General features: G+C 52.4%; 55 protein-coding genes and 1 pseudogene (2 of these 56 only partly in view). 31 read left to right on the top strand and 25 right to left on the bottom strand.

What is annotated here, in order from left to right:
- Together PAT9B_RS26060 and PAT9B_RS26065 are read right to left on the bottom strand one after the other, a co-directional pair.
- Positions 1-1,585, bottom strand: the 5' portion of a protein-coding gene (locus PAT9B_RS26060) for a nuclease-related domain-containing DEAD/DEAH box helicase (RefSeq protein WP_013512274.1). It extends 380 nt beyond the left edge of the window; the window shows 1,585 of its 1,965 coding nt (coding positions 1-1,585); its start codon is at positions 1,583-1,585; its stop codon lies off the left edge, out of view.
- 416 nt (positions 1,586-2,001) lie between these two features.
- Positions 2,002-2,211 (bottom strand): annotated as a pseudogene (locus PAT9B_RS26065) (GGDEF domain-containing protein); the annotation flags it as partial.
- Positions 2,212-2,692: 481 nt separating this feature from the next.
- On the opposite strand from PAT9B_RS26065, the gene PAT9B_RS26070 reads away from it, so the two are divergent.
- From PAT9B_RS26070 to PAT9B_RS26100, 7 genes are read left to right on the top strand one after another with little or no spacing between them, the layout of a single operon-like run.
- On the top strand, positions 2,693-4,225 hold the full coding sequence (locus tag PAT9B_RS26070) for an ABC transporter substrate-binding protein (protein WP_013512275.1): 1,533 nt from the start codon (positions 2,693-2,695) through the stop codon (positions 4,223-4,225).
- Between the two features lie 11 nt (positions 4,226-4,236).
- Positions 4,237-5,154 (top strand): ABC transporter permease, encoded by a 918-nt coding sequence (locus tag PAT9B_RS26075; protein ID WP_013512276.1) that lies wholly within the window; start codon positions 4,237-4,239, stop codon positions 5,152-5,154.
- Positions 5,155-5,163: 9 nt separating this feature from the next.
- Positions 5,164-6,087 (top strand): ABC transporter permease, encoded by a 924-nt coding sequence (locus PAT9B_RS26080; protein WP_013512277.1) that lies wholly within the window; start codon positions 5,164-5,166, stop codon positions 6,085-6,087.
- Between the two features lie 12 nt (positions 6,088-6,099).
- Positions 6,100-7,095 carry an ABC transporter ATP-binding protein gene (locus PAT9B_RS26085; RefSeq protein ID WP_013512278.1) on the top strand — a complete coding sequence of 332 codons (996 nt, stop codon included), beginning with the start codon at positions 6,100-6,102 and terminating at the stop codon, positions 7,093-7,095.
- Positions 7,092-7,943 (top strand): ATP-binding cassette domain-containing protein, encoded by an 852-nt coding sequence (locus PAT9B_RS26090; RefSeq protein ID WP_013512279.1) that lies wholly within the window; start codon positions 7,092-7,094, stop codon positions 7,941-7,943. Before PAT9B_RS26085 ends, PAT9B_RS26090 begins: the two co-directional genes overlap by 4 nt.
- Positions 7,944-7,948: 5 nt before the next feature.
- A complete protein-coding gene (locus PAT9B_RS26095) occupies positions 7,949-9,343 on the top strand; it encodes a M20 family metallopeptidase (protein WP_041526260.1) in 1,395 nt (464 codons plus the stop codon).
- A 15-nt stretch (positions 9,344-9,358) separates the two neighbouring features.
- Entirely contained in the window at positions 9,359-10,291 is a 933-nt protein-coding gene (locus PAT9B_RS26100; protein WP_013512281.1) for a LysR family transcriptional regulator, read from the top strand.
- Between the two features lie 93 nt (positions 10,292-10,384).
- On the opposite strand, the gene PAT9B_RS26105 is transcribed toward PAT9B_RS26100, so the two are convergent.
- Positions 10,385-11,401, bottom strand: a complete 1,017-nt coding sequence (locus tag PAT9B_RS26105) for a 1-aminocyclopropane-1-carboxylate deaminase (RefSeq protein WP_013512282.1) — start codon at positions 11,399-11,401, stop codon at positions 10,385-10,387.
- A 379-nt stretch (positions 11,402-11,780) separates the two neighbouring features.
- Here PAT9B_RS26105 and PAT9B_RS26110 point away from each other — a divergent pair, with 379 nt between their 5' ends.
- On the top strand, positions 11,781-12,692 hold the full coding sequence (locus PAT9B_RS26110; protein WP_049792254.1) for a DMT family transporter: 912 nt from the start codon (positions 11,781-11,783) through the stop codon (positions 12,690-12,692).
- A gap of 8 nt (positions 12,693-12,700) precedes the next feature.
- Here the strand turns inward: PAT9B_RS26110 and PAT9B_RS26115 are convergent, their stop codons facing one another.
- Positions 12,701-13,198: an Lrp/AsnC family transcriptional regulator gene (locus tag PAT9B_RS26115; protein WP_013512284.1), complete on the bottom strand. Its 498-nt coding sequence runs from the start codon at positions 13,196-13,198 to the stop codon at positions 12,701-12,703.
- A 139-nt stretch (positions 13,199-13,337) separates the two neighbouring features.
- Here PAT9B_RS26115 and PAT9B_RS26120 point away from each other — a divergent pair, with 139 nt between their 5' ends.
- The gene (locus PAT9B_RS26120) at positions 13,338-13,550 is read left to right on the top strand and encodes a helix-turn-helix domain-containing protein (protein ID WP_013512285.1); all 213 of its coding nucleotides are present in this window, start codon (positions 13,338-13,340) and stop codon (positions 13,548-13,550) included.
- A 44-nt stretch (positions 13,551-13,594) separates the two neighbouring features.
- On the opposite strand, the gene PAT9B_RS26125 is transcribed toward PAT9B_RS26120, so the two are convergent.
- The 3 genes from PAT9B_RS26125 to PAT9B_RS26135 are packed head-to-tail and all read right to left on the bottom strand — an operon-like array spanning position 13,595 to position 16,018.
- Entirely contained in the window at positions 13,595-14,449 is an 855-nt protein-coding gene (locus PAT9B_RS26125; protein WP_013512286.1) for an NAD(P)-dependent oxidoreductase, read from the bottom strand.
- Between the two features lie 19 nt (positions 14,450-14,468).
- Positions 14,469-14,774: an EthD domain-containing protein gene (locus tag PAT9B_RS26130; RefSeq protein ID WP_013512287.1), complete on the bottom strand. Its 306-nt coding sequence runs from the start codon at positions 14,772-14,774 to the stop codon at positions 14,469-14,471.
- Positions 14,775-14,806: 32 nt separating this feature from the next.
- Positions 14,807-16,018 (bottom strand): MFS transporter, encoded by a 1,212-nt coding sequence (locus tag PAT9B_RS26135; protein WP_013512288.1) that lies wholly within the window; start codon positions 16,016-16,018, stop codon positions 14,807-14,809.
- Between the two features lie 194 nt (positions 16,019-16,212).
- Here PAT9B_RS26135 and PAT9B_RS26140 point away from each other — a divergent pair, with 194 nt between their 5' ends.
- The 4 genes from PAT9B_RS26140 (at position 16,213) to PAT9B_RS26150 (ending at position 18,564) form a co-directional block, all read left to right on the top strand.
- Positions 16,213-16,821 (top strand): TetR/AcrR family transcriptional regulator, encoded by a 609-nt coding sequence (locus PAT9B_RS26140; protein WP_013512289.1) that lies wholly within the window; start codon positions 16,213-16,215, stop codon positions 16,819-16,821.
- A 269-nt stretch (positions 16,822-17,090) separates the two neighbouring features.
- Positions 17,091-17,621 (top strand): cysteine hydrolase family protein, encoded by a 531-nt coding sequence (locus tag PAT9B_RS26145; RefSeq protein ID WP_013512291.1) that lies wholly within the window; start codon positions 17,091-17,093, stop codon positions 17,619-17,621.
- Positions 17,603-17,812 carry a DUF3224 domain-containing protein gene (locus tag PAT9B_RS30815; protein WP_071883948.1) on the top strand — a complete coding sequence of 70 codons (210 nt, stop codon included), beginning with the start codon at positions 17,603-17,605 and terminating at the stop codon, positions 17,810-17,812. The genes PAT9B_RS26145 and PAT9B_RS30815 overlap by 19 nt, the downstream gene beginning before the upstream one ends.
- The gene (locus PAT9B_RS26150) at positions 17,809-18,564 is read left to right on the top strand and encodes a helix-turn-helix transcriptional regulator (RefSeq protein ID WP_013512292.1); all 756 of its coding nucleotides are present in this window, start codon (positions 17,809-17,811) and stop codon (positions 18,562-18,564) included. The genes PAT9B_RS30815 and PAT9B_RS26150 overlap by 4 nt, the downstream gene beginning before the upstream one ends.
- Here the strand turns inward: PAT9B_RS26150 and PAT9B_RS26155 are convergent.
- From PAT9B_RS26155 to PAT9B_RS26175, 5 genes are all read right to left on the bottom strand, one after another.
- Positions 18,561-20,138, bottom strand: coding sequence for a DHA2 family efflux MFS transporter permease subunit (locus PAT9B_RS26155; protein WP_013512293.1), 1,578 nt, complete (start codon positions 20,136-20,138; stop codon positions 18,561-18,563). The two genes, PAT9B_RS26150 and PAT9B_RS26155, sit on opposite strands and share 4 nt — an antisense overlap.
- Positions 20,131-21,249, bottom strand: coding sequence for an HlyD family secretion protein (locus PAT9B_RS26160; RefSeq protein ID WP_013512294.1), 1,119 nt, complete (start codon positions 21,247-21,249; stop codon positions 20,131-20,133). The genes PAT9B_RS26155 and PAT9B_RS26160 overlap by 8 nt, the downstream gene beginning before the upstream one ends.
- On the bottom strand, positions 21,246-22,727 hold the full coding sequence (locus tag PAT9B_RS26165; protein ID WP_013512295.1) for a TolC family protein: 1,482 nt from the start codon (positions 22,725-22,727) through the stop codon (positions 21,246-21,248). The genes PAT9B_RS26160 and PAT9B_RS26165 overlap by 4 nt, the downstream gene beginning before the upstream one ends.
- Positions 22,728-22,886: 159 nt before the next feature.
- Complete coding sequence (locus tag PAT9B_RS26170) at positions 22,887-23,423, bottom strand: hypothetical protein (RefSeq protein ID WP_049792255.1); 537 nt, start codon at positions 23,421-23,423, stop codon at positions 22,887-22,889.
- 71 nt (positions 23,424-23,494) lie between these two features.
- On the bottom strand, positions 23,495-23,968 hold the full coding sequence (locus tag PAT9B_RS26175) for a helix-turn-helix domain-containing protein (RefSeq protein ID WP_013512297.1): 474 nt from the start codon (positions 23,966-23,968) through the stop codon (positions 23,495-23,497).
- 602 nt (positions 23,969-24,570) lie between these two features.
- On the opposite strand from PAT9B_RS26175, the gene PAT9B_RS26180 reads away from it, so the two are divergent.
- Complete coding sequence (locus PAT9B_RS26180) at positions 24,571-25,344, top strand: hypothetical protein (protein ID WP_013512298.1); 774 nt, start codon at positions 24,571-24,573, stop codon at positions 25,342-25,344.
- 595 nt (positions 25,345-25,939) lie between these two features.
- Here PAT9B_RS26180 and PAT9B_RS26185 read toward each other — a convergent pair.
- Positions 25,940-26,941, bottom strand: coding sequence for a membrane protein (locus PAT9B_RS26185; RefSeq protein WP_013512300.1), 1,002 nt, complete (start codon positions 26,939-26,941; stop codon positions 25,940-25,942).
- 651 nt (positions 26,942-27,592) lie between these two features.
- Between PAT9B_RS26185 and PAT9B_RS26190 the strand changes: the two genes are divergently transcribed.
- From PAT9B_RS26190 to PAT9B_RS26200, 3 genes are all read left to right on the top strand, one after another.
- Entirely contained in the window at positions 27,593-28,621 is a 1,029-nt protein-coding gene (locus PAT9B_RS26190) for a tyrosine-type recombinase/integrase (protein WP_013512301.1), read from the top strand.
- A 222-nt stretch (positions 28,622-28,843) separates the two neighbouring features.
- On the top strand, positions 28,844-29,920 hold the full coding sequence (gene fic, locus PAT9B_RS26195; RefSeq protein WP_013512302.1) for a protein adenylyltransferase Fic: 1,077 nt from the start codon (positions 28,844-28,846) through the stop codon (positions 29,918-29,920).
- A gap of 189 nt (positions 29,921-30,109) precedes the next feature.
- Complete coding sequence (locus tag PAT9B_RS26200) at positions 30,110-31,312, top strand: multidrug effflux MFS transporter (protein ID WP_013512303.1); 1,203 nt, start codon at positions 30,110-30,112, stop codon at positions 31,310-31,312.
- Between the two features lie 150 nt (positions 31,313-31,462).
- Here PAT9B_RS26200 and PAT9B_RS26205 read toward each other — a convergent pair whose 3' ends face one another.
- Positions 31,463-32,512 carry an alpha/beta hydrolase gene (locus PAT9B_RS26205; protein ID WP_013512304.1) on the bottom strand — a complete coding sequence of 350 codons (1,050 nt, stop codon included), beginning with the start codon at positions 32,510-32,512 and terminating at the stop codon, positions 31,463-31,465.
- Positions 32,513-32,688: 176 nt separating this feature from the next.
- On the opposite strand from PAT9B_RS26205, the gene PAT9B_RS26210 reads away from it, so the two are divergent.
- The 7 genes from PAT9B_RS26210 to PAT9B_RS26240 all read left to right on the top strand — a co-directional run bounded on the left by PAT9B_RS26210 (position 32,689) and on the right by PAT9B_RS26240 (position 39,178).
- A complete protein-coding gene (locus PAT9B_RS26210; protein ID WP_013512305.1) occupies positions 32,689-33,381 on the top strand; it encodes a heavy metal response regulator transcription factor in 693 nt (230 codons plus the stop codon).
- Positions 33,374-34,819, top strand: a complete 1,446-nt coding sequence (locus PAT9B_RS26215) for a heavy metal sensor histidine kinase (RefSeq protein ID WP_013512306.1) — start codon at positions 33,374-33,376, stop codon at positions 34,817-34,819. The genes PAT9B_RS26210 and PAT9B_RS26215 overlap by 8 nt, the downstream gene beginning before the upstream one ends.
- 65 nt (positions 34,820-34,884) lie before the next feature.
- Positions 34,885-35,352: a cupin domain-containing protein gene (locus tag PAT9B_RS26220; protein WP_013512307.1), complete on the top strand. Its 468-nt coding sequence runs from the start codon at positions 34,885-34,887 to the stop codon at positions 35,350-35,352.
- The gene (locus PAT9B_RS26225; protein ID WP_013512308.1) at positions 35,330-36,082 is read left to right on the top strand and encodes a carboxymuconolactone decarboxylase family protein; all 753 of its coding nucleotides are present in this window, start codon (positions 35,330-35,332) and stop codon (positions 36,080-36,082) included. The genes PAT9B_RS26220 and PAT9B_RS26225 overlap by 23 nt, the downstream gene beginning before the upstream one ends.
- Positions 36,083-36,130: 48 nt before the next feature.
- Positions 36,131-37,180, top strand: a complete 1,050-nt coding sequence (locus tag PAT9B_RS26230; RefSeq protein ID WP_013512309.1) for an alpha/beta fold hydrolase — start codon at positions 36,131-36,133, stop codon at positions 37,178-37,180.
- A gap of 131 nt (positions 37,181-37,311) precedes the next feature.
- Positions 37,312-38,163 (top strand): aldo/keto reductase, encoded by an 852-nt coding sequence (locus PAT9B_RS26235; RefSeq protein ID WP_013512310.1) that lies wholly within the window; start codon positions 37,312-37,314, stop codon positions 38,161-38,163.
- A gap of 25 nt (positions 38,164-38,188) precedes the next feature.
- Positions 38,189-39,178 (top strand): aldo/keto reductase, encoded by a 990-nt coding sequence (locus PAT9B_RS26240; RefSeq protein WP_013512311.1) that lies wholly within the window; start codon positions 38,189-38,191, stop codon positions 39,176-39,178.
- Positions 39,179-39,231: 53 nt separating this feature from the next.
- Here the strand turns inward: PAT9B_RS26240 and PAT9B_RS26245 are convergent, their stop codons facing one another.
- The 5 genes from PAT9B_RS26245 to PAT9B_RS26265 form a co-directional block, all read right to left on the bottom strand.
- Positions 39,232-40,089, bottom strand: coding sequence for a helix-turn-helix transcriptional regulator (locus PAT9B_RS26245; protein ID WP_013512312.1), 858 nt, complete (start codon positions 40,087-40,089; stop codon positions 39,232-39,234).
- Between the two features lie 22 nt (positions 40,090-40,111).
- Complete coding sequence (locus tag PAT9B_RS26250) at positions 40,112-40,744, bottom strand: YbhB/YbcL family Raf kinase inhibitor-like protein (RefSeq protein ID WP_013512313.1); 633 nt, start codon at positions 40,742-40,744, stop codon at positions 40,112-40,114.
- A gap of 428 nt (positions 40,745-41,172) precedes the next feature.
- Positions 41,173-41,877, bottom strand: a complete 705-nt coding sequence (locus PAT9B_RS26255; RefSeq protein ID WP_013512314.1) for a nucleotidyl transferase AbiEii/AbiGii toxin family protein — start codon at positions 41,875-41,877, stop codon at positions 41,173-41,175.
- Between the two features lie 10 nt (positions 41,878-41,887).
- Positions 41,888-42,094, bottom strand: coding sequence for a hypothetical protein (locus PAT9B_RS26260; protein WP_013512315.1), 207 nt, complete (start codon positions 42,092-42,094; stop codon positions 41,888-41,890).
- 190 nt (positions 42,095-42,284) lie between these two features.
- Positions 42,285-43,181, bottom strand: a complete 897-nt coding sequence (locus PAT9B_RS26265) for a LysR family transcriptional regulator (RefSeq protein ID WP_013512316.1) — start codon at positions 43,179-43,181, stop codon at positions 42,285-42,287.
- Between the two features lie 116 nt (positions 43,182-43,297).
- Here PAT9B_RS26265 and PAT9B_RS26270 point away from each other — a divergent pair, with 116 nt between their 5' ends.
- From PAT9B_RS26270 to PAT9B_RS26280, 3 genes are read left to right on the top strand one after another with little or no spacing between them, the layout of a single operon-like run.
- The gene (locus tag PAT9B_RS26270) at positions 43,298-44,488 is read left to right on the top strand and encodes a serine hydrolase (RefSeq protein ID WP_013512317.1); all 1,191 of its coding nucleotides are present in this window, start codon (positions 43,298-43,300) and stop codon (positions 44,486-44,488) included.
- 20 nt (positions 44,489-44,508) lie between these two features.
- A complete protein-coding gene (locus PAT9B_RS26275; RefSeq protein ID WP_041526266.1) occupies positions 44,509-45,561 on the top strand; it encodes a zinc-binding alcohol dehydrogenase family protein in 1,053 nt (350 codons plus the stop codon).
- The gene (locus PAT9B_RS26280) at positions 45,558-46,757 is read left to right on the top strand and encodes an MFS transporter (protein ID WP_013512319.1); all 1,200 of its coding nucleotides are present in this window, start codon (positions 45,558-45,560) and stop codon (positions 46,755-46,757) included. Before PAT9B_RS26275 ends, PAT9B_RS26280 begins: the two co-directional genes overlap by 4 nt.
- Positions 46,758-46,834: 77 nt before the next feature.
- Here the strand turns inward: PAT9B_RS26280 and PAT9B_RS26285 are convergent, their stop codons facing one another.
- Positions 46,835-47,473, bottom strand: coding sequence for a DUF2913 family protein (locus tag PAT9B_RS26285; protein WP_041526237.1), 639 nt, complete (start codon positions 47,471-47,473; stop codon positions 46,835-46,837).
- Positions 47,474-47,962: 489 nt separating this feature from the next.
- Between PAT9B_RS26285 and PAT9B_RS26290 the strand changes: the two genes are divergently transcribed.
- On the top strand, positions 47,963-48,364 hold the full coding sequence (locus tag PAT9B_RS26290) for an H-NS family nucleoid-associated regulatory protein (RefSeq protein WP_013512321.1): 402 nt from the start codon (positions 47,963-47,965) through the stop codon (positions 48,362-48,364).
- Positions 48,365-48,751: 387 nt separating this feature from the next.
- On the opposite strand, the gene PAT9B_RS26295 is transcribed toward PAT9B_RS26290, so the two are convergent.
- The 3 genes from PAT9B_RS26295 to PAT9B_RS26305 all read right to left on the bottom strand — a co-directional run bounded on the left by PAT9B_RS26295 (position 48,752) and on the right by PAT9B_RS26305 (position 52,978).
- On the bottom strand, positions 48,752-50,074 hold the full coding sequence (locus tag PAT9B_RS26295) for an aspartate aminotransferase family protein (RefSeq protein WP_013512322.1): 1,323 nt from the start codon (positions 50,072-50,074) through the stop codon (positions 48,752-48,754).
- Positions 50,071-51,537: an APC family permease gene (locus tag PAT9B_RS26300; RefSeq protein WP_013512323.1), complete on the bottom strand. Its 1,467-nt coding sequence runs from the start codon at positions 51,535-51,537 to the stop codon at positions 50,071-50,073. Before PAT9B_RS26300 ends, PAT9B_RS26295 begins: the two co-directional genes overlap by 4 nt.
- Before the next feature lie 70 nt (positions 51,538-51,607).
- Positions 51,608-52,978, bottom strand: a complete 1,371-nt coding sequence (locus PAT9B_RS26305) for a glutamine synthetase family protein (RefSeq protein ID WP_013512324.1) — start codon at positions 52,976-52,978, stop codon at positions 51,608-51,610.
- Between the two features lie 173 nt (positions 52,979-53,151).
- Between PAT9B_RS26305 and PAT9B_RS26310 the strand changes: the two genes are divergently transcribed.
- From PAT9B_RS26310 to PAT9B_RS26320, 3 genes are read left to right on the top strand one after another with little or no spacing between them, the layout of a single operon-like run.
- Positions 53,152-54,003 (top strand): MurR/RpiR family transcriptional regulator, encoded by an 852-nt coding sequence (locus PAT9B_RS26310; RefSeq protein WP_013512325.1) that lies wholly within the window; start codon positions 53,152-53,154, stop codon positions 54,001-54,003.
- Positions 53,987-54,808 (top strand): N-formylglutamate amidohydrolase, encoded by an 822-nt coding sequence (locus tag PAT9B_RS26315; RefSeq protein ID WP_013512326.1) that lies wholly within the window; start codon positions 53,987-53,989, stop codon positions 54,806-54,808. The genes PAT9B_RS26310 and PAT9B_RS26315 overlap by 17 nt, the downstream gene beginning before the upstream one ends.
- A gap of 3 nt (positions 54,809-54,811) precedes the next feature.
- Positions 54,812-55,459, top strand: a complete 648-nt coding sequence (locus PAT9B_RS26320; protein ID WP_013512327.1) for an isochorismatase family cysteine hydrolase — start codon at positions 54,812-54,814, stop codon at positions 55,457-55,459.
- 49 nt (positions 55,460-55,508) lie between these two features.
- On the opposite strand, the gene PAT9B_RS26325 is transcribed toward PAT9B_RS26320, so the two are convergent.
- Entirely contained in the window at positions 55,509-56,285 is a 777-nt protein-coding gene (locus PAT9B_RS26325) for a MipA/OmpV family protein (protein ID WP_013512328.1), read from the bottom strand.
- Positions 56,286-56,367: 82 nt separating this feature from the next.
- A protein-coding gene (locus PAT9B_RS26330) for a HAMP domain-containing sensor histidine kinase (protein ID WP_013512329.1) crosses the window boundary here: on the bottom strand, positions 56,368-57,052 show its 3' portion. It continues 590 nt past the right edge of the window; only the last 685 of its 1,275 coding nucleotides appear in the window; its start codon lies off the right edge, out of view — the gene reads right to left on this strand; the stop codon is at positions 56,368-56,370.

Raw genomic sequence — 57,052 nt, forward strand, 5'->3', positions numbered from 1 at the left:
AGTGGGTTTTCTCAAATTCATTCAGCTTTTCATTTAACCGCCGAATCAAGTAGATGTTAGAGGATAAGATTACAACATCATTCGGATTAAAGTTATAACTTCTGATGTAAGTCTGAATTCTTTTAAAACATTCATCTTCCCAATCCAAACTGCAAGCGTGGTATTTTATAATATCAAAATTCATACCTGCCTGTATGTTATGTTGTTCAAATAGCTCGGAGTCAGAATATTTTTCCACTAAATACTTTAATTGATAATCTTTGAAAAGCTGGTTCAAAGGTGAGTCAAGGCTGGTCCGATAGGACCGCTTCAACTTTTTCCAATTTCCAAATCCTAGTGTGATGACAGCCGCTATTTTGTTATCTCTCTCGTAGATATTTTGCGACTCATCACTAAAAAGGATCATTTCCCCATCGGGATAAAGAAAATTGTCGCGAATGATTTTAACCCAAGAGCTTTCAAAATCCTGCACTTCATCAATCAATATCGTCTGAAACTTCCCTACCGCAAACTCACTAAATAAATCGCGCTTATATAGCTCATTGAAACCATATTCTTTAATCAAACGAACAACATCTTGCGCTGTTTCATTCAGTTGTGAATTGAAAAATTGGTGATAATTCGTAACCGCAAAATGTTGATTGTCTCTATATCCAAGAATGTCGCTAATTCTATCCTTTATAAGGTTTTTCAATGTAATATTGAATGTCAAAATCAGAACATTATCATCATGTCGGAGGAAAGCGTTTACAGCACGATTGGCAATGATGGTAGTTTTTCCACAACCAGCAACCCCCTTAATTTTCTCTTTTCCAGGTTTGCTGACCGCCAGCTTAGTCTGACTTTCATCCAATGGGATTTTTCTACCTTGCTTTAAGGTATGATCGCTGGGCATGAGTCGTCTTTTAAAATCATCGTAAACACGATCATCGAAGAGGACATGTGGCTTAAAGCTTTTGATCTTTCTAACAAGATCTTGTATCCGATCTAAACCATAAATCATGGCCTTATCTCTGGATAGTTTTCTTTTCAAGCCCGCGACTTTGTCTGCTTGTTGATTGTATTCAATATTGGATATTTTTTCCTGCCTGTATTGTTCATCCAACTGTCGAGAGCGTAACACTAATTCATTCTGGGCATGTGAATATAAGTTATCGATTGCCAATCGTTCACTTTCGTGCAGGTAGACAAACGGGTGTACAATGCTAAAGAAATTGCGATTTTTCAAATACGATAAACCCAGCACAGGCAAATGCAGGTTATATAAATTCGATTTATATCTGAAAGCTTGCGACTGGGGTGAAGATATATGAGATATCCCTTGCCCGGAATGGACATGCCATTTGTTAAAGCAGTCTATACTATAATTATTCAAGTTATAGTCTTTTACTTCAACAATAAAAATAGCCGTATTTTTCTTCAAAATGATAAAGTCTGGCCTGTCACCATCAATAAAGGAATTGAAGAAAATCTCGTAGGTATCATCCAAACTCTCTGAAAGATAATTCAGTAAGTGAAGTTCGCCGGCAGTGGGCGTCACTTTTAAGCGCAGTATGTTTTCTAACGTTGGGTAAAGAATAGCCATGCCAGCTCTCTCGTTATAATAAAAAATCTACAGCACACAGCATGTTCTGGGAAGAAACAAGGAATTGGTAGCAACACCCCTTTTAAATCACAAGTTTAAAAGGGGTGCTGCCTTAACTTTAGTTAAAAATTTATAGAAACCTGACGCGCGTTGTCAAGTATTTCTGAAATATCTATTATTGTCTTAGGCCACCAGCTGTAAGCGAGTCTTCAGTAGGTGGTGATTATATAAATTGGTCTAATGAACATTTCGTCTTGATTGCCAGGGTTTTTGCAATAAACGCATTGGCGGCTGTATAAATGGCCTTAAAGGCAGTTAACCCATAAAAACCCCTTAAGTTAAGTGCAGTAAATAAATGATTTAATAACTTGAATGCAGTGCTATCTGCGATTTAAAATTAGCAATGACCATCATGATTATTTGCCACTGTCAGGCCGCCCTTTGCTGCCACTGCCCGTGGCGATGCCAAAACTGGCCTTGACGCTGATTATACGATCCTCCCCGACTTCAAGGGGGGCCGTGGCGATGGCTTGTCTTATTTTCTCGGCAATAGCAAATAAGTCTTCCTCGTCAATTTTGGGCGTCACAATGATAAATTCCTCACCGCCATAGCGTGCAACCATATCTTCTTTTTTTCGCCAGCGTTCTTTTCTCTATCAATTTCAGATCGAGGATGTGTAAGGCTGAGAAAACCTCATCAATTTCTTTGGCCATGCCGAGTGTTTTCTTACCTTTAGGCAGGCTCTCATCTTCCGATAATGAAACAATGTTATCGCGCGCGAGCCGTCAGTTCAGAGCTTTCACAAAAAAAGAAGGCGGCTTGCACAAATAACCTTCACACAAAAAGTGCAGGATTAAACTTTTCTGCACCATCGTAACGCCCACCTGATGATACTGCGATAAGCCAGCCGCACGCGGGTTGGTATTCTTCCCGCGCCTTAAACCTTATTTATATCGCTGTGATGTCTGTCTGCTCTGGTGTTTCTCATTTTGAGAAATCGGTTATCGAAAATCGGTAACGGCAAATAACGGGCATTGGCGCTGCTCTTGCTTCAGCAGTGCCATCTGCTTTTGTTGTTAACTTTTCATTGATCGCTGGAGAACGGTATGGCTCGTTACAAGACAAGACAGATTCACAAGTATGCCTTTACTGCATTACTGTTGTGCTGCGCTTCTTACAGCTATGCAGGTAAACAGAACGACACGCTGGTTTATGCCTCTGATAACGAAGTGGAAAATATCAGTCCTTATCATAACAACCTGCGCGAAGGCGTTATTCTGGCGCATCTGGTGTGGGACACGCTTATTTATCGCGATCCCAAAACCGGCGAATATAAGCCGGAATTAGCCTCAGACTGGAAGTGGGAATCCCCGACATCATTATTAATTCATCTGCGCAAAGACGTTAAATTCCACAATGGCGATCCCTTCAGTGCTGATGATGTGGTTTACACCTTCCAGAATATCGCTGGCCCTAATACCGCCTCCGTGGTGCCGCAAAGTGTTGACTGGATCGATCATGTAGAGAAAGTCGATGACTTCACCGTGCGTTTGCACCTGAAACAACCCTTCCCGGCGGCACTGGAGTACCTTTCCGGTCCGACGCCGATCTACCCGGCGAAATATTTTCAGCAGGTGAAACTCGAGGGTTTCAGTAAAGCCCCGATCGGCACCGGACCCTATAAGATCGTCAAGGTGATCCCCGGCCAGGGGGTGGATATGGTGAAGAACCCGGACTACTTCAAAGAAAGCCCACAGGGACAACCACATATCGGTAAGGTGCAGTTTGTGGTGATCCGCGACCCGGAAGCCCGTGTCGCCCAGCTGATGACCGGCCAGGTAGACTGGATCTGGCGCGTAGCGGCCGATCAGGTCGAGCCACTGTCGACCATGCCCAATATCGCGGTGAAAAGCGGTGAAACCATGCGCATCGGTTTCCTCGCCCTCAACACTAATGCTACCGGTCCCGAAGCGGCTCCGCTGAAAGATCTGCGTGTCCGCCAGGCCATCAACTACGCGATTAACCGTCAGGGCATTGTCGATAACCTGGTGCGTGGCGGCAGCAAACCGGTTTACACCGCCTGTTTCCGTACCCAGGTGGCCTGCGATGACAGCAAAGTGATTCAATACAATTACGACCCTGCCAAGGCGAAGCAACTGCTGGCAGAGGCGGGCTATGCCAACGGTTTTGACACCGATCTGTGGGCCTATCGCGAACGTGATTACGCGGAAGCGATTATCGGCGATCTGCGTAAAGTCGGGATTCGCGCCCGCCTCCATTTTGTGCAATATCCGGTGATGGCGACCGCCCTCAGTTCCGGTCAGGCACCAATGGCCTTCAACACCTGGGGATCGTTCTCGATTAATGATACCTCGGCGTTTACCACCCCATACTTTGGCGGCAAAGGCAGCGATATCTGGAAGGATGCAACGCTGACCGCGATGCTGAAAAAAGCCGATGCCACCGTCGATGCCAAACAACGCAATGAAGAATACGCCGAGGCGCTGGGGCGCATCTCTGCCCAGGCCTACATTGCGCCGATGTTTTCCTACTCCACCCACTACGCCTTTAATGCCGATCTGAACTTCCAGGACTGGCCGGATGAATTGCCGCGCTTTGCCCAGTCCAGCTGGAAATAAGGAGCCGAGTTATGGTGCGCTTTATTATTAATCGGTTGCTGGTAGCGCTGGCGGTGCTGTTCACCGTGGCGGTTGTCAGCTTTTCCCTGCTGCATCTCTCGGGGGATCTGGCGATAGCCATTGCCGGACCCGATGCCAGCGCGGAAACCGTGGCACAGATCCGGGTGCAGAATGGGCTGGACCAACCGCTGGTGGTGCAGTTCTCCCACTGGTTCTGGTCGGCGCTACACCTCGATTTTGGTCGCTCGTTCTATTTTGAGAACACCGTGATGGATCTGGTTGGGCAGCGCATGCCCATCACCCTCCAGCTCGGCGGCGTGGCGCTGCTGCTGGCGTTGGTGGTGGCGATCCCCCTTGGTGTGGTGGCGGCGGTGTTCCGCGACAGTTGGGTAGATCGCTGCGCGATGTTTATCTCGGTGCTGGGTCAGGCGATCCCCAACTTTTGGTTTGCTCTGGTGTTGATCCTGATTTTTGCGGTGGGGCTGAAATGGCTACCGGTGGCCGGTAACGGTAGCTGGCAACATTTTGTTTTACCCGCGGTGGCGCTGGGATATTACGCCATGCCGTCGCTGATGCGTCTGACGCGTTCCGGCATGCTCGATGTGCTGGGTGCGGATTATATCCGCACCGCCCATGCCAAAGGACTCAGTGCCTTCAAAGTGGTGGTGAAGCATGGTCTGCGTAACGCCATCATCCCGGTGGTGGCGCTGGCAACGGTGGAACTCGGTTTTATGTTGGGCGGCTCGGTGGTGATTGAATCGGTGTTCTCGTTGCAGGGGCTGGGGCAACTGGCATGGGACTCCATCTCCCGCAACGACTTCCCGGTAGTGCAGGCCATCGTGCTGATCATCGCCATCTTCTACATCGGGCTGACGTTCCTGGCGGATGTGCTTAATGCGGTGCTCGATCCCCGTTTGCGTAGCAAATAAGGAATCTCAATGAAAACGACTATGGCAGGAACCATGAAAAACGTCCTTAGCCCGGAAACCGGTCTGCTGCCGGAACCCACGGCGTGGCAGCGCCTGTGTCGCCGCATCTTTGGTCATCACAGCATGACATTGGGCGTGGTAATTCTGGGGACCATCGTTCTGCTGGCGTTGCTGGCCCCGCTAATTAGCCCACACGATCCCTTTGCCCAGGAAGTCAGTCGACGCCTGGTGCCGCCGGTTTGGTTTGCGAAAGGCGAATGGACACACCTGTTGGGCACCGACAAGCTTGGGCGCGACTATCTTAGCCGTCTGTTGTATGGCGCTCGGGTATCGCTGGTCATTGGTCTGGTCTCCGTGATGATCTCCGCGCTGATCGGCGTCACCCTTGGGGTGCTTGCCGGTTATTTCGGCGGACGGGTTGATGCGGTGGTCAGCTACCTGTTGACGGTTCGACTGGCGATGCCGGTGATCCTCGTCGCGCTGGCGCTGGCCTCGCTGATTGGCGGATCGGTCAAGGTGGTAATTCTGCTGCTTGGCCTGCTGCTCTGGGATCGCTTTCTGATTGTCTCGCGCTCCGTCACCCGGCAACTGCGTGAGGCCGAATTCATCGCGGCAGCGAGAACGCTCGGCGCATCGTCGCTGTTTATCATGCTGCGCGAAATTCTGCCGAATCTGCTCGGACCGTTGACCGTGGTGGTGACGCTCGAAATTGCCCACGCCATTTTGCTGGAAGCCACCCTGTCGTTTCTGGGGCTGGGCGTGCAACCCCCGATGCCGTCCTGGGGGCTGATGGTGGCAGAGGGCAAAGCCTATATGTTCTTTCAGCCGTGGGTGATTGTGATCCCCGGTGTGGCGCTGGCGTTGTTGGTATTGAGTATCAACCTGGTGGGTGATGGTCTGCGCGATATCACCGCACTCGACGGCCGCAACTAAGAGGGAAATGAGATGAACCAGACTGATGCACCGCTGCTGGAAGTGAAAAACCTGCGCGTGGATTTACAGACTCCGCGTGGCACGCTGCACGCCGTGCGCGGCATTGATTTCAGCGTCAATCGCGGCGAGATGTTATGCCTGGTGGGCGAATCCGGCTGCGGCAAATCCATGACCTCGCTGGCGATGATGGATTTGCTGCCGCGCAATGCCCGACGTCAGGCCGACAGCCTGCGCTTTAAGGGCCATGACCTGCTGGCACTCAACCGGCGTGAACGCACGGCGATGCGCGGCAATAGCATGTCGATGATCTTCCAGGAGCCGATGACATCACTGAATCCATCCTGGACGCTCGGCGAACAGCTGTGTGAAACCCTGCTGGCGCATCGTAAGGTTTCGCGTGCCCAGGCGCGGGAACGTGCGGTGTACCTGATGGAGCGCGTGGGCATCCCGCAGGCAGCGGATCGACTGAAACAGTATCCGCATCAACTCTCTGGTGGCCTGCGACAACGCATCATGATCGCGATGTCGCTGATGTGTGAACCTGAACTGATCATTGCCGATGAACCGACCACCGCGCTGGATGTCACCATTCAGGCGCAGATTCTGCGGCTGCTGCGCGAGTTGCAACAGGAAATGGGTATGGCGGTGATCTTCATTACCCACGACCTCGGCGTGGTGGCGCGTATCGCCGACCGCGTAGCGGTGATGTACGCCGGGCAGGTGGTGGAAACCGCTCCGGTCGATGAACTGTTTCGCCAGCCGCAGCACCCGTATACCCGTGGGCTGCTGGGCTGCATTCCGGTGGCTGGCCGTACTCAGCCGGGGCAACCTCTGCCCACCATCCCTGGCGTCGTGCCTAATCTGACCGGTCCGCAACAGGGCTGTGCGTTTCGCAACCGCTGTAGCCAGTGCCAGGAGGCCTGTAACGAGAACCCGCCTTATCAGCCGCTGAATGCGCAGCATCAGGTACGTTGCATTCGTCCTTTGTCCATCACGGAGGCGCTATGAGCAACCTGACACCGCCGCATATCGCCGGTAATGAGGATATCGCGCTGGAGCTGTGTGCGCTGAGCCGGACCTTTCGTCTGAATCGTGGCCTGTTTAAGTCCCCGGCGGAGATCCGCGCGGTCGAAAATGTCTCACTGCGTATTCGGCGCGGCGAAACGCTGGGGCTGGTAGGTGAATCAGGCTGCGGCAAAAGTACTCTGGCAAAAATGTTACTGGGGTTGCTGCCACCCACCACCGGCAACGTGTTGATTGAGGGGCGCGAAGTCGATGCTGCCGACCGGCGTAAATTGAGCGCGCGTATTCAGCCCATTTTTCAGGACCCCTACTCTTCACTTAACCCGCGTCGTACCGTCGCGGATGTTGTCGAGGTGGCTTTGCGGCTGCATAACATTGGCACGGCGGCCGAGCGGAAAAAGCAGGTGCGGGAAATGCTGGATCTGGTGGGCATGCCGTCTCGCACCCATAGCCAGTATCCGGGGCAACTTTCCGGCGGTCAGCGTCAGCGTGTCGCCATCGCCCGTGCCTTGATTCTGCGCCCGGAGATTCTTATTTGCGACGAACCCACTTCGGCGCTGGATGTCTCGGTACAGGCGCAGATCCTTAATCTGCTGCTGGCGCTGAAACAGGAATTCTCCCTGACGTATCTGTTTATCAGCCACAACCTGTCAGTTGTGGAGCATCTGGTTGATCATGTCGCGGTGATGCGTAAAGGCCAGATTGTTGAACAGGGAACGCGCGAGCAGATCTTTAACCAGCCACAACATCCTTATACCCGGGCGTTGCTGGCATCAGTGATGACCCCGGAACCGGGCCTCGGTATTCCGGAAATTGAAGGAATCGACGGATAATGACGATCACACGTGAAACGACGCTACAGGCGGCGCTGGACCATTTTCACACCGGTGCCTTGCGTGAGACGCTGGCGCGCCGGATCCACTACCGCACGGAGAGCCAGCATCCACAGCAGATGGCTTACCTCAATGAAGAGATGATCCCGTACCTGACCGCGCTGGGATTCCATTGTCAGGTGGTCGCCAATCCCGAGGCGGGAAAAAGCCCGTTTCTGCTGGCGCGCCGCCTGGAAGACGCGGCCGCCTTTACCCTGCTGACTTATGGTCACGGCGATGTGGTGCCGGGCGATGAGGCGAACTGGCGCAGCGGCCTGAACCCGTGGGAGTTGAGTGTCGAGGGCAATCGCTGGTACGGGCGCGGGACGGCCGATAATAAAGGCCAGCACAGCATTAACCTCGCGGCACTGGCGCTGGTGTTGAAGGCACGTAACGGACGGCTGGGTTATAACGTCAAAATGATTCTGGAGATGGGTGAAGAGATCGGTTCACCGGGTTTGGAAGCGGTTTGCCAGCAGTATCGCGACTGGCTGGCCGCCGATCTTTTTATCGCTTCGGATGGCCCACGCGTGACAGCGTCACGTCCCACCTTGTTTCTCGGCTCCCGTGGCGTATTTAACTTTACGTTGCAGGTGACATTGCGTGATGGCGCACACCACTCTGGCAACTGGGGCGGTTTGCTCAGTAATCCTGGTATCCGGCTGGCCCATGCGATTGGAACACTGGTGGACGCCAATGGCCGGATCTTGCTGCCTGCGCTGTTACCCCCGCCGTTATCGGACAGCATCCGTCATCATCTCTCCGACCTTGAGTTAGGTAATGCCCCAGGTGACCCGCTAATCGCCGCGCAGTGGGGTGAACCGGGCCTGAACGCGGCCGAGAAACTCTATGGCTGGAATACGCTGGAGACGCTGGCGATGATCAGCGGCAATCCCGATAAACCGGCCCACGCCATCCCGCCAACCGCGCTGGCGCATTGCCATATGCGCTATGTGCCGGGCAGTGACGTGGACAACTTTGCCAGCCATATTCGCCAACATCTTGACCAGCAGGGTTTTCACGATGTGGCAGTGGTGGCACCGGTGAACTGTTTTAAAGCCACACGTATTGATCCTGAAGACCCGTGGGTCAGCTGGAGTCTGGCCTCGATTCACCGTTCAACCGGGAAGGACGCCGCCGTGCTGCCCAACTTCGGCGGTGGCTTACCGAATGCCTGTTTTCTTGATACGTTTGGAGTGCCCACGCTGTGGATTCCGCACTCGTATCCGGCGTGTTCCCAGCATGCGCCCGATGAGCATCTGCTTGCCGATGTGGCCTGCGAAGCGCTGCAAATCATGACCGGTTTGTATTGGGATCTTGCTGAGCAGGGCCGGGAGGTCATGCGCGATCGGCAAGGCTGATATCACGGAGGCCCTGTGCACAATACTGAGATTCGTTACTTTATGGCGGTGGCGACCACCGGTTCGATCAGCGCCGCCAGCCAGCAGTTGTTTGTCGCCATCTCCGCCATCAGTCGGCATATTCAGCGGCTGGAAACCCGGCTGGGGGTCACGTTGTTTGAACGTAGCCCTCGCGGGATGCAGCTCAATGACGCCGGACATATTCTGGCAAACCATGTCCGCCGCAGTATGGCGGATATGGAGTTGGCCGTCGCTGAGCTGAAAGGGATCAAAGCCGTCGATCAAACCACCATTCGGGTGGTGTGTACCGATGGCTTGGCGTTTAACCTGCTGCCCAATCTGATGGCGAAGTTTCGTCTGCTCCATCCCCGCGTCAGTTTTATTCTGACGGTCGGCACCGGCAGGCAGGTGCCGGAACTGGTGCGTAACGGTGACTGTGATTTGGCGATCCGCTTTACCCTGTCCCCCGAGTCCGGTGTGGAGGTGCTGGCGTCATTTCCCTCGCCGGTGCTGCTTTTTATGAAGGACGATCATCCGTTGGCGGAGCGGGATATTCAGTTGGCGGATTTGAATGCCTGGCCGGTGGTGCTGCCAGACCAGTCAGCGACCATCCGCCAGCTGTTTGACCTCTCCTGCCGCATGAATAATGTCTTTATCGACCCCGTCTTCACCTGTAACCACTTCTCCACACTGTACGACTTTGTCTGCCAGACCCCTGGAGCCATCAGCGTCAGCAGTCATTATTCGATTATGACGCGCGCACGTCAGGATGGCCTGATCATCAAGACCATCAACCGCGACCAGTTGAGCCAGCGCAGCCTGCAATTGCAAAGTGAGATGGGCAAACCGCGCAGTGCGATGCTGGATACTTTTTTTGTTTTTCTGCGGGAAGAAATTCAGTTGCGGGATCAGCAGTGTCGGAAAGAGTTTGATTTGCAGTTTCGTTGAATCAGGTCCGTAGCGGCGCGATTTATCGCGCGAATTTAAGCTGAAAAAACAGCGCGATAAATCGCGCCGCTACGAATAAATTATCCCGAGGGATTAACCGTTACGGAAGATGTAGCTGTAAGCGCTCAGGGCTGGCGCACCGCCCAGGTGGGCATACAACACTTTCGAGCCTTCCGGGAACTCGCCATTACGCACCATATCGATCATGCCCTGCATGGATTTCCCTTCGTAAACCGGGTCGGTCAGCACCCCTTCGGTACGGGCGCACAGGCGAATCGCTTCCAGCGTACCTTCGCTGGGTAAACCGTATTCCGGGCCGCCGTAACGGGTATCCAGCACCACGTCTTCTTCGGTGATTTCACGTCCCAGTTCAACCAGGTTAGCGGTATTCTGCGCAATGCGCAGGATTTGCGCTTTGGTTTTCTCAGGTTTCGCTGAAGCATCAATACCAATGACATTGCGTGAGCGGCCGTCAGCGGCAAATCCTACCACCATACCCGCCTGGGTACTGCCGGTAACCGAGCACACGACGATGTAATCAAATTTAAAGCCCAACTCTTTTTCTTGCTGACGCACCTCTTCGGCAAAGCCGACAAAGCCCAAACCGCCGTAAGGATGCTCTGAACATCCCGCCGGGATCGGGAAGGGTTTGCCGCCATTCTCCGCCGCTTCTTCCATTGCCTGCTTCCAGCTTTCACGAATTCCGATATCAAAACCGGCAGCGTCCAGACGTACATCGGCACCCATAATGCGTGACAGCTCGATGTTGCCGACGCGGTCATAGACGGCATCGGAATAATTCACCCAGTTCTCCTGCACCAGCACACATTTCATCCCGAGATGTGCAGCCACTGCGGCAACCTGACGTGTCTGGTTAGACTGCACGCCGCCGATTGAGACCAGGGTGTCACATCCCTGCGCCAGTGCTTCCGGGATCAGGTATTCCATCTTACGGGTTTTGTTGCCGCCGAAAGCCAGGCCGCTGTTGCAGTCCTCACGCTTGGCATACAGTTCCACTTTGCCGCCTAATTCCGCACTCAGACGTTTCAACGGGGTAATCGGCGATGGACCAAACGTCAGAGGATAACGGGGGAATTTTTCAAGATTCATAGCTTCTCTCCGGGATATATGAAGTCGCACGCCGTAAATTATGCTGCGCTGTTGATATTGGTTTGCCAAATAACAATATCCCATCGTGTTTATTTTTCACATTTCGTTTTAATGCACTTTTTTCTAATAAATTACGATCGTGCCAGTGTTTTGCGATTTAAAATTACATTTTTCAGCTATAGCACGAAATAAAATTAACATCGCACTCGGAATGATGTTGCGTAAAATGCACACATCTTATTAAAAATCATAGAGTTAGGTTGCTGTGGCAGCATGCCATCACTTCGGCGCATGCCCCCTGAAGCCACCGTTGAACGCATAAGGCTAACAATGCTATTTCTTTGATCATTCATCCCTCATATCAATAATGAATGATCACATGAGTGAAAATTACCAATATGCGAGCAGCGCCAGACAAGGAATGCTAAAAGGCATTATTTTATTAGTTATTGCGATTGTTTTATGGGGTTGCAACTGGCCAATGATGAAAGCGGGACTTTCGCATATCACACCTTTGTGGTTTTCTACGCTACGTTTCTCCACCAGCGCGCTAGTGCTTTTTTTATTACAGTTATCGACCGGGAGAATACGTATTCCGGGTCGCCGAGAGTTGCCGGTCATATTCAGCGTTGGCCTGTTGCAGATGATGGCTTTTACTGCTCTGGGATGTATTGCGATGAATTACCTGCCCGCAGGGAAATCCGCAGTACTGGCATATACGACGCCGTTATGGGTGGTGCCCGCATCGGTGATACTCTTTAAAGAAAAATTATCGTCGTTCCAATTGTCCGGTGCGTTAATTGGCATTATTGGCATCGTGGTATTATTTGACCCGATTGCCATCGACTGGCGCGATCACGGGCAGATTATCGCGAACGGATTGTTGCTGCTGGCCTCACTTTGCTGGGCGATCTGCATTCTGCATCTGCGCCGTACCGGCTCCAGGCTTAATGCTTTTGAGCTGGCCCCGTGGCAAATGTTGCTCGCAACCCTGGTGCTACTGCCGCTGGCGTGGGTGTTTGAGGGGCGCTGGAGCGGCGATAACTCGCGCGAACTGTTAGCCATAACCTTGTTTGTCGGGCCGGTCGCCACCGCTTTCTGCTTTTGCGCGGTCAATGCGGCCAGTGCATGGCTATCTGGCGTCACCCTTTCTTCAATGATGCTACTGGTGCCGATTACCGGCCTGCTGGTATCGGTCCCTGCGTTGCATGAACAGTTGACCTTGCCGCTGGTGGCGGGTGCGCTGTTGATTGCGCTGGGTATTGCGTTACTGACGCGGAAAAAAGCGTGATGATCATTTTATAAGGGAATTTGCGTGGTGGAGAACACCTCGCGCAAACCAATAAAAGAACGGATCTGTCGTACTCCAGGCAGGAATAATAACTGCTCCGCGTGGAGTTTATTAAAACTCTGGTTATCTGCGGTGCGGATTAACATAATATAATCGAACTCACCACTGACCATATGGCATTCCATACAGCCGCGTATTTTACCGGCCTCGCCTTCGAAGTCTTTAAATGATTCAGGGGTGGAACGATCGAGGACAATGCCAATCATCACCACCAGCCCCGCATTTAATGTTTCTGGGTTGAGCAAAGCTACAGTGTTTTTAATAAAACCGAGCTTTTTTAACCGTTCGACACGGCGCAGGCACGCGGGAGGGCTGAGGTTGATTTTTTCAGCCAGAGCCACATTCGCAATAGAACTGTCGCGTTGTAAAATTCGGAGTATTGCCATGTCAAAGCGATCGAGTGTTTTATCACCACCTGTGATGTCTGGACTTTTCTTCTGCTCCATGATCTCCACCTTGTATAATATGAATATCTTATTTTTATCATAGCCTGTTCTTATATTTTTCAATGGCTACGAGAATGACTTGTTTGCATCCTTTCATTGGAATATAAAAAAATCAACTCCAGTATTGATGAAGGTGAAAATGGCTTCGATTGATATCTATATCTCTGAACGCTTGCGTCAATTGCGCAAAGCGCAGGGCTGGAGTTTGAGTGAAACAGAGAGAATGACCGGGGTGAGTAAATCGATGTTGGGTCAGATCGAGCGGGGAGAATCCAGCCCGACGCTGGCTACCATCGAAAAAATCTCTGCCGGATTCCGGCTCACGTTAAAGGACTTCCTGAATCTGTCTTGAAGCAGGAACCGGCGCACTAGCGCTATGTCGCTGCGCGAGAATCATCAATAAGGCGCTGATCGAATGGTATAATCCGCAATTACCGACCAATCCTTGCCGCCACCCTCCGCATCAACAGCACGGGCCATTTGCCCGTACACAGCGGCCAGCATGGGCAAGTCGGCCTTCAACGCGGCGGCCGCCACTCTGGCAAGCCGCAAGTCTTTAAGGCCCAGGCTGGCTTTGAACCCCGGTTCATACACCTCATCAATGATTTTTTCTGCATAGACCTGATAGCTGCGGCCGCCAAACAGCGTATTGAGTATGAGATCAAAGAATTGTGTACGGTCCAATCCATTAGCTTCCGTCAGCACCACGGCTTCCGCCATGGCTTCAATCGCCATGGTGATCATCATGTTGCAGGCTATTTTCGCCGCATGAGCGGCACTGGGTTTATCTCCCATCTGCCACACCCGTTTGCTGATGGCTGCCAGTACCGGCTGCACGCTGCGCAACGCTTCTGGCAGACCCGCAGCCAGCACGTTCAGTTCACCACGGGCGGCCACATCGGGCCGCCCCAGCACCGGAGCCGCGACATAAGCGATACCTGCACCCTGGTGGAGTGCGGTCAGCTGATGCGAAAAGCTGACTGAAATGGTGGAGGAAATGACATGGACCAGATTTGGGTTTGCCCTGGAAAGGAGATCGCCCGCAATGATGACCTCCTGGATTGCTGCATCGTCAGAAAGCAAGGTTATCGCGACATCACCTGACAGGGCCTGTTCAGGCGTATCGACTGTAGTGACGCCCTCAATCACGCGACCAGAACGGCTCCAGGCAGATACACGGTGTCCGGCAGTCACTAAATTACCTGCGATGGCACTGCCCATCGCGCCAAGTCCAATAATGCCAATATTCATAATGTTGTCCCCTGATTGATCAGATGAGGCCAGCGCGTAGGCGCACCGGTGTGATATCGGTAAACAGCCCGACATCTGCCATCACCGCCGTGGCTTCCGGAGAAGAAAAAGAAGCCTCGATAGCGGTTTCATCACGGAAAATGCATTCACAAATGGCAAGGGTGCCAGGCTGTTGCAGCGCCGGGTAAAAGGCCGAGACGCTGAGCAGGCCATAACGGGCAAATGACGCCATCACCAGCGGGAGATGTTGGCTGTTGTAATATTCCCGGTCAAAACGAGACTGCGGAGTCCCCTGATATGTCACGTAGAGGGTTACTGTTTTCATGGTTTTCTCCTGGTGAAAGTCGCTAAAAATGATTAATGCCCAGGGCGGACACCGGGTTTGAAACCCTGTTTATCAGCCCGCCATGTGACAAGCATGGCGATGACCAGCAGCAGGATCAGTACCGGCGGGAACGCCTGTGCTCCCCAGTCTTTCAACAGAATCCCGCCGACAATACCGCCGAGCGCAATCGCGCCATTCCACGCCACCACATTCATCGACAGCGCGATATCTGCCCCCTCGCCTGCGGTATCCGCCAGCGCTGTTTGCAGCAGGGTTGCGGCCCCACCAAAGGTGAATCCCCATATCGCCACACCGACATAAATCACGGCGGGAACGCTGGCAAAGGCCATGAAGGCCGCAGAGACCAGTGCGAAGATGGCAAGGCTGGCTAACACGCAGGTTCGCAGATGGCGATCCACCAGGCGTCCGGTCACGGCAATCGCCAGCAATGCAGCGAGTCCAAAAACCAGCAGAATGAGATCTACCTGCGCAGACAGACCGGCCAAATCAAGGAAAGGGGTGATGTAGGTATACAGAATGTTGTGCGCCAGCATCCAGGCGATAACCACGCTCAACACCGGACGGACCCCTTGAGTGGTCAACACCCGCAGCAGTGGCAGACGTTCATGGCGTGACTGCCCCGGATAATCGGGTACGCTGACCAGCACCCATAACACCAGGACAAGAGTCAGGACGGAGATGCCGCCAAAGGCACTTCGCCAGCCAATTATCCCTCCCAGCCATGTCCCTACGGGCAGACCCAGCGAAAGTGCTATTGGCGTACCAACCATAGCAATCGCCATAGCTTTGCCTTGCTGCTGGATGGCGACCATACGGCGCGCATAACCGGCCAACAGACTCCACGACAGCCCTGCCGCCACGCCAGCAAAGCATCGCGCCAACAATGTGAGCCAGTAGCTTGTGGACAGCGCGGTAATCGAGTTGAAGATAAAAAAGCCGGCAATCGCCAGCAACAACACGTTTCTGCGCCGCCAGCTCTGTGTCGCGATGGTCAGCGGTATCGCAGCCAGCAACGAGCCAAGTGCATAGGCGGTTACCGTCTGACCTGCCATGGAAGCAGAAATACTCAGGCCTGACGCGATTTGCGGTAGCAGCCCGGCAGGTAAGGTTTCCGTGATGATGCAGATGAAACCGGTCATCGCCAGTGCCAACAGCGCGGAAATCGGCAGCTTCTGCGTTGACGCGTTTTCATCCGAATTTGTAAAGGTGATCTGTTTCTCCATATATCCTTCAACGCTCTTTTTTATACCAATCGGTACATATTTATATGTGAACATCTGCCCACGTGACAGCGGGATCAGATGCGGAGTTTGCTATTGTGTATCGATCGATACATTAGTCAGGGAGGAATTCTTTGTCAACGACATATGTATCGATTAGTATGTTAGTCATTGTTTGCATCTGACAGGAGAGAGAGATGGCGACTATGGGCCGACCAAGAACCTTTGACAGGGATAAGGCAATCGAAGATGCCATGTTTCTTTTCTGGCAGCATGGCTATGAATCAACCTCACTCGCCCAACTAAAGGCAGGGATCAATAACGGCATCTCAGCACCCAGTTTCTATGCGGCCTTTGGCTCAAAAGAAGCGTTGTTCCGCGAGTGCGTACAGCGCTATATCTCCAGCTATGGTCAGGTGACGGAATTCTTGTGGGATACCAGTCTGTCCCCGCGTGATGCGCTTGAAACGACTCTGCGCTGTTCCGCGAAGATGCAGTGCGACGCAGGACACCCAACGGGCTGTATGGTGGGACTGGGTGTGATGAGCGCGCCTTCCGCTGAGAATGCGGCGGTCGCCGCGCCGTTAGCACGCTCGCGTGACCGTACTCGGGCAGGGGTTGCCGCGACGATTGCGCGAGGTGTTGCGAGCGGAGAGCTGTCTCAACACGCGAATGTTGACGCGCTGACAGCGATGTTCAGTACCTTTCTGTTTGGGATTTCAATTCAGGCACGAGATGGCGTCAGTATTGATGAGCTGAACAGCGCTATCACGCAGATGATGCAGATTTGGGATGGCAATCAATAAGTTCAGGCAGGCGTGATCACGGCGCATGGCCAGGAAAATCGTATACTTTATTCTTAGCGCTATGCTAAGTTCGTGATGAGTATCTGCCCCCAAGAGTGAGACGATGCATCTGATTATGGTCACCACCACCACATTCACCACGACCACCGCAACCTGCGGCGGCGTGAGTGTTTCTGTGGCAAAAACCTAAGCAGACAGAATCTCAAGCCCCGCCGCTCTGGACGGGGTTCAAAAGCTCCGTTCATTGCCGGTTTGAATGGAGACACTTCATGAAAAATGCATTACTGATTATTGATATGCAGCAGGGTTTGTTTCATGGCCCACAGATTCCCTATGCTGCCAGTGCAGTTTTAGCCAATATCAGACTCCTGATTAAAAATGCCAGAGCGTCAGGCACTCCGCTGTTTTTTGCGCGTCACACCGGCCCGGCTGGATCCCCCTTTAGTGAGCTGAGCCCTCTGACGCAACTGATACCTGAACTTGACGTCAATGTTGAACAGGACAGCGTATTTATCAAAAAATACCCTAACTGCTTCCGGGATACGGAACTGCTCCAGCAGCTTAAGCAGAGCGATATTGATCAACTGGTCATTGCCGGGATGAAAACCGAGTTTTGTGTGGATACTACCTGTCGCGCGGCTTTCGATGCCGGATTTAACGTGGTGCTCGTTTCTGATGCCCATACCACGATGGATAGTCCGGCTCTGACAGCGGATAACATTGTGCGACATCATAACCAAACGCTGGCAGGCCCGTTTGTCAGCCTGGTTACCACTGAGGAATGGGTGTTCTGTCCCTGAACGGCGTTTGTCGCTCGGGTTGCGGTAACAGAATCGTGCGCTGGCGCATTGCGGAGCAATCATTGTCCATCACTATTGTGCCTGGCTCAGGTAGCGGGGAGCTGGCACAATTACGTGGCTATTTACAGCTACGCCGGGAAGGCAGTCAACACGCTGACTTACCGGATGGCCTAACACTGAGTCAAAAATGAGTCATTTTTTTCCTGAACATGGTGCGATGCCGGTAACGGCAGTTTCGGCAGACTTCATCAATGGTCATGTTATTCCTGCGCACAGTCATGATCTCGCTCAGCTTCTTTATGCGATTGAAGGGGTTCTGGTCATCGAGACCAACGCAGGTCGCTGGGTCGTCCCGCCCAGCAGAGGCGTTTGGTTAAAAGCCGGTATCAGCCACACGGTGCGTATGCGCGGTGCAGCCAGGATGCGCAGTATTTTTGTGCAGCCCGATGCGATACCGGGACTGCCCGACGAAGACTGCGTGATTGAAGTGTCGCCGTTATTGCGAGAGTTGATTCTGGCGGCAACCAGAGTCGAGGGGGATTACCTGCCAGATAGCCGTGATGCGCGTCTGATGCGGTTTATCCTTGATGAACTGTGCACATTACCGGTTTTACCCTTCAACCTTCCCTGGCCACAGGACTCCCGCATTCTGCGCGTCTGTCAGTTGTTGGCGGCGGAACCCTCTGATGCCAGAACGGCTGAAGACTGGGCTGATCTGCTGTCGATGACGGTCAAAACCTTCCATCGCCAGTTCCATAAACAAACTGGCGTGACGTTTGGCCGCTGGCGGCAGCAGGCCAGGCTGCTTCTCTCGCTGGAATCGCTGGCACAGGGCCAACCGGTCTTACAGGTAGCATTGCAGCACGGCTATGAGAGCCAGAGTGCATTTGCGGCGGCATTCAAACGTCAATTTGGTATGCCGCCGTCGGCTTTTTATGCTTAATCGCTGCTCTTGCGCAGTACCAGCCCGGTAATGACGCAGAGCAACATGGCGATGCCCGCCAGATAAAACGCATCGCTGTACGCCATTAGCAACGCATCCCGCTGTATCTGCTGGTTGATCAGTGCCATCACCTGCAAACGTAAATGGCTTAAACCATCGCCATGAAGCGCCGTGAGGTAGCTGATGTGCTGGTGAGAGAGCCGATTCACCATCGCGACCCTATTTTCCTCGGTGCTCGCTGAGAATTGCGTGACAGCGTCACCAATTCTGGCCGCATGCAACCGGGCACGTTCCACCACTATCTGACTCGACAGCGCGATGCCTACCGCGCCGCCAACGTTTCTTACCATCGAAAACAGACCCGAGGCAGACCCCACCTGCTCTTTTTCCAGTCCCTGAATCGCCATCACCCCTAAAGCGACGACGACCAGCGACTGGCCGATGCCGCGTACCACCAGCGAGGGCACAATCACATTCGCTGCCGCATCAGGATTCAGGTGGATGTTCATCAGACATCCCAGCGCCGTAATCAGAAACCCGACGATGATGATGGTTCGTGCACTGGTCCAGCGCATCAAATGCGGTGTGGCGAAAGACATAATGAACTGAATGATGCCATAGGGGATCATCATGATGCCGATCTGGCTGGCGTTATATCCCTGCACCTCAGCAAAGTAATTCGGCACTAAAAAGACCACGCCAAATACCACGGCACCGAAGCAGAACTGCATCAGGCTGGCGATGCCAAAGTTGTAACGTCCCAGCAGGCGCAGGTTGATAAAAGGTGTTTTGCTCCTGAGCTCAACACAGACAAACCCCACCAAGCCGATCACCGCCAGCAGCGTACAGTTGATGATATAAGCAGAAGAAAACCAGTCGTTACGCTCGCCCTCCTCCAGCATGATCTGCAGTGAGGACAACCCCAGTGCCATGGTGATTATGCCCCACCAGTCTCCCTGGCGTAATCTCTCCAGCATCAGTGGCTGGGGTTTAACCGACCAGCCAATCGCTGCCAGCAACAACAGACCCGGCGGCACCTGCAAATAGAAAATCCACCGCCAGGAGTAGACATCCGTCAGCCAGCCGCCCAGTGACGGCCCGGCAGCCTGAGCAACGTTGTTGGCAACGGCAAACAGGGCCATGCCCAGCGCATGTTTTCTGGCAGGTAGCTCACTGACGATAAGTTGAAATGAGAGCGGGATCAGCACGCCGCCGAATGCTCCCTGTAACGCACGGGCAACGATCATGGTCTGGATATTCGGTGCCATTGAACAGAGGACCGAAAAGATCACAAAGCCCGTGGTCCCGGTCATCAGGACTCTGCGCATCGAAAAAATTGACACCAGCCAGCCGGTGACAGGAATGATGATGATTTCCGCTACCAGATAAGCCGTGGTGATCCATGATCCCTCTTCAAATGACGCGCCCAGCGAGCCACGTATATCCGGCAGTGAAGCATTGGTCACATGCACATTCATCCCCGCCATAAAGCAGCCCACGACGCTGCCCAGCACCGCTACCCAGGTACGCAGCGAAATGGAGGATGTGGGTTCGGTGGCCAGTTGCTTAGTCATGATGGGTATCCACGGTCACCACAACGGACATTCCGGGACGGATCTCATCTTGTGCGTTCTGTCCTGCCGTTAACCGAATCTTCACCGGCATACGCTGGACAATTTTGGTGAAGTTCCCCGTGGCGTTATCTGGCGGCAACAACGCGAACTGTGCACCTGAGGCGGGTGCAAAGCTATCCACCGTTCCACGAAAATGCCGGCCACCATAGGCATCGACGCGGATTTCCGCAGGCTGACCAATGTGCATGTGATCCAGCTGGGTTTCCTTGAAGTTGGCAATCACATAGACATTGTCAGGAACCACCGCGAGTAACGGTGCACCCGTTTCAACATATTGCCCGGCTCTGATAGCGCGCTGCCCAACAGTGCCCGTGATCGGACTGGTGATCGCGGTACTGGCTAAATCAATCCGCGCCAGTTCCCGCTGCGCTTGTGCCTGGCGCAACGCGGCATCAGCATTGTCCTGCTCAGCGACGGCCGCTTGCCGTTCACTCGCCAGCACCGCGTTCTGCTGTCGGGTGATGGCTAATGCAGCCTGTGCCTGCGTAACAGAGGCAACCATTTTTGTCATCTGCGCGTTTGCAGATTCCAGCTGTTGCTCACTGCTGACATGCTGACTGACGAGGCGCTGCTGACGCTGTGCCTCCAGCACGGCACGGGCGGATTCGGCCAGCGCTGCATGGACGGTGGCCATCGCCTCATCAACGCGGTTTTTCTGCTGTACCTGACGTGCATCGAGATTAAAAATTTGCGCCTGCCGCAGCCGTTTTTGCGCCTCTGCTGATTTCACCACCGCATCTGCCTGACTGACGCGCGCCTGATATTCATTGTCGTCAATACGGGCCAGCACCTGTCCTGCGCTGACACGCTGATTGTCCTGTACCTCGACGGCCGAGAGATAACCACTGACACGTGGCGCAAGCGTCACAATATCGGCCCGCACATAGGCATCATCGGTATCCGTCATCCAGCGGGCAGTGGTCCACCAGTAAATTCCCCACGTCAGCGCAATGATCAGAAGAAATATCATGATCATCAGGGTACGGGGACGTGGTTTTGCATAGCGACGAGTAAAGGTTTGCTTCTCAGCAACCTGTGGATTCTTGGTCATTGTTTTATTTCTCGGTTATCGACAAGGGAGAGATGGGACAGAACAGGGCTACGCTGAGGCGCGGGTAAGGGGACGGATGGCGCCTGCTGCCAGCCGCCGCCAAGGGATTTGAACAGCGCGATCTGTGTATTGATCAGTTGCGTGTCGGTGCTGGCTAACTGATGTTGAATAGCGATGTCAGTGCGTTGGGCATCCAGAAGTTCCAGGGCGGTTGCCGCCCCCTCTTTCCTGGCAATGGATGCGAGTTTTAATGCCTGTTGGCTGTCCGCCGCCGCCCGTTGTAACGCGGCATGCTGCTGCAATGCCGCGTGATAATTCGTCATACCTTGCTGCACGTCTTTCAGCGCACCAAGAATTGTGGCATCGAAATGCGCCAGAGCTGCCAGCTCATGGGCATTTGCCTGGGCAAGACGTGCACGTTGCTCACTCATATTCGGGAATGACCACGAGATAAGCGGGCCGAGACTCCATACGGTCGCTCCGCTTTTATCCCACCCAGCAGGCTGATGAGCAGAGCTGAATACGCTGCCGCCAATCGATATTTGCGGGTAGAGTTCGGCAGTCGCGACGCCGATGCGGGCCGTGGCTGCAATCAGCGCTTGCTGTGTTTGCAGCACATCAGGACGGCGGCTTAATAATGTCATTCCCTCACTATGGGGAATCGCAATGCTTGCCAGCGCAGGCGGTGACTGACATCGCATTGCCGCCTGGGGTGGGTTGTCAGGCAGCTGTCCCATGAGTACGGCCAGCTCGGCAAGAGCATTGCGGCGCGCAGCCTGTAAGGGGGGAAGCTGAGTTGCCGCCAGATCAACCTGGCTCTGCGCACGAATCACATCCAGTTCAACACCCGCGCCGGACTGATATAACTGGCTGGCGAGTTGCTGCCCCTGCGTTGCCAGCTGCAAAGAGCGCTGTGCGATGCCGATTTGTTGGGCGTAACTACAGGCACTGAGCCAGGCGCGCGTGGTTTCGGCAGCTACCAGCACGCGCGTGCCCTCCTCCTCAGCCATCACCGCCAGCGCATCGGCGTTGGCTGCATGGCTCAGGGATCGGAGACGGCCAAAGACATCAATTTCCCATTGCACATCGATGCCGATGCCATAACGTGAACCGGTGCGGATATGGTCGGATTGATTCAGGGCGGCTTCTAACTGGTCATTGGCCGTACTGCCGTATCCGGCCTGCGTATTCAGGGAGGTCGTGGGTAGACGCGCCGCATCCGTTTCATCCACCACCGCTTTTGCCGCCTGGAGATTTGCAGCAGCCATGCGCAGATCGCGATTATTCGTCAGCGCCTGTTCAACCGCGTGATTCAGATCTGCATCTTGATAGAGCGCCCACCACTTATCAGGGAAGTTTGCGCTCTGCCCGTCGAGTTTCACGGGTAAGGTAGTGATGGGGGGCTGTTCTGGCCCTGCGGTGCATCCTGCTAATAACAGGGGGAAAAAGACAACACACAATCCAGCGTACTTGTTCATTGGACAAACTCTTTAATGAGAATGCGTCCAGGTTACTAAATCGCTGCATGTCTTTATGTCGCGGATAGGACTATCATTGTCGCAGAATGGACATTCTGCCTTCTCGACAGCCTCCAGGCCAAATGGCTATCGATGATCCTCATTCAGTAGCCAGACTTCTCAGGGTATTGTTACTGCATGAGTTACTACCATGCCTAATTGGTTGGTACGCTTAGTTATCAAAATGGTTTTATCACCAAACAGATTACCATTGGGATGACACACTTTTATTTTTGTATCTAAATCAGGATCATATAAGCTGGCACCTGAACAGCTATGACGCCCGCTGGACGAATACTCATAAAGGGAAGAGTAAGTGCTGAGCTGTCCTGGTAGTAACCACGTGAGTGTTGTGAGCAGCACGTAACAGAACATGGCAAGTACAAGTATCATTCCGGCATACAGTTTCAAATAATCTTTGAGGGTATGCAGTTTCGGGCCTTTTCCCCATTTGATCAGTGCAAAAGACAAGACCACAGCGAATAACAAACTGAATACGATCATGAATCTGATAGTCGATGAGTTCAGGAAGGTTTCCGGTTCAATCTCATATCGCCAAAAGAAAAAGATGAAGATGCACGCCAGAGCCGCCAGGGTGATGGCAAATAATTTCGGATAGGAAGCTTTTCCCATTTCTCTAATACCTTCCATGGTCATGAAACTTAATATTTTCAGATATTACAACATTATCCGTTATATGAGCGGATAAAATCTTAAAACGATGAGATTTATTCTTGACGCCGCAGCAATTTCTGCAAACGCTTCCGTTGCCATCTACTGGTCAATTTATGTAGCACAAACGTGCGCATGCCACGGACAATAAGCAGTGCTCCCCAAATTACAGCTACCCAAACAGACCACAGATAATCAGGGGACTTCAGCAGGTTGAATATAAACAACAGCAGGCAGACGACGACCGCTGTGATAACTGAACGGTAAAACCGTCCCTCACTGGCCACTTTGTTATGAGCATCAGTAATGCGGCGATCAAGCGCCTCATCAATATTTTTATCTGAGCCGGTCAGTTCGGAAACACTAACGCCAAATACCGAGGCCAGCGCACTCAGTGTTTCCAGGCCCGGGCGATCACCATTTTCAATTCTCTGAACGGTACGGGTGCTGAGTCCCGCCATTTCGGCCAACTGCTCTTGTGACCATGCCCGTGCCAGACGATATTCCCTGAATTTATTGCCGTTGCTCATTCTTATTCTCCGTAGTGGTAGGTTGTCTGTGGAAAGTGTGCGCTGCACCCGCAGCCAGCAACACGATCTCAACCCGACAATAGGGCGACAGTGAGGTGACAGCATCCATTTTCAGCCTGTAGCCAGCATCAGAAGTCTAAAAGCTAAGATGTTTGCATTTCGTCCCTTAGTGACCTGAACATTATTGTAATCTTACACAGGATGGTGTTGCGGAGAATTTTGTTTGTGGAGTGGTGAATGGTCAGTATTGCATGGTCGTCGATATTGGTTCGTTGCCGACGATGTTCTGTCGAAGTGAGGGCAGAAATGATAGGGTTAACAACACCCCCGATTACCCCTACCCTCGCCTTCTATGTCACCCTAATTCTTAACAGCGTGATCTGAACGGTTCCTGTAATGACGAATGCTTGTGGGATATTGGATTTTTTAAGTTTGTTTATTATTTACACCCCCCTGTGTCTCTGGTCACTTTAACGAAAACGAAGACATTTCGAGAAAATATTTGCGTTAAATTGTCCTAAAGAAGAGTAGATTGCTGCCGATTTTATTAGTGGAGGTGTTGACCTCATTTGGCTCGGATGACATAAAAAAGGATAGTTATTGTGATCAGGTATGTGGCAACAGGGATTTATGGGTTTTGGGGGCTGTTTTTATTCTTGGCTGCGATTGAGAAGTTTGGTGATTATCTCGCAGCAGGAACTGGATTTTGGTCAATCGTAATGCTCACGATTGCCGGATTTTGCCAACTTATAGCGGCTGTCATCGCTTTCGGATGGGCAGTGTTAGCATTTGGAACCCTTAGAGCTAAGTACTTACCCTACAAACTCGTTAATAAATATACAGTACCAGCGGTAATCGTTGGATTGGCCATTGTGGCAAGTATTGCTCGATCTTCAAGTGATGAATCCAGAGCACAAAAACTGGGATTCAAAGATAGCAAAGAGTTTTCTATTGCTCGTGAAAACAACATTACCAACGTTACCGATTATGCCAAATTTGTAGACGTACAGAGAGTCAAAGCGTCTGAAAAGGCGGCTCAAGATGCGTTACTTGCCGCAGAGAAGGAACAAAAAGCAAAAGAAGAAGAGGCTAAATGCTTCGAGGATGCTTATTGCTATGCCTCGAAACATAAAGACGGGAATTATATCTGTAAGATTGCCGTTGAAAACTCTGCTCAGTATCAGTTTAAGTGGACTGATGGCATAACAGAGTCAAAATTTTCAGCATATAACTGGTATGATAAGAATAGAAAATTAGTCACTCTTTTCGGTCATCGGGCACAGGCTCAAAATGGTTTTGGTGCGTTTAAAAATATAGAATACTCTTGTACGTTTAATGCGGATACCGGAGAAGTGATAAGCGTTAATCTCCAATAAGGACATTAAAGTAAAATGCTGCCCATCTCCATGATGTGGCAGCAGCAGTGCGCACTTTAGGGGATGACTCAAGCATAAATAAGAGAGGACATCATTCTTATTTATGCTTCGTTTTTTCAGGCACATTCCACGTATCCACCTCTGAACCGAAGAAGTAAAGTGGCGTGCCAACCTACATGTTAAAGCAATTTAGCACTCCGGTAATTAAACTTCAGTAATACAGAATAGTAATTTCCCATTCACAGCTTTCACAAAAACAGGAGACAGCTATAACGCAGGTGAATCAATGTGTTGATTCTTTAGTCACTACCTTCTGACAACAGAAAATACCGGAAGTGACGGTTTGTATTCCAACCTATCATTCTCTGACTGTGACTTCTAACTCAGTTGTTATCCGGCAGATGGCGCTTCTGCACGTGGCAAAGTTGCTGCCAGACACTAACGTACATGCCGATACCTGCACGCCAGTTGTCCCAGTGTATTCGTCTGAAAGCAGTTTTTTCAAAGAATATCGTAATTTTAATTACGATATTCTTATCAACCAATAATGAACAACTCATTGAAATTATAGTTCCAGATTAGAAGTTAGTGACTTCTAATCGATCTCAACTTTTTCTACAACAAACCCCTCCTGACGAAAAAAGCCTAGCACTCGCTCAATGTTACCTATGCCCCATTGATTAGATATTGCTATAACTTCACCTGATTCCAGCTCAATCAGATCGTCGTCATTCATATGGTATCGATTTCTTCTCTCTTCATTGATGAGTTCAGCTAAGGCAATAGTACGGTTTTTTATGACGCCATTTAATTGTTTTTTTAGCTCGTCAAAGTTGGCTGGTTTATTGTTTTCTATCCAGTCAGTGAAAATCTCTAAAGCAAGGTTTCTCTTATTTAAGATAAGACCTTTGTATTGATAGTTTGAGTAGTCCTTTTCTGACCTTTTCGCACTGGCAATCTGTTCCGTGCGCTTTTCTCTGAATTTAACTTGATACTCGTTTAGCTCAGGAACTGGAATGATTTGCTCTGCATTGATTAACGTTTCACCTTTGAAACTATAGGGCGTTATTTTTACACAGCTAATATCAACACCTTTATCTCTTAACCAAATCGCCGTGGTTGTCAGTTCCTTACTAAATCCAGCTGATGCTAAAATGATTCTGACATCTTTCCCAAAATTAACTAAGTCAGTATCCTGAAGCTCAACAAAATCCAATATTTTTTCTTTGGCATCAAGATCAAGATTATTTCTTGAAATATAAGCCTGATAATATTCACAGGCCTTTGAAAAACTCATCGTAGAGATCATCGCGGCGTACCTTAAGGCCTGGAGTTCCATATGAGCGCCAATTTCGTCACGTTTCAACTCAATTACGACAAGATTTGCTTGTTTATCAATGGCTAAAATATCAATTCTGCGCCGACTATCTTCCCAATCAGAAAACTCTTCGGCGATCACCAGACAATCAGGTGCCAATATGTCTATGTTGTTTTTAATCGCCTCTTGTATATCATAACGCTCTTGTAGTCCTTCATTAGAAAATGTTGTTCTCTGCAGAGGTGTTAAGATTTTATTTGAAATGTTATATAAGGCCATAAAAACTCCTTTTCGAAACCTAATCAAGGATAATTAAATAAAATGTTTAAAGGTCACCAGTACATAATAAAGAATATACCTTTATTGCACGTTGGTTACCAATGAGAAATTTAAATCCTCTTAATACCCCAATACATTTGGCAACGTGAGTAAGGTTTAGCATTACCGAACCGTCGCTGATTCTCTTTTTCACAGGCAATAAATCACCCTTATTCATTTTATACCAGCGCACTGCTCGCTAATTGATGAGATCTCCTTTCCCCCAACCAACGTGCATGAGTCGATTTTTCTGGCAGCCCATCCCAGGATCGTGAGTCTGGCAATCTTTGTAGTCAGGGTTTCCAGTCACAGGATTGTTTCAAAGGTGCGCATTATGGAGTATCCCATTGTTTTAATTGATATTAATTGTCTGCCTGGATCTTATAACCTAATATAATTGTATTTATATTAGGTCAGGACAGCACGATCGAAAGCCTGTATCATAAGGATCAGCCTCAGATCCTCGGGTTTAAACGCCCCTGAAGCCAGTAAAGCTAAAAAACGCATAAAAAACAGGCGCTCTTACGTGAATTCTGACGCATTACTCCCCTGCTCTTTTGTCAGATTTCACGTAGCGCGATCTCATTCTTTACGGACAAAAACTGAACAAAAATGACCGAAATGATCGTGGCCAATCCGCTGCTCGCGCAATTCAGCGCCTCCGACGATATTTCCGCGAAGCTGGCTTCTTTCGTCCGCGATCGTGAGGCTTTCTCTTCCAACACCTGGCGGCAGTTACTCAGCGTTATGCGGATCTGCTGGAGATGGTCTGAAGAAAACCATCGCTCTTTTCTGCCCATGGCTCCTGAAGACCTCAGGGATTATCTGCTGCATTTACAGTGTATCGGACGGGCCTCTTCCACCATTTCAACGCATGCCGCACTCATCTCGATGTTACACCGTAACGCCGGGTTGGTGCCGCCGAACGTCTCTCCCGACGTTTTCCGCGTGGTGAAGAAAATAAATCGTGCTGCGGTGATCGCGGGTGAGCGTACCGGGCAGGCCGTTCCCTTCTGCCGACAGGATCTGAAAAAACTCGATACGGCCTGGCAAGGTTCACCTCGGTTACAGCAACTGCGCGATCTTGCCTTTATGCACGTGGCTTACAGTACGCTGCTTCGTCTCAGTGAATTATCACGCTTGCGAGTACGCGATATTTCCCGCGCTGCGGACGGGCGCATGATTCTGGATGTGGCCTGGACAAAAACCATTGTGCAGTCGGGGGGGATTGTGAAGGCGTTGAGTACCCAGTCCAGCCAGCGCCTGACCGATTGGATAGTCGCAGCCGGACTGACGGGTGAACCGGATGCCATGATTTTTTGCCCTGTCCACCGTTCTAACCGTATGACAAAAAAGATTTTTTCACCGATGAGTACGCCCTGCCTTGAGGACATATTTCTCCGCGCCCGGGAAGCTGCGGGTGTGGCGGCTCTTAGCAGAACCAACAAGGGACGGTATGCCGGATGGAGTGGTCACAGTGCCCGCGTTGGGGCAGCCCAGGACATGGCAAGAAAGGGATTTTCGGTGGCGCAGATTATGCAGGAAGGCACCTGGACCCGGACGGAAACAGTGATGCGCTATATACGCATGGTTGAAGCACATAAAGGGGCGATGATCGGGTTGATGGAGGAAGACGAATGAGCCTGAACAGGGCTTTATACCCTCATGTGTTGTAGCGTGGTACTTTCGAGGATATGTTTAAAAAAACCATTATTTTAAACATATCGCTCAGACATGTTTATGCTATCGACACGTTAAGCCTATATGTCGAAAAAAACGATTTTTTTAAACATGACCACGTGACATGTTTATGGCATCGACATATTATAGCCATATGTCGATAAAAACGGTTTTTATAAACATATGCGCTGGAATCCCGCAACGCCCTACAACAACCTTCCGGTCCTGCCACCAGACCTCGAAAACATTGAGACACGTCGTGTTCTTAAGGCATGCATCAATGCACGTGCAGCGATCGCCGAGCTGAAAACTGCAGGAGAGCTGATCCCCGATCAGGGACTACTGATCAATATCCTTCCGATGATGGAAGCAAAGGATTCTTCCCGCATTGAAAACATCGTGACAACAAGCGATCAGCTTTTTCAGTATGCGGATCGTGCAGAGAACGCTGATCCGGCGACAAAAGAAGCATTACGTTATCGCACGGCTTTGTACGATGGCTTCCTCCAGCTGGAAACGCACCCACTTTGTACGAACACAGCAATAGCCATTTGCACCAAACTGCGGTCAGTCCAGACGGATATCCGTAAAACCCCCGGCACTGTATTGCGGGACCAAAACAATGATGTGGTGTATACGCCTCCGGTAGGTGAAACGCAAATTCGTGATTTACTGGCGAACTGGGAACGTTTCATACATGCTGAAGATGACATTGACCCGTTAGTAAAAATGGCCATCTCACACTATCAATTCGAATGTATTCATCCATTCCCAGACGGAAATGGGCGCACTGGCCGTATAGTGAATATTCTGTATCTGATTCAGACAGAATTGCTGTCATTACCCATTCTCTATCTTTCTCGATTTATTCTGGAAAGACGTGACGATTACTACACCCTATTACGTGGAGTGACCGCCGATGGCGACTGGGAATCGTGGATTCTCTTCATGCTGGAAGCAGTTGAGAAAACAGCCCGCTGGACAACGAAAAAAATAGCGATTGTGCGTGAGCTTATGGCTGAAGTGACTGAATATGTACGCGAGAAATTACCTAAAATATATACCCACGAACTCATTCAGGTACTCTTTGCCCAGCCATATTGCCGCATTGAAAATTTGGTTGAACACGGCATAGCAAAACGTCAAACCGCCTCAACTTACCTGAAGCATCTGGTTGAAATAGGCGTGCTGGAGGAGATAAGTTTGGGGCGAGAAAAGTTATATCTTAATACCCGGTTATTGACCGAGTTAAACCAGTAAACTGCGATAAACCCTGATCACCTGAACTCATTCGCTTATCTCATCGGTCTGCGCAATGCCGGTACGCCAGTGCCGGTGATGTAACAGATTAATGAATACAATTCATAATCCCTATCCCGATAGCGGACATTATCTCACCGCATAAACCCGTTAACATGCACCCATCTCTTTATCTTCAGATGGGTCACCATGCTTAATTTACAGGCACGAACGCAGTCGACGACGGTCAATAAAAGCGGCCTGACATTTGTTCTGATTCTCAGCGCATTAATGGCTGTCACTTCCCTGTCAACCGACATCTATCTTCCTGCCATGCCTTTAATGACAAAGGATTTGCAGGGGGATGCGGAACTCACCATCACCGGATTTTTGATCGGTTTTAGCATTGCCCAGTTGATTTGGGGACCGATTAGCGATCGCTACGGACGACGTGTGCCGCTATTCATCGGGATGTTTCTTTTCGTGATAGGTTCAGTGGGCTGTGCGTTATCAACCGATATCGTACAAATCGTCTTCTGGCGAATCTTTCAGGCGTTAGGTGCCTGCACCGGTCCGATGCTGGCACGTGCGATGATCCGCGATCTGTTTAGCCGCACGCGCGCCGCGCAAATGCTTTCGACGCTGATGATCATCATGGCGATAGCGCCGATTGCCGGGCCGCTACTTGGCGGGCAGATGATTAAGGTCACGTCGTGGCATGCCATTTTCTGGCTGCTCGCACTTATCGGCGCATTGATGTTGTTTTCGTTATTCTGGCTACCCGAAACCTTGGCAGAAGACAAACGTTCCGCGGCATCCGTATCCAGTGCCTTTGGTAACTACTACGCCCTGCTGACGAACGGCCGCTACATGCGTTTTACGCTCTGTCTGACGTTCTACTACATTGCCGCTTATGCCTTTATCACCGGCTCCCCGTTTGTTTACATCACCTGGTTTGGGGTTGATCCGCAGCATTACGGTTGGTTGTTTGCCGTCAATATCGTTGGCTTAATGGTGGTGAGCATGGTGAACCGACGCCTGGTCCACCGCTTCCCATTGGAAACGTTACTTAAGGTTGCCGTATCCGTGGCGAGCCTGGCCGCCCTGACGCTGGCTGTCGCGACCGGGTTGGGAGTGGGTGGGATGGGCATCATTGTGGCAACCGTGTTTGTCTTCTTTTCCATGAACGGCATCATCGCCGCAACCTCTACCGCCTGCGCGCTGGATGCCGTACCTAATGTTGCGGGTTCTGCCTCGGCGCTGATGGGGTCGCTTCAGTACGGCAGTGGCATCATCTCATCCCTGTTGCTGGCGCTGTTTAGCGATGGCACGCCCTGGACCATGGGCTGGATAATTGCCGTATTTACGCTGGGCAGCGCCTTAATCGTGCTGACGGTTCAGGTGAAGAAATAGCGCCGGATACTGTGCCGTCCCTGATGATACTTATGAATTTATCTCATAACCTCTATTCGTCAGGCGCAATTATCTTTAGCGCCAACCAGGTTAATCTGCCTGTTAATAGCCGTTAGAGGGATGAACAGGCATCAAGTTATCGAGAACGGGTTAAATATTCTTATCGAAGAAGATATCTAACTTGCTCATCGCCTGGTTAACGTAGCGCGGCACCCAGTACGTTTCGATATGGGTTGCGCCATCAATCAGGAATAACTCTTTATTCTGCGTACCGGTGGCCATTTTGAAGGCACTTTCGGTCATATATCGCGAGTCTGCTTTTGTCCCGGCCATCATTAACAGCGGCTGATTGATGAGATCCATATTGCTTTGCGCATCAAAACTCATCAAATCGAGCAGGCTGCTGGTGGTATAGCGGAACGTAGAGTTGGGATGAGCATGGGTTTTCCAGTAGTACTCGTAACCCTGGCGGTAGAGATCAAACGGCAGTTTCGCGATCTGTTCATCGGTCAGGTTGGCATCGCCGGAATAACTGACTTCCCCGGTTGCCGCTTCTTTTGCACGCGCTTCGCTGGCTTGTTGCAGACGCGCCTGGATAGTCGCAATTTGTGATTCCTGATAGCCGTTGCGGCGCACACGGCCAGAGTCAAACATGCTCAGCGTTGCCAGCGCTTTAAAGCGTTTATCAGTCTGAGCGGCTTTTAATGAATAACCACCGCCACCACAAATGCCCAGCAAACCAATGCGGGCGGTATCAACGCCAGGGTACTGGCTGATGTAGTCAGCCATGCCGTGAATATCTTCAATGCGGTTAGCCGGTTTATCAACACTACGTGGCATACCACCGCTGGCACCCTGATAGGCCGCATCGGCAGTGATGGTGATGTATCCGTGCTCAGCCAGGCGTTGTGCATACAACCCGGCAACCTGCTCTTTTACGCCACCATTCGGGTGAGCTACGACAATTGCCGGATACTTTTTCGCCGGATCGTAATTGGCTGGGGTGTAAACATTCGCCGCAATTTGGATGCCATGCAGATCGTATTTGACCGGATGGATATTGACCTGCCCCTGAACATTCTCGGTGATGGCTCCATCATAAACGAGGGTGAACGGATTCTTTTTGTAATCAGCGGCATGCACGGAGGCGACGCCAGCCATAGCGGTAAGCAACATTGCATTTAACAGCGTGAATTTCATGGTATCTCCCGATGGGTCAGGTTCGCGATAGCAAATAAGCAGGCTCAGATTAGGCAGGCAGGGCTGTCAGCATGGTGACGGCTGAATAACATTTTTGTCAGTAAGTCGTCAGCCTGGTGTTGGCAAGTCAGGGGCACAATGGCCCGTTACCGTTAAGTTCAGGAGGAAGCAGCGTTATGCGCCTGTTGTTAGTCGAGGATGAAGAAAAAACCTCAACCTATCTTCGTCGTGCTTTGGGCGAGTCCGGGTTCACGGTGGACGTTTCAGCGAATGGCGCTGAGGGGCTGCATTTCGCACTGGAGTTCGACTACGACGCGATCATCCTTGATGTGATGCTGCCCGGAATGGATGGCTATCGGGTACTGGAAGGGGTGCGATCCAGCAAGCAGACACCGGTGTTGATGTTATCTGCTCGCGGATCGGTGGATGAACGCGTCAAAGGACTGCGGCTGGGTGCAGATGATTATCTCCCTAAACCGTTCTCGCTTATTGAGTTGGTCGCGCGCATTCAGGCGCTGGTTCGTCGCCGTTCTGCGGATGGCACGGATATCACGCAACTGCAAATTCACGATTTACAGGTAGATCTGCTGTCCAGACGGGTATTCCGTTTGGGAACCCGACTGGACCTCACCGCGAAAGAGTTTGCCTTGCTGAGCCTGCTGGCGCGCCATCAGGGCGAAATTTTGTCGAAGATGATGATCGCGGAACAGGTATGGGATATGAATTTTGACAGCGACGCCAACGTGGTTGAGGTCGCGATTAAACGTTTACGTGCCAAAGTCGATACGCCATTTGCCGTCAGGCTACTGCATACCGTGCGGGGTATGGGATATGTGCTTGAAGTCAGGCCCGGAGATCAGCATGTTTAAGCGATCCATCTCGGTACATTTGGCACTGATGTTTGCGTTAACGGCCTTGTTAATTGTCTCGGCGATCGGCATCCTGCTGCGCAGCTCGTTACATGACTCGCTGCAAAAACAGATGCACAACGAGCTGTCATTTCGGCAATCATTAATGAGCCCGTGGATCTCCGCACGCACCTCAGCAGATGACTGGTCTACGCTGGCGAATAAATTCACCGTGTTAACCAACTCTGAGGGGGAGCGCGTCCGCTACTGGATAGTCAGTGCCGACCCGCGCTTTAGTGTCGGCGGTGCGCCACCCGTGGGTGTTCAATGGTCCTCTTTGCAGGAAGGTTTTAACAAAATGCCCGGCGCAGCAGAAGGTGTGTGTTCACTCTTCCTGTTGGTCAAAACCATCCCTGCTAATGGCGCGCGACCGGCGTTGCGCTATATCGTCGCCATCGACTCGACACCGTATATGGGTACCCTGGATGCCTTCACCCGCACGCTGCTGATTATTGCCGTGGCAGGCGTGTTAATCGTCGCATTATTAGGCTATGGCGTCTCAAAAATTGGTCTGCGTCCGGTGGGCGCACTGGGCAAACAGGCACAACTGCTCGCACCGGGCGATCATAGTCAACGACTGGATACCACTGCCTTACCCGGAGAATTACAGCAGTTGGCAGCATCATTTAACGGTGTCCTGATGCGGCAGGAGATTGCCTGGCGACAGCTCGAAAGTTTTAACGCCGATGTGGCGCATGAACTCCGCACACCGCTTACTAACCTGATTGGTCAAACGCAATTAGGGCTATCACGTCGCCGTTCCCATGAAGAACTGGAAGAGTTACTGGGTTCAAACCTGGAAGAACTTGAGCGTATGACGTCCATCGTCAATGACATGCTGTTTCTGTCCCATGCTCATGCAGGTGAACATGCCGCTCAGCTGACTCAGGTCTCCCTGCGTGAAGAGACGCTGAAAACAGCCGAATATGTCGAACCTTCATTCGCGGAAAAACAACTTTCTCTGGCGGTAGAAGGGAATGTTCTGGTCGAGATTGATCGGCGTTTATTTCACCGCTCGTTGGCTAATCTCCTCGAAAATAGTGCAAGATACGCGCCAGCCAACAGTCAGGTGACCGTTCGCTTAAGCACGATGAATAACCAGGCCTGCGTTGCAGTTTCCAATCCAGGCGATCCCATTGCGCCGGAACAGTTGCATCGGCTGTTTGAACGCTTTTACCGGGCTGACTCCTCGCGCACCCGCAGCGATACCCATCATGGCTTGGGGCTGTCGATCGTCCGTGCCGTGGCAATTATGCATCGGGGAGAAGTCTTTGCACACAGTGAGGGCGGTATGAACACCTTTGGACTGACCTTTGCCATGCAGACGGATACGGCGCGAAACGCAATTCCCTTCACCATTCCTCCAACTGACAAAATTGTCAGGGAAGCGTCAGTCTGACGACATTTGCCGCTCGTTAGAATCATGGCTGGCTATCCCCTTCATCAATGAAAAGGACGCTCAGCATGACCGGAAAAATACGTTACCTCGGGCTGTTACTGCCCCTCTTCACTTTTGCGTCCTCAGCTGAGACGCAACATCTTGCCCCCGCCGGCAGCCAAAACGCGTTATATGGCCCGGCGGAGAACTTTACCGGGCGTGTCCGGGTGGACCCGTTATTCAAACCGGATAATGACATCAATGTTTCAGCGGCGTATGTCACCTTTGAGCCCGGCGCGCGGTCAGCCTGGCATACGCATCCGGCTGGCCAGCGACTGATCGTGACCGCTGGCGTGGGACTGACGCAGCAGGAAGGCCAGCCGGTACAGACCATTCGTCCCGGTGATGTCGTGTCCTGCCCACCGGGTGTCAAACACTGGCATGGTGCCGCCCCAGGTAGTGCGATGACACATCTGGCGATAACCGGGGTGGCAAATGGAATCAACGTTAACTGGATGGAGAAAGTGACGGATGAACAATACCGCGCCCATTAAGGCATTGATGACGGCGGCCTGGCTGATGCTGGGTTGCAGTCTGACGGTCAATGCTGCGCCAGCAACGACCGGAACCGCAGAAAAACAGACTATTTCGTCAACGTTGTCACCTCGTCAGCAGGCAATTCCGTTGATTGCCGCCTATATGGCCAGCAGCCAGATGGAAAAACTGAATGGTGCGCTCAATCAGGGGCTGGACGCCGGGTTGACGGTTAATGAACTTAAAGAAATTCTGGTTCAGCTGTATGCCTACACCGGCTTTCCGCGCAGTTTAAATGCGTTAAATGCCCTGATGAAGGTGGTTGAGACGCGTCAGCAACGCGGAATCCACGATATTGCGGGTAACGAGCCTGTCAGCCCAGTCCCTGTCGGGGATGAACTGCGACAGGTTGGCACTGCCAACCAGACCAAAATCTCCGGCGCACCGGTCCAGGGCCCCTTGTTTGATTTCGCGCCAGTCATTAATCAGTACCTGCAAACCCATCTGTTTGGCGACATTTTTGCCCGTGACAACCTCGACTGGCAAAGCCGCGAGCTGGCAACGGTCGGGGCATTAGCTGCCACGCCCGGTGTTGAAGCTCAGTTGTTATCCCATATGCGCGCCAGCCAGCGCGTCGGACTGACGGCAGGACAACTGCACCAGTTAGCGCAGACCCTGCGTGAACATGGAGAAACAGGCGCGGCAATGCGCGCTGAGATGGCGTTACAACAGGCACTGGCGGATCAGTAACCCGCAGATTTCCCCATAAAAGCGCAGACATGCGCAGAGGATGTTTCGTTGAAGACACTTTTAACAATGCTGGTGATGTGTCTGATGGCTCAGTCCGCATATGCCGAGCCATTAGTTATTCAGGAACAAGGAAGCTCTGCCGCTGGTGGTACTGTTATCACTGCCCCTGGCACATTTGAGGCGAAAAAGCCGTTGAATTCCAACGGTCAAACTTATCATGGCGATCATGCGCAGGTGTTCTACCAAATCCCGGTAAATCCCCATAAATACCCGATTGTCATGTTGCACGGTGCAGGGCAGTTTTCCCGCACCTGGGAAACGACGCCGGATGGCCGCGAAGGTTTTCAGAATATTTTTCTACGCCGTGGGTTCTCAACCTATCTGGTCGATCAACCGCGCCGGGGAGGTGCTGGCCGCAGTACCGTTGCAGACGCTATCGTGCCCAAACCGGATGAACAGATGTGGTTTAATCAGTTTCGCCTCGGTGTCTGGCCCAATTATTTCCCGGGCGTTCAGTTCTCTCACGACAAAACAGCACTGAATCAGTACTTCCGCCAGATGACCCCGAACACCGGACCATTTGATGTCAATGTTATTTCTGACGCCATCTCAGCTGTGGTGGATAGATCCGGTCCGGCTATTCTTTTTACCCACTCTCAGGGCGGTGGTCCGGGCTGGTATACCGCGATGAAAAACGACAAAGTGAAAGCCATTGTGGCGTTTGAGCCGGGTAGCGGCTTCGTTTTCCCTGAGCAAGAACTACCCGCCCCAATGCCCAGCGCCTTCGATACGTTAAAAGGTGAACCCGTGCCACTGGTTCAGTTCATGGCGCTGACCAAAATTCCCGTTTTGATTATTTATGGCGATAACATACCGGAGAAACCGGTTGCCCTGCCCGCACAAGACAGTTGGCGCGTCCGCCTGGCTATGGCCAGAGTCTGGCGTGATGTGGTGAATAAGCACGGAGGGAACGTAACCGTGATTCATCTCCCGGAGGCAGGGATCACCGGCAACACCCACTTTCCCTTTTCCGATCTGAATAATGTGCTGATCGCGGATCTGGTCAGCCAATTCATCCGCGAAAAACACCTCGAGTAGTGAACGGGGTAAAAGCAGGGTTCATTCTTTATTCATGAATCCTGCTAATAAACCCTAGCTGATTGCATCCTCTAATCAGATAAATGCTGCTGCGTTATGCTTGGCACACATAACATCTACAGGACAACCTCATGCAAACAGTAAAACTAAACAACGGTGTTGAAATGCCTTTGCTGGGCTTTGGTGTATTCCAGATGACGGATGCCGCCGAGTGTGAAAAAGCCGTTATTGACGCCATCGAAACGGGGTATCGCCTGATTGATACCGCGGCATCCTACCAGAATGAAACTCAGGTCGGGAATGCGATGAAGCAGAGCGGCATTGCCCGTAACGAACTGTTCGTCACCACCAAACTGTGGTTGCAGGACACTCATTACGCAGGCGCGAAGGCTCAGTTCGAACGCTCATTGAATCGGCTGCAACTGGACTATGTTGACCTGTATCTGATCCACCAGCCTTACGGCGACGTCCACGGTGCCTGGCGCGCCATGGAAGAACTGCAACAAGCAGGGAAAATTCGTGCGATCGGCGTGAGCAACTTCCACCCGGACCGACTGGCAGATCTTATCGCGTTCAACAAGGTTGTCCCGGCCGTTAACCAGGTTGAGGTCAACCCCTTTACCCAGCAGTTGCAGGCCGCCCCCTGGATGCAAAGCCGTGGTATCCAGCCGGAGGCATGGGCACCTTTTGCCGAAGGGCGAAACGGTTTGTTCCAGCACCCGGTATTAACGGCGATCGGTCACAAATATGGCAAAAGTGTTGGTCAGGTGGTGCTGCGTTGGATCTTCCAGCGCGGCATTGTATCGCTGGCCAAGTCAGTGCGAAAAGCGCGCATGGCAGAGAATATCAATATTCTCGATTTCGCGCTCAGTGCTGAAGACATGCTGCAAATTGCCGCACTTGATACGGCAACCAGCGCATTTTTCTCGCATCGCGACCCTGCGATGGTGGAATGGCTGACGGCGCGCAAACTCGACGTTTAATCCTTAACAGCGGAGGGACAGATTGATGAAAAATCGTTATCTCGGTAAATCCGGACTCGAAGTATCAGCGCTTGGACTCGGTTGCATGGGTTTGAGCTACGGCTACGGCCCTGCTACGGATACCCGTCAGGCTGTCGAACTTATTCGTGCCGCGGTTGAACGTGGCGTCACATTCTTCGACACCGCCGAAGTGTATGGCCCGTGGCTCAATGAAGAGGTGGTGGGCGAAGCCTTAAAACCGTTGCGCGACCGCGTGGTCATCGCCACCAAATTTGGCTTTACCTTCGGCGATGACAACAAGCAGCAGATCTTGAACAGCCGTCCAGAGCATATCCGCACAGCGGTGGAAGGATCGTTACGCCGCCTCAAAACCGACGTGATCGATCTGTTGTACCAGCACCGCGTCGATCCTGATGTGCCAATTGAGGATGTCGCGGGTACGGTGAAAGACCTGATTGCAGAAGGCAAGGTTAAACACTTCGGCCTGTCCGAAGCCGGTGCACAGACCATTCGGCGTGCACATGCTGTCCAGCCGGTTACCGCTCTGCAGAGCGAATACTCGATGTGGTGGCGCGAACCCGAGCAGGAAATTATTCCCTTGCTGGAAGAACTGGGCATTGGCTTTGTGCCGTTCAGCCCGTTAGGGAAAGGCTTCCTGACCGGTGCCATCAAGACCAGTACGACTTTCGGTGAGGATGATTTTCGCAGCAAAGTCCCTCGCTTTGCCGCTGAAGCACTCGCCGCTAATGAAAAGCTTGTCGCGTTATTGGCGGAGCTGGCTGCGGCAAAAGGGGTTACCCCTGCGCAGATCGCGCTGGCGTGGCTGCTGGCACAAAAACCGTGGATTGTGCCGATTCCCGGCACAACCAAGCTGCATCGACTGGAGGAAAATCTGGCGGCTGTGGACGTTGTCCTTGCACCGGATGATTTACGCCAAATCTCCCAGGCGCTTGCCGCGGTGAAAATCGTCGGCGAGCGTTATCCGGCCTCATTACAGGCCCGGGTCGGTCGTTAAAGCGAAAACTGGCCTGCCGCAAGTGCAGGCCAGTTATTGCCGCTATTACCAGGTTATCGCAATTGGGCAGGCGAGTTGCCAAAGCGGTAGCGGAATCGCTCAGTAAAACGCGATACCGATTTGTAGCCGCAGGCATCTGCAACCTGGGCAAGATTCCAGTGGGTCGTTTGGATCAGCATCAGGGCATGATGCATACGAATATCCAGCAACAGCTGTTCAAATCTGACGCCTTCCTGTCGCAGCCGTCGGCGTAGCGTAGATTCACTCATCGCCAGTGCGTCGCCCGCAACTTTTGCCGTCCATCCTTTATCCGGCGCTTCGCGTAACAGCTTGCTCAGTCGCGGAAAAATGCCCTGCTGTTGCGGTAATAGAAAGCGGATATTTTGTTCGGCCAGTACCAGCAGCAGATCAAAGATACGCAGTCGCACCCGATCATCGCTTATTTGCGGGTTTTCCAGCATCGCCAATAAATTACGTATTGACTCTTGTTGGTGACTCAATAATTCCACGGTGGTGATCTGCGCATTTTTCCTGGTACCGACGAGATATTGTGGGAACTGTTGATAAAAAGCGTCAAGCACATCGGCATTGAGCGAAATAAACAGGGAGCGGAACGCAGCCGCCTCCGTTGCCGGATACTTGATATAGTCGGCATCGACGCCCTGATCGATTACACCTAACAGGGTTGGCGAGTTCAGTTGATAAGGTTTAGCGCCGTGGGAGAATTCAATCCTCCCGGATAATACTAACAACAGCGCCGGTTCATAAAAGAAAAATGAACTCGCCTTCTGCTGAATTTTCAGTTCCGGCCAGGCGACGGAAATTAAATTAGCGCGGCTAAGACTGTTGCGGGAAAAACCAGACCATAGCAACGGTTTATCTTTAACGAGCAAGGCTGTGTCACTGGTCATGGTTTTTCCTGATCAATTAACGTTAAATCTTCACGTCCGGGTTCAGGCTGTAAAGCCCGGTCAGCGTCGCTTCAGCCAGAACATTACCGTTATCCAAAGCACGACGGATGTTGGCACCGGTTGGCTCGCCTTCGAATGTCAGGGTTGGCGATGACAGCGCATATAAAGTGAAAACATAATGATGCACGATTTCATCGTTCCATGGTGGGCAGGGGCCATCATAACCATAATACGTGCCACCCATGGCATCATCACCTGCAAACCAAGCGGTATAATCATTGATGCCATGTTTCAGCCCACCAGGCGCGTCAGGGCCGGGTTTCCCTTTCGCCGTGATGCCGTTTGACTGCGAACCTTCTGCAATCTCTGTTTGGGTAGCGGGAATGTTAAACAGCGACCAGTGATAAAAATCGGTGCGTGGCAGAGAAGCCGGCACGACTTTACCTTCCTGATTGACGTTTTCGCCGCTGGTCGGCACATCATAATCATGGCAAATCAGTACCAGTGACTGCGTTCCGGCAGGCAGATCTGACCAGCCGAAATGCGGGTTCTGGTTATCAGACAGACGCACGTGGCTCTGCGCATCATAAACCGCGAAACTGTTTTTACCGGGGATCACATCCCCGTCATTAAAGCTGTGGCTGAATAATTTCATTTCTGCTCCTTGTGCGATTCGGATGGAACGATAATCAACGTCAACCTGATTATAAAAAGCTTCGCAACTTCAGGGCGATCTAATCCAGTCAAATTTATCACCGAAGCTGTCATTCTGGACAGGATTAGTTATTCAGTGTCCATAAGCAAGTTTTGCTGACTCTGCCCGGCTCTACAGACTGGTCCGGACGGAAGGAAGGGTAATCTTTCCAAGATATGCGGTGATGACCCAGCCAGGTTTTTCAGTGCTTCAGCAGGACCAGCTAAATGATCCCATGTAAGGAGGAGATGTTAGTGCTGACACGTTCAACCGACATCTATCGATTGTTTACGTCACAGACCTGATGAAAACATCAGTTCAGATAGTGCAGAATGACGCCATTCTTAAAGGATGGGCCCCATTCAAATCCGCTGCTATTGCAATTATTCTTATGAATTTACATCTAAGCCATTTAAAAGGTCTTTGGCTGTTTGTCTAACCAAACGTAAAGAGTAAGATTTGTCAATCAGCATTGATTCTGCAGCCTTTAGATATTTGATTTCATTATTAATGATATCCTCCAAAGAGCGGCGGAGTTGCTTACGGATTGATGAACCATAATGCATTTCTGCTTTAGCAAAGGCTTCCTGAGGGATACCTCCCCATGCGTCACTCATAGCAAGTAGGTCATAAATATCTTTAAATGGAGGGGACAAGCATCTGTCGGCGTTAGCCAATAACTTGGTATAAAAACAACTTGTTCTGTCAATATAAGGTAATGGAAATAATTTCCCTTCGTCTTTTACTAGCTGGTAATTTTCAAAGCTAACAAATTCAATCTTAATCTTGGTATCGTTGATATCAATAAATGTTCTGGTGCCATAGCGGTCAAATGCAATGTCACGGACGTAATTGAAATCTTCCTTTACAAGCTCCCCCAATGAATGGGATGTAACCTGTTCTCTTACAGAACGATAAGAAGCTTGATCAGGACATAAAAAATCCACATCTATCGATTCTCTGTATTCAGAGATTTCAAGCGCTATACGAGTTCCACCACCAAAGAGAATTGTATTTTTATAAAAAAAATCGGCATTGAAGTTCTCCAATACCGATCTTATTAATTGATGATGTGCAACTTTATATTTGATCACAACATAAACCTTATGCAGCCATAAACACGCCGTTACCGTAATGTTTAATGAGTTCTTTCAATAAATTACGCTCATTTGGCTTCATGTATTGTTCATCCACATAGCGCCAGCGCTGCTCGTAAATCTGAAACGCCTGTTCTGCGGAGACGGTTTGGTTGTGAAAATCCCACATGATTTTATCCAATTCTGGATAGTTAAGTCTGTTGATTTCACCCATACATCCTCCAAATACATCATAACCATCTAATCAGTATAGCAAATATATCTACTTTATGTATGCACCAGTGCCGTAAACGAACTGTCCTGTAGATGACCAATCCTGACATGAGCAAATATTGTACTATTGCCACGACCTGCCGGACAAGCACCATATATCTATTGACCACACACAATGATTTAGTCTTAGGTTATCCAGCTGTAGCCGGAAACACCCTGGCGCTAAGGAAGTCCACGAAAGCCCGAACTTTCGGCGAGGGATGTTTGCTGGCAGGCCAGAGCACATGAAATACCCCCGTGCGTTCCGCATATTCGCTCAGAACGGCACACAGTCGTCCCTCTGCCAGAGGCTCCCTGATCGCGAATTCAGGCAGGTAAGCAATGCCCAGACCCTGCAAGGCAAAGCAAACGCGCGTCTCGATGTTGTTGCAGATCATTGAGGTTGGCACCATCAGCCGCGGTTCATCGGCATCGTGGCGCAATACCCAAGGTTCCAGTTTGCCGCTGTTAGGGAAGCGATAGTGCAGACAAGTGTGATCCAGAAGATCAGCGGGCTTGTGCGGCGTACCACGCTGCGCCAGGTAGTCGGGCGAGGCCACCAGCAGCGAGCGGAAAGTACCGAGCCGACGGGCAGACAGGCGGGAGTCAGCGGGATCGCCGGTTCTGACCACCGCATCGAACCCCTCTTCGATCACATCGACCAACCGATCGGTGAAATCCAGATCCAACTCAATTTTCGGGTATGCACGCATAAATGCGGCGAGTACCGGCAGCATCAGCGGGCTGACCAGAGGCAAACTGACGCGCAGGCGGCCACTCGGCTCAGAGGTGGCCTGCGAGAGTTCCAGCTGCGCAGCTTCGATTTCCGCGAGGATGCGTCGGCTGCGCTCCAGAAACAGTGAGCCTTCGGCCGTTAACGTGACACTGCGTGTACTGCGGTGGAACAGGCGTACACCGAGTTTTTCTTCCAGTCGCACCACACTTTTGCCGATGGCGGAGGCCGATACGCCCAGCAGCCGACCTGCGGCGACGAAGCTGCGCGTTTCCGCCACCTGAACAAACACCACGAAGCCATTGAGACTATCCATCGGACACCCTGATTGCGGACATAAACTTCCGGTCAAAATGAAACTGTACCCTACTTTCTCTTCAATCGCTGGCTTTTTACCATGCTGGGCATGTTCATTGATGAAAGGAATAACCGGTGACAACTTCCACAATCTCCCTGCGTAATGGCGTTTTGCCCGCCAATCTGTCCGCCTGCATCCAGGCTGTTGTACAACAGGCACTGGACCAACAAAGACTGGTTGGCGCGGTGATCCTCGTGGCCCGCGATGGCGAGTTGATCCATCAACAGGCCGCAGGCTGGGCCGATCGTGAAAGCCAGCGGGCGATGACCGTAGATACGGTGTTTCGCCTGGCTTCTGTCAGCAAACCCATCACCTCCACCGCTGCACTGGTGCTGGTTGCTCAAGGTAAGCTCAACCTTGACGACAGCATTGAGCGTTGGCTGCCTGAATTCAGCCCTAAGCTTGCCGATGGACGTTCTGCCCGCATCACGGTACGCCAATTGCTCAGCCATACGGCCGGGTTAGGTTACCGTTTCTTCGAACCTGATGAGGATGGGCCTTATGCGCGAGCGGGCGTATCAGATGGTATGGATGCGTCCGGTATCAGCCTGGAAGAAAACCTGGGACGGATTGGCAGTGTTCCGTTGCTGTATGAGCCGGGTACGGCCTGGGGTTACTCACTGGCTACCGATGTAGTAGGTGCGCTGATCGAACGAGTGCAAGGCGTGCCACTCAGTGTGGCTGTAAACCAGTTGGTGACTCATCCGCTGGGCCTGAAGGATACCGACTTCTTCGCCAGACAAACGCCAGCTGTGGCCACGGCCTATGTCAATGGCGCACCACAGCCACATCGACTTGAAGAAGGTGAAGTGGTGCCCGCTTTCGAGGGCACGGTCGGTATCTGTTACAGCCCTTCCCGCATCTTTGATCAGCAGGCATTTCCCTCCGGTGGCGCGGGCATGGCAGCTACGGCTGGCGATGTTCTCCGTCTGCTCGAAACCTTGCGTCAGGGCGGCGGTTCACTGTTACCCGGCGAACTGGTCGAAGAAATGGCGCGGGACCAGACACCAGGCTATGAATTGCCGTCTGCGCCGGGATTCGGGTTCGGTTTAGGTTTCTCGGTCTTGCGCGACCGGCAGCTGGCGATGTCGCCCGAATCCGAGGGCACCTGGCGCTGGGGCGGTGCTTACGGACACTCATGGTTTGTGGATCGGGCACAGGGACTCAGCGTGGTGGCTTTCACCAACACCTTGTACGAAGGCATGTCTGGTCGCTTCGTCACTGACCTGCGCGATGCAGTTTATAGCGCACTGGAGGAAAAGTGATGACCAATACCTCTGCGCGCATGTCCGCCATCGCGTTTCGCCGTGGATCCCGGCTTACCGATGCCGATTGCCTGACGGACATCGATACCGCGCGGCCGGAGCCGGGCGCACATGACCTGCGCGTGGCGGTGCGCGCTGTCTCGGTCAATCCGGTGGACACCAAAATCAGGGCGGGTCTGGTGGCAGCACCCGATAATGTTCGCTCGCTGGGCTGGGATGCGGCCGGGATTGTTGAGGCTGTCGGCGATGCGGTAACGCTGTTCCGGCCCGGAGATACTGTCTGGTACGCGGGTTCCTTCGACCGCAGCGGCAGCAACGCCGAGTACCACCTGGTCGACGAGCGCATCGCCGGTCACATGCCGGAGAGTTTGAGTTTTGCCGAGGCAGCGGCACTGCCACTCACCGCTCTGACGGCCTGGCAATTGCTGTTCAACCGGTTAGGTGTCGCGCCTGAGCGGTCGACCGCTCAAGGCAGCCTGCTGGTGTTGGGAGGCGCTGGCGGCGTTGGCTCGATGCTGATCCAACTCGCCCGGCAGCTAACCGGCCTGATGGTGATCGCGACTGCCTCGCGCGAGGAAAGCCGTGACTGGTGTCTCTCCCGGGGCGCTCATCATGTTATTGACCATCGGCAACCGTTAGCGGTGCAAATCGGCGCGCGCGCTGTGCCCCCGATTACCCATATTGCGGCCCTGTCGCACACCGCAGATCACCTGCATGAACTGGCCGAGCTGATCGAACCCCAAGGGCGGTTGGCGATCATTGATGATCACGACACATTGGATGCCGTGCCGTTCAAGGCCAAGAGTGTGTCATTGCATTGGGAGATGGTCTTCACGCGCCCACTGTATCGCACGCCCGATATGATCGCCCAACACCACATCCTCAATGAAGTGGCGACGCTGGTGGACACCGGTGTGCTGCACTCGACCGTCAGCCGTGTGCGGTATCCACTCGATGCGGCACAGGTGCTGGAGGCCCATCGGCTGGTTGAAGGTGGCGGCATCACCGGCAAGGTGGTAGTGGCGCGATGCCGTGAAGATACGGAACGACGCGCACGAGGAGATGAGCAATGAACCGTTTGCCACTGACCTCGTTACTGGCACTGGCGCTGGCCGCTTTCATCACCATCTTGACGGAAGCGCTGCCAGCCGGACTGCTCCCACAGATGGCACATGGCCTGGCGGTGTCCGAAGCGTTAATCGGCCAGACCGTCACTGTCTACGCCATCGGTTCGCTGCTGGCCGCTATTCCGCTGACGGCCTGCACGCAAGGTATGCGCCGTCGCCCCTTATTGTTACTGGCGATCGCAGGTTTTGTCGTTGCCAACTCCATCACGACAATCTCGGACAACTATGCCCTGACGATGGTGGCGCGCTTCCTGGCGGGCGTAGCGGCTGGTTTGCTCTGGGCGTTGCTGGCGGGCTATGCCGCGCGCATGGTGCCCGAGCACCAGCAAGGCCGGGCGATTGCCATTGCGATGGTCGGCACGCCATTGGCGCTGACGCTTGGCGTACCGGCTGGCACTTGGCTGGGGAATCATCTGGGCTGGCGCACCTGCTTCGGTCTTATCAGCGGACTGGCGCTTTTGCTCATGCTGTGGGTGCGCGTCAAAGTGCCGGATTTCGCCGGGCAGGTGGCGGGCGAGCGACTGCCGCTGCGCCATGTGTTCACGTTGCCGGGTGTGCGATCGGTGTTGTTAGTGGTGCTGGCCTTCGTGCTTGCTCACAATATCCTTTATACCTACATCGCGCCTTACCTGACGAAGGCAGGCATGGCTGCACGCACAGATTTGGTGCTGCTGGTATTCGGTGTGGCATCGCTACCCGGGATCTGGATCGTCGGCGTTTTGATTGATCGCCATCTGCGCGTATTGACGCTGGTCAGCACGGTATTGTTCGGCCTGTCCGCATTGGTACTGGGTATCGCGGGAGATAAACCGGCGATCGTATACATCGCGGTAACCGCATGGGGGCTCGCTTTTGGTGGTGCTGCAACCCTGTTTCAAACGGCACTGGCGAAAACAGCGGGAGAGGCGGCCGATGTTGCGCAGTCGATGCTGGTGACCGCCTGGAACACGGCAATAGCCGGTGGCGGTATCGTTGGTGGTGTGCTGCTTGAGCACCTGGGGTCCAGTGCGTTTGTACCGACCATGTTGGTGTTGCTGTCAGTGACGCTGGTGGTGGTATGGCTGGCGAAACGCCATGGTTTTCCCGCTGACACCCGCTGCCGATTTATTAAACAAGTTTTTAATAACAAGCGTGTTAATTAAACAGGGTCTGGATAAGCAGATGACGGGTTGGCTCTATACCTGACCCGTCAAATACTCACTTACTCATATACTCATTTTTACCTCTGTTCCACTGGCTGTTTAGCCGTCATGGTGTCCCTCAGCCCTTCCTGTTGCTTATTTGCCGACAGCAAAAATACCGAGGCGAGCGCATTGTCGGGAGACGCATCCGCTTGCCAGGCGCAGCGATTCAACAGTGTTTCGAGCGGCTGGAGGTTGCCAGTGAGTTTCGCCATCAGGGGAGCAATTTGCACTCCGTCATCACTGAAAGCGACATCAAGTGAAGATCGTGAAAGATAGATCCCATTGACGTTTGAATTCATTATCACCGCATGACGACCCGACCATTCCTTATCGTTAAGCACCCGATATCCCCATTGCATTTCCTTCGCGGTTTCGATGGCATAAGTCAGTCGGAATAGATCGTTTTGTTTCGACAGGTCACCTGAGCAGGAACGCCAGAGATAATCGAGTTTATGCCGCAATCTTGCTCTGGTGCCTAACATCCGCCCCTGCTTCAGCAACCACTGTATATCTGTGGCAACTTCGCGTGGAAAACGGTGCTGTTTAAGAGCCGTTGCCAGCCAGCGGGTGAGAAAAATATTTTCCTGGGATTCTGAATTGACCAGACCATCATGTCTGGCGAGTTGGAGCGCAATCAAGGCACACCACGCAAGATGTCCCGACTTCTCCGTCATTGTTTCAGTTATCACAAAAACATCATCCTGTAGTCGAAAGGCATTCCTTCATCATCCAGTAAAATACATTGGCCGCATATTGTAAATATACTGTTAAGTGAAATGCGATAAAGGCCACGGACAGCGGAGAACAGGGTAAAGAAGATTCAGCCAGATGATAAGCAAAGATCCCATCGATCATATTATGTATCTATACCGATCTATTGTTTTAAAAGATCCACTTCCTGATACGTACCGGGATTAGGTAGATGTCGTGTTGATGTTCAGACAGCGGCTATAAAAAGAGAGGGTTATTGAAGTCGGTAACGGTAACTATTAAAAACTAACTGAGTAAAGGAAGTGCAATTTAAGAGTTTTTCCTGCGTTATAATCCGTTTTTACTTCTTTACATCCTTGCCAGTGTATATACATACTCGATTTCATGTAGTATTGTTACGTCATCATAAAGCAGTCCATTAACAGCATATACCCAAATTTTTGGAGATCTCCATGAGTGAGTCACTTAAGGCGTTAAATAATATTCGTACACTTCGTGCGCAGGCTCGTGATTTGGCCCTGGCTGACCTCGAAGAGATGCTTGAAAAATTCAGCGTTGTTGTGGCTGAACGTCGCGAAGATAGCCACGCAGAAGAAGCTGCTGTGCGTGAAAAAGCGGAGAAGCTGGCTAAATATCGCGAATTGCTTCTGGAAGATGGTATCGACCCAACTGAATTGCTGGAATCTTTGCAGGGAGCAGGTAAACCACGTGCCAAACGTGCGCCGCGCCCGGCCAAGTATAAGTACACCGATGAAAATGGTCAGGAAAAGAACTGGACCGGTCAGGGTCGCACCCCCGCTCCGATTAAAGCGGCGATCGACAGCGGTAAATCGCTGGATGACTTCCTGATTTAATCAAGTTTAGTTTTAACCTGTCAGTTGAGAGAATGCAGATATTCTCTCAACTGAATATGGCTCAGTACGTGTGAGTATCACTTCTCTCCTTCTCCGTTATATAAGACTTAAGTCCAGTCAGCATTGTCTCAGTACCCTGCAAGTGCGTTCGTTGCGTCTTTTATCTGTGATGTTTCGCCTGGCGAAAACGCGCCACGTTTATAACCATCCGCTGTCGTTTCACATTCCGAAATGAACCGAATATCACATTATGGTTAAGCTGCGTGACGTGTGATTGGAGACGTGAACCGCACCTTAATCTTTCTTTCAGGTGCGGTCCATCGAACGGCAGGATGTTGTTGCGTTAAACAAATACCACTTTTTCAGCAAGCGTGAATTTAACGATCCTTACCACCCGGCATAAGCCTGGATTTCTTCACGTGTGACCTGCGGGGCTTTACGGATAGCGAGCGAAAGCTTTTCGACGGCATATTCCATCTCATCTTGACTGATCACTAACGGAGGGGTGATTTCCAGTACATTGCCACCGACGTAATATACCACCAGGCCTTCTTTCCATGCCTGATATACCACTTTTTGTGCCAGCGCGCGGTCGGGTTTATTACTGCCATCCGGGGCAACCAGTTCCACACCGATTGCCAGCCCATGACCACGGATATCACCAATCTCCGGTATTTCCTGCGCCAGGTCGCGCAGCAACTGCATAAAATAGCGCCCGGCCTGCGCCGCACGCTGCGGCAGTTCCTCACTTTGCAACACACGCAACACCGAACGGCCTACGGCGGTACATATCGGATTGCCCGCTGTCGTCAGCAAGGCATGTGCAGCGGGCCCGCCAAGGATCTCTTTCGGCCCTACCGTGGCTGAAAGCGGCAAACCGCCTCCCAGCACTTTGCCAAAGGTAACGATTTCGGGGGTGATGTTCTCATGCTGGAAGGCATGCATCAGGCCGGGACGTCCCAACCCCATCTTTACTTCATCGCAAATCAGCGGAACACCTGCGTTAATGCACAAACCATGTAGCCCGGATAAAAACCCTTTCGGTGGCACCACCATGCCGCCATCCGACAGAATGGGCTCCACAATGACACAGGCAACATCGCCCTGGTCCAGCTGTTCTTTGACTTCATGCAGGCTGGCATTGACCGCCGCAGCCCCAGCATCATCACTGCGGAAAGGATTGGGATAGGTGGCGAGATAGAGATCCGGGTCAGCGGCGTTGCCTGCGGAGATATGCACGCCGGACACCCTCATCGCCAGCCCGATGCCACCATGGTAGCCATGGGCAAAAGCCACCACTTTACGTTTCCCGCTGGCGAGTCGGCAGGCGCGTAACGCCACATCGTTGGCATCACTACCGGCATGCCCGAGGTAGACGCAGCGATCGCCACTGCCCGGGGTGATCGCCAGCAACTCCTCCGCCAGCCCGACCGAGTCAGGATGTACCGCTGACAGACCACCCGCTCCGGCTGGTGCCTGCGCGGCTTGGGTAATGGCGGCGGTGATTGCCGGATGACCATGTCCCAGACCGGACGCCGTCCAGGTGGCTGACAGATCAAGCAGCTTTCTGCCTCCTGCTTCGGTCAACCAGCATCCCTGGCCGGCGGTAATCGCGAGAGGGAAGAAGCGTAACTTTTCAATACCCGCCACTGACTGGGCATCGCGCTGATACAAGGCAGCGGCCTCGGGAGGGAAAATTTCCTGACTCATACCCACTCCTTCTGTGTCGTGGCGGGGGTAACGGATTCCGCTGGCGTAACAAACTCTGACGCCAGAGAAAGCCCGATATTGCGTACCAATTTCGGCGCGGAGATGATGATGATCATCCCGGCAACACACCAGTAAAACGCCACCAGCGCCGGGCTAAACAGCTCTTCCTGCCCTACCACGTTGTAATACAACGACACCACCATAATCACGATGCCGAGCAGCGGCAGGATCAGCTCCCATTTCGGGATGTTCTGGCCCATGCGGGTGATAAAATTCATCACGCCCACTTCAATCATCAGATAGGTGATCATCAGGCAGACGGAGCCGATAATGGCAAAGTAGAAGTAGGCATCAATGGCCGTGTTGCCAGTACCCATATCAGGCTTACCGGTCAACCAGGCTGCGACATCGATCAGCAGGCTTAACACCAGTACCAGGGTTAAAGCGTTACGCGGCTGATGATTCTTTGCGGAAACCTGCGCGAAACATGCCGGACCGAATCCATCACGCGCGAGGGCAAACAACAGGCGGCTGGAAGTCGCGGCAGCCGACAGATTTGCGGCAAACGCCGACATCATGGCGGTAAACAGCATCGCCAGCGAGAATGCCGTGCCGAGATAAGTCTGCGACAGCGTACCCAGCGAGTTGGCGGAATTTTTAAAGGCGTTCAGACCCGACTCGCTGGTGCCGAAACCGAGCGTCTGCACATACATCATGCCGACAAACAACACCCCGGTCAGCAGGATGGAACCCAGCAGTGCCAGCGGAATATTGCGTTTGGGATTTTCCGTCTCCTCTCCCAAGGTGGCACAGGCTTCAAAACCGGCCCAGGAGAGGAAGGCGGCAACCACACCGGCCATCACCGCCTGAAAACTGACACCATTCAGGCTAAACAACGAGGCATGCGGCGCGCTGTTGGCTGGCTGGTTGACGACAATCACTGCCGCCAGTATCAGCATCAACACAATCCCGACCCCTTCAATCACCATCAGCACCCGCGCCACCGTCTGTCCATCACGTGAATTCAGAACCCAACTGAATATCACGCCAACCGCAGCGGTGATAATCCACGGGATCTGGATACCCGAGGTGGGAAATAATGCCGCGAGGAAGGCGTTAGTAAACGCGCCCAATGCCGCCAGGGTGGCAATTGAGAAGAAAAGATATGTCCCCATAATCGCGAAACCAGAAAAGAATCCGGCTCGCGGGCCAATGGTTTTTCCTACCAGACCGTAGGCGCTACCGGCGTGATTATAAAAACGCGTCAGGCGGATAAAGCCATAGGCAATTAACGCGACCCCGACCAGGCCGAGGACAAACACAATCGGCAGCGCTTTACCGACTGAGTCGATTAATCCCTGCGCATTGCCAGACATCGCCAGCGTCGGTCCCACCATCCCCAGGGAGAGCGCCAGCGCCTCCCACAGTTTTAAACTTCGCTTTTTATTTGGTGCGTGGTTCATCTTCATCACCCTCATACGACGTGATTGATTAGCGAGATGTGTTATGGGTTGCCCCGGTGTTGGTAATAACTTAAACGGACCATGCAAAGCGGAATTTCTCCGCGATGGCCTTCAGCGGCAGATGTCCCCAGGTATCCTGTTCGTGTTGACGCACGGCGATCAGCGCACCCAACAATTCCGGCGGTAAAATCGACTGCGCCAGCGGACTCTGTGCGAGACGTTGTAAGGCATCCGACTGTGAAGTGATCAGCCGATAAATATGTTGTTCATGGCGCTGTGCTTCGGAGAGATCGGCTGGGGCCGCTTGCGTGGCCTGCGGCAGTGGCAGTGCGGCGTTGAGTCCCGCCAGCGCCATCCCCAATACTGCGCCACAGGCGATATAAGGATTGGCGGAGGGATCGATGCACTTCACCTCCAGATGGGCACCGTAGGGGTTGCCTTTATTTGCGGCGCAGTAGCGTACTGCGGCTTCCCGGTTTTCCAGTCCCCAGCAAGCATAGGCACCTGACCAATGCCCTGGTTGCAGGCGGTCGGCAGACAGCACGGAGGGAGCCAGCAGCGCCACCAGTTCCGGCAGATGCCGAACAATCCCGGCCAGCAAACTGCCCCCGGCTTCGCTGATACCGTAGCTACCGCTGCCACCCGCCAGCAGCGGCTGCCCATCACGGGTAAAGGAGAAGTGCAGATGCGCACCGTTGCCCGCATCACGCTCAAACGGCCGTGGCGAGAAACTGACGCGTAAATGGTGTTTACGGGCAATGCGCCCCAGCAAAATACGGGTCAGCACCAGACGATCTACCGCCGTGATCGGATTGGCGGGAGCCAGCGACAGTTCAAACTGGCGGGTGCCATATTCAGCGTGAAATTGTTCAAGACCGACACCGGCTTCCTCAAGGGCATTGACGAGGTCATTAACCATCGCTTCATGCGCCAACAAACCTCCCATGCCGTAGGCATGCCATGTTCCTTCAGCGTCTTCCTCCTGTTCGGGCAACAGAAAGAATTCAAGTTCGCCAGCGGCCAGGGTTTCAATACCCTGCTGCTGCAATGCCTCCACCTGACGGCGCAGAAAATGGCGGCTACACCAGGCCGCGTGCTCCCCTTCCTGTTCAAAAACATCGACCGGTGCCCAGCAGAAGCCATCCTGCAATGTCACCAGCGCGGAGAGATCCGCTCGTAAGCGATCATCGCCGACCGCCGAGAACGCCGGTATCCAGGCGATGGCGTTATCGGCGCAAAACAGTGCCCAGGAGGGGGATGCGCCCACACCAGATTGGCTGAGGGTTTTCAGGCGGTTAACCGGAATGGATTTGCCACGGATGACGCCAGCCGAATCCACCAGCGAGGCGAACACGGTGGTTACCCCGAGTGCCCTGAGCCTTGCAACTTCACGCTGAAAATCAATCGTTTCTGCATTGTTAATTACGGATTGCTTGTCCATTAAACCGTAAACTCCCGTCATAATTGGTTTGAGGTGCGCCTCTTGCTATTTTTTTATGTATGTTACAAGATCGATTAAAAATCAATATATGTAATATATATTAAATTCGTATGGTTCAGACGCAGCGCTTGTGGCACTGTGATTTGCCTGAGGTTGAGTGAAGGAGAGCCGGGGTGCTGGCACAACAGATAAAAGACAACATGGCGGAACTGAGTCCGGCAGAGCGCAAAATTGCCCGGGCAATGCTGGCCGATTACCCTGGCGCTGGTTTAGGTTCGGTGCAGCAGCTGGCAGAACGTGCTGGCGTCAGCCTCCCTTCCGTGGTGCGTTTCGCCCGTCGTATGGGCTTTGGTGGCTTTGTCGATTTTCAGCAGGCGTTGCGTGATGAGATTTCTGAACAGGCCAAAGGCCCGTTACAGCGCCTGGAAACTTGGGTGACGACAGAAAGCGCGTCGGCCCTGATGGAAGCCGCGATTAAATCCTCCACGCTGGCCATTCAGTGCTCGTTACGCGACATTGCGGAATATGAAATCGCCGAAGCCACCCGGCTAATCGGTGCGAAAGAACATCATGTGATCCTCGGCGGTGGGCGTATCAGCCAGTCACTGGCGATGTATTTTGGCCGCAACTTGCAACAGGTACGACGCGGCGTAGACGTGCTGGCCGAAAACCATCATGACCGCATCCAGCAGATCATCGACGTGAATAAAAACGACGTGTTTGTGCTGTTTGATTTTCGCCGCTATCAGCAGGACATGTATGAACTGGCCCAGGAGATTGTGGCGCGTGGTGCCACGCTCATCGCCGTGACGGATACCCAACTCTCTCCCATCGCTTCTCTCGCAAAAGTGGTACTGGCGATCCATGTGGAAACACCGTGGCTGTTTGATGGCTATGCCGCTGGCATTGTGCTGATTGATGCCATTATCGCCAGCATTATGGAAAGCCAGGGCGATAAAACCGTGCAGCGTTTGCAGCAATGGGAAGCGCTTGGCCCCCTTTCGTTAAATGCAAAATCCAAATGAGGTAATCAAAGACGTGAGCGCCCCACTCCTTTTTTCAGATGAACCTGCGCCGGTGATGGTGGAGAACCGGGCCGGGGATTCCCCTTTCCTGATCCTGTGCGATCATGGTGGAAAACGCATTCCGCGCCAGCTCGGCGATTTAGGTTTACCGCAACATGAGATCGACCGGCATATTGGCTGGGATATTGGCGTACTGGCCGTTTCCCGCCATCTGAGCCAGTTACTGCATGCGCCGCTGGTGCATCAGCTCTATTCCCGACTGGTGATTGACTGCAACCGTCTACCGGGCATTCCCAGCTCCATCCCGGTGATATCGGAAGCGACAACCATTCCTGGCAATATCGACCTGAGCCAGCAGGCACGCGATCAGCGACGGGACGAAATCTTTACCCCTTACCATGACACCATCCGCGCACTTCTGGCCGAACGTCAGGCGCACGGCATCCCGACCTGTATCCTCGCCATGCACAGCTTCACCCCGGTGTTTCACGGTGAACAACGGCCATGGCAGGTTGGCGTCCTGTACCAGCATCAGGCCGCCTATGCGCTGACGGTGCTGGAGCAGTTGCGCGCGACTCAGCGCTGGTGCGTGGGTGATAACCAGCCTTATTCGGTTTCCGATGACACCGATTATGCGGTGCCGCAGCATGCCAATAAAAATGACCTGCCCTATGTGGAAATTGAAATCCGTCAGGATCTGATCACCCAACCCGCTGGACAACGGGCGTGGGCTGAGGATCTGGCCCCGATATTCACCGACAGCTGGAATGAACTTACCCGCCAGCCCTGTAAAAAAGAGGCGTAATTGATGTTTAACCCATCCAGCCGTGATATTCCGATCGAGAAAGAAGCCGCGACGCTGTTATTTGTCGATGTGCAAAACTACAACGCCCGTCGTGACGGTGGTGAATATGTCGGGATGTCGGCCGCCGAGCAGAACGAGAAGTTTGGTTATTTCTTCGAGATTATTGAACGTGAAACCATCGGCAACATGCAGAAAATCCAGGCGGCCTGTCGTGCCAGTCAGGTTGAAGTGATGTATACCGTGATTGAAAGCCTGACCAAAGATGGACGCGACCGCAGCCTCGATTACAAAATCACCGGTTTTAACGTGCCGCGTGATTCGTGGGACGCCCAGGTACTGGATGCGATCAGCCCAGCGGATGATGAAATCGTCCTGTCGAAAACCTCTTCCAGCGTGTTTATCTCCACCAACATTGATTATGTGTTGCGTAACCTCAGCACGCGTTATCTGGTGATTGCTGGTTTTCTTACCGATCAATGCATTGAAAGCGCAGTCCGTGATGCCTGTGATCTCGGATATCTGGTGACATTAGTGACCGATGCCTGCGCGACACTGACACCCGAACGCCAGCAAAACTCACTCAATGCGATCAAAGGCTACTGCCGCCAAATCACGACACAGGATTTCCTCGACGAACTTGCGGCACGATGAACTGTGTGATGCTCCAGTGGTTGTTTGTGACACTGGAGCCATTCAGGTATTAAAAACGCCAGGCCAGCAATAACGCATAACTCAGTTGCTGCTTCTCCTGAGTCAACGGGCTGTCTGCGGCGTCACCTTCCAGACGTTGCGCCATAATCCGAGCCGATACTCGCCAGGATGAGGTCAGGTCATAATCGGCCCCGACCTCCCATCCTATTTTCTCCAGACCTGCGCCTGCGTCATAACGGGCTAAACCACTGCGCGAGGATTGTTGAGCCGAGACACCATGCTGTGTCTGCATATAATCGCTATCCGCCCAACTCAGGCTGGGGCCGGTAAACAGCCGCAAATCTTCATAGGGACGCCATGACAGATTGGCATAGGTGGTGAGCAGCAATCCCTGCTGATTTCCGCCGATATCCTGTGACAGGATCAATCCGGCGTTAAAGAGTTCATTGCGGTAAATTGCCGAGGTAAAAGCACGCGGTGAGATTTTAATATCGCCCATGCCACGCAGATAGTCGTCATCTGACTCCTGACGTGGTGAGAGATCGGCACCTGCGCCCAGGGCGAATGTCCAGTGTTCGGTTTTAGCAAACTGCCAGCCGAGTGCGGTAAGGGTATCGACGCCACCGATAAAAAACGGTCCGTAATTGACTCTTACCGCCGGGATAAAGGTTGTGTCGTTGTGTTTAGCCCCTGAGTAATTCGGCTTTACGCCAACGCCCGCGCCGATAAAACCACTGAAGCCGTTGTCGGATTCCTCAGCGATGGCGGGAAAGGCCGCAGATAATATTAATAGCAGCGGAAGGGATTTCACTGGACTGGAGAACATGGTACTTCATCCTTTTCGTTACAGGGGCTGGCGCGAGTGTTGTTATCCATTACAACAGCCGCCTGTAACGCCTCTTTTTACCTCAGGTAAAGTTATGTAACAGCGGAATCCGTACTCTGAAGCTGGCCCCTCCGCCAGTGCGGTTAGTGACACTCACCTCACCATCATGATATTCACTGATCGAACGCACCAGGGCCAAGCCTAATCCCGTACCATTACCGCTGCGATTCAGGCGGAAGAACGGCTCAAAAATGCGTGTCATTTCCAATGCGGGAATCCCCGGGCCACGATCATCCACCGTCAGCAAAAAGTTATCAGGATCGGTACGATGTAAACGCATCACCACCTCCTGACCGGCATAGCGCAACGCGTTTTCAATCAGATTGCGCATTAAACGCCGCATCAGGCGCGCATCAACCTGAGCAACAATATGTTCAGCCACCAGATCGATCTCAGCGCTGGCACACTCTTCAGCAGCCAGAGCCGTGACATCGGTGGAGGTGAATTCTGCCGCGATAACCTTTTGCGCCATTTTCAGCCGACTCAGGGTGAGTATCTCTTCAACCAACGTATCCAGTTCTGCCACGCTACGTTGCAGTTCATGTTGCGCCTGAGAATGCTCATCCGACAACAGTGCGGAGGCCATTTGTATACGCATCAACGGCGAACGTAATTCATGGGATGCGTTCGCCAGCATGGTTTTTTGCGACTGCACCAGCGTCTCGATTTGTGCCGCCGACCGGTTGAAGCTGGCGGCTAGCTGACTG

Origin of the sequence: Pantoea sp. At-9b (genome assembly GCF_000175935.2) — a bacterium.
In the GTDB taxonomy this organism is placed as follows: Bacteria; Pseudomonadota; Gammaproteobacteria; order Enterobacterales; family Enterobacteriaceae; genus Pantoea.

Excerpts from the sequence above, each read along its gene's own strand:
- PAT9B_RS26250 (WP_013512313.1), bottom strand. The coding sequence starts at position 40,744 with ATGAAATTATTCAGCCACAGCTTTAATGACGGGGATGTGATCCCCGGT.
- PAT9B_RS26150 (WP_013512292.1), top strand. The coding sequence starts at position 17,809 with ATGAGTCATTTTTTTCCTGAACATGGTGCGATGCCGGTAACGGCAGTT.
- PAT9B_RS26260 (WP_013512315.1), bottom strand. The coding sequence starts at position 42,094 with ATGGGTGAAATCAACAGACTTAACTATCCAGAATTGGATAAAATCATG.
- PAT9B_RS26295 (WP_013512322.1), bottom strand. The coding sequence starts at position 50,074 with ATGAGTCAGGAAATTTTCCCTCCCGAGGCCGCTGCCTTGTATCAGCGC.
- PAT9B_RS26085 (WP_013512278.1), top strand. The coding sequence starts at position 6,100 with ATGAACCAGACTGATGCACCGCTGCTGGAAGTGAAAAACCTGCGCGTG.
- PAT9B_RS26140 (WP_013512289.1), top strand. The coding sequence starts at position 16,213 with ATGGCGACTATGGGCCGACCAAGAACCTTTGACAGGGATAAGGCAATC.
- PAT9B_RS26160 (WP_013512294.1), bottom strand. The coding sequence starts at position 21,249 with ATGACCAAGAATCCACAGGTTGCTGAGAAGCAAACCTTTACTCGTCGC.
- PAT9B_RS26175 (WP_013512297.1), bottom strand. The coding sequence starts at position 23,968 with ATGAGCAACGGCAATAAATTCAGGGAATATCGTCTGGCACGGGCATGG.
- PAT9B_RS26300 (WP_013512323.1), bottom strand. The coding sequence starts at position 51,537 with ATGAACCACGCACCAAATAAAAAGCGAAGTTTAAAACTGTGGGAGGCG.
- PAT9B_RS26220 (WP_013512307.1), top strand. The coding sequence starts at position 34,885 with ATGACCGGAAAAATACGTTACCTCGGGCTGTTACTGCCCCTCTTCACT.
- PAT9B_RS26105 (WP_013512282.1), bottom strand. The coding sequence starts at position 11,401 with ATGAATCTTGAAAAATTCCCCCGTTATCCTCTGACGTTTGGTCCATCG.
- PAT9B_RS26125 (WP_013512286.1), bottom strand. The coding sequence starts at position 14,449 with ATGAATATTGGCATTATTGGACTTGGCGCGATGGGCAGTGCCATCGCA.
- fic (WP_013512302.1), top strand. The coding sequence starts at position 28,844 with ATGCGCTGGAATCCCGCAACGCCCTACAACAACCTTCCGGTCCTGCCA.
- PAT9B_RS26285 (WP_041526237.1), bottom strand. The coding sequence starts at position 47,473 with ATGACGGAGAAGTCGGGACATCTTGCGTGGTGTGCCTTGATTGCGCTC.
- PAT9B_RS26135 (WP_013512288.1), bottom strand. The coding sequence starts at position 16,018 with ATGGAGAAACAGATCACCTTTACAAATTCGGATGAAAACGCGTCAACG.
- PAT9B_RS26215 (WP_013512306.1), top strand. The coding sequence starts at position 33,374 with ATGTTTAAGCGATCCATCTCGGTACATTTGGCACTGATGTTTGCGTTA.
- PAT9B_RS26200 (WP_013512303.1), top strand. The coding sequence starts at position 30,110 with ATGCTTAATTTACAGGCACGAACGCAGTCGACGACGGTCAATAAAAGC.
- PAT9B_RS26090 (WP_013512279.1), top strand. The coding sequence starts at position 7,092 with ATGAGCAACCTGACACCGCCGCATATCGCCGGTAATGAGGATATCGCG.
- PAT9B_RS26325 (WP_013512328.1), bottom strand. The coding sequence starts at position 56,285 with ATGTTCTCCAGTCCAGTGAAATCCCTTCCGCTGCTATTAATATTATCT.
- PAT9B_RS26070 (WP_013512275.1), top strand. The coding sequence starts at position 2,693 with ATGGCTCGTTACAAGACAAGACAGATTCACAAGTATGCCTTTACTGCA.
- PAT9B_RS26235 (WP_013512310.1), top strand. The coding sequence starts at position 37,312 with ATGCAAACAGTAAAACTAAACAACGGTGTTGAAATGCCTTTGCTGGGC.
- PAT9B_RS26080 (WP_013512277.1), top strand. The coding sequence starts at position 5,164 with ATGAAAACGACTATGGCAGGAACCATGAAAAACGTCCTTAGCCCGGAA.
- PAT9B_RS26075 (WP_013512276.1), top strand. The coding sequence starts at position 4,237 with ATGGTGCGCTTTATTATTAATCGGTTGCTGGTAGCGCTGGCGGTGCTG.
- PAT9B_RS26155 (WP_013512293.1), bottom strand. The coding sequence starts at position 20,138 with ATGACTAAGCAACTGGCCACCGAACCCACATCCTCCATTTCGCTGCGT.
- PAT9B_RS26205 (WP_013512304.1), bottom strand. The coding sequence starts at position 32,512 with ATGAAATTCACGCTGTTAAATGCAATGTTGCTTACCGCTATGGCTGGC.
- PAT9B_RS26115 (WP_013512284.1), bottom strand. The coding sequence starts at position 13,198 with ATGGAGCAGAAGAAAAGTCCAGACATCACAGGTGGTGATAAAACACTC.
- PAT9B_RS26280 (WP_013512319.1), top strand. The coding sequence starts at position 45,558 with ATGAACCGTTTGCCACTGACCTCGTTACTGGCACTGGCGCTGGCCGCT.
- PAT9B_RS26305 (WP_013512324.1), bottom strand. The coding sequence starts at position 52,978 with ATGGACAAGCAATCCGTAATTAACAATGCAGAAACGATTGATTTTCAG.
- PAT9B_RS26145 (WP_013512291.1), top strand. The coding sequence starts at position 17,091 with ATGAAAAATGCATTACTGATTATTGATATGCAGCAGGGTTTGTTTCAT.
- PAT9B_RS26290 (WP_013512321.1), top strand. The coding sequence starts at position 47,963 with ATGAGTGAGTCACTTAAGGCGTTAAATAATATTCGTACACTTCGTGCG.
- PAT9B_RS26110 (WP_049792254.1), top strand. The coding sequence starts at position 11,781 with ATGAGTGAAAATTACCAATATGCGAGCAGCGCCAGACAAGGAATGCTA.
- PAT9B_RS26130 (WP_013512287.1), bottom strand. The coding sequence starts at position 14,774 with ATGAAAACAGTAACCCTCTACGTGACATATCAGGGGACTCCGCAGTCT.
- PAT9B_RS26315 (WP_013512326.1), top strand. The coding sequence starts at position 53,987 with ATGCAAAATCCAAATGAGGTAATCAAAGACGTGAGCGCCCCACTCCTT.
- PAT9B_RS26210 (WP_013512305.1), top strand. The coding sequence starts at position 32,689 with ATGCGCCTGTTGTTAGTCGAGGATGAAGAAAAAACCTCAACCTATCTT.
- PAT9B_RS26320 (WP_013512327.1), top strand. The coding sequence starts at position 54,812 with ATGTTTAACCCATCCAGCCGTGATATTCCGATCGAGAAAGAAGCCGCG.
- PAT9B_RS26265 (WP_013512316.1), bottom strand. The coding sequence starts at position 43,181 with ATGGATAGTCTCAATGGCTTCGTGGTGTTTGTTCAGGTGGCGGAAACG.
- PAT9B_RS26120 (WP_013512285.1), top strand. The coding sequence starts at position 13,338 with ATGGCTTCGATTGATATCTATATCTCTGAACGCTTGCGTCAATTGCGC.
- PAT9B_RS26170 (WP_049792255.1), bottom strand. The coding sequence starts at position 23,423 with ATGACCATGGAAGGTATTAGAGAAATGGGAAAAGCTTCCTATCCGAAA.
- PAT9B_RS26245 (WP_013512312.1), bottom strand. The coding sequence starts at position 40,089 with ATGACCAGTGACACAGCCTTGCTCGTTAAAGATAAACCGTTGCTATGG.
- PAT9B_RS26240 (WP_013512311.1), top strand. The coding sequence starts at position 38,189 with ATGAAAAATCGTTATCTCGGTAAATCCGGACTCGAAGTATCAGCGCTT.
- PAT9B_RS26165 (WP_013512295.1), bottom strand. The coding sequence starts at position 22,727 with ATGAACAAGTACGCTGGATTGTGTGTTGTCTTTTTCCCCCTGTTATTA.
- PAT9B_RS30815 (WP_071883948.1), top strand. The coding sequence starts at position 17,603 with ATGGGTGTTCTGTCCCTGAACGGCGTTTGTCGCTCGGGTTGCGGTAAC.
- PAT9B_RS26275 (WP_041526266.1), top strand. The coding sequence starts at position 44,509 with ATGTCCGCCATCGCGTTTCGCCGTGGATCCCGGCTTACCGATGCCGAT.
- PAT9B_RS26190 (WP_013512301.1), top strand. The coding sequence starts at position 27,593 with ATGACCGAAATGATCGTGGCCAATCCGCTGCTCGCGCAATTCAGCGCC.
- PAT9B_RS26185 (WP_013512300.1), bottom strand. The coding sequence starts at position 26,941 with ATGGCCTTATATAACATTTCAAATAAAATCTTAACACCTCTGCAGAGA.
- PAT9B_RS26225 (WP_013512308.1), top strand. The coding sequence starts at position 35,330 with ATGAACAATACCGCGCCCATTAAGGCATTGATGACGGCGGCCTGGCTG.